General features: G+C 65.3%; 51 protein-coding genes and 1 pseudogene (2 of these 52 cut by a window edge). 27 read left to right on the top strand and 25 right to left on the bottom strand.

Going from position 1 to position 57,189, the window contains the following annotated elements:
* From IVB28_RS28895 to IVB28_RS28885, 3 genes are all read left to right on the top strand, one after another.
* Nucleotides 1–412 carry the 3' end of a URC4/urg3 family protein gene (locus IVB28_RS28895; protein WP_247530874.1) on the top strand. The gene continues 827 nt to the left of window position 1, outside the view, so only the last 412 of its 1,239 coding nucleotides appear in the window; the start codon falls outside the window, past its left edge; its stop codon occupies nt 410–412.
* Between the two features lie 99 nt (nt 413–511).
* Nucleotides 512–1,141, top strand: coding sequence for a uracil phosphoribosyltransferase (gene upp / locus IVB28_RS28890; protein WP_247530872.1), 630 nt, complete (start codon nt 512–514; stop codon nt 1,139–1,141).
* A 79-nt stretch (nt 1,142–1,220) separates the two neighbouring features.
* The gene (locus IVB28_RS28885; RefSeq protein WP_247530870.1) at nt 1,221–1,433 is read left to right on the top strand and encodes a hypothetical protein; all 213 of its coding nucleotides are present in this window, start codon (nt 1,221–1,223) and stop codon (nt 1,431–1,433) included.
* A gap of 3 nt (nt 1,434–1,436) precedes the next feature.
* Here IVB28_RS28885 and IVB28_RS28880 read toward each other — a convergent pair.
* From IVB28_RS28880 to IVB28_RS28870, 3 genes and pseudogenes are all read right to left on the bottom strand, one after another.
* Nucleotides 1,437–1,929, bottom strand: a pseudogene (locus IVB28_RS28880) (DUF305 domain-containing protein).
* 83 nt (nt 1,930–2,012) lie between these two features.
* Nucleotides 2,013–3,125, bottom strand: coding sequence for a M48 family metallopeptidase (locus IVB28_RS28875; protein ID WP_247530868.1), 1,113 nt, complete (start codon nt 3,123–3,125; stop codon nt 2,013–2,015).
* Between the two features lie 3 nt (nt 3,126–3,128).
* Complete coding sequence (locus IVB28_RS28870; RefSeq protein WP_247530928.1) at nt 3,129–4,274, bottom strand: YjgN family protein; 1,146 nt, start codon at nt 4,272–4,274, stop codon at nt 3,129–3,131.
* A gap of 301 nt (nt 4,275–4,575) precedes the next feature.
* Between IVB28_RS28870 and IVB28_RS28865 the strand changes: the two genes are divergently transcribed.
* On the top strand, nt 4,576–5,841 hold the full coding sequence (locus IVB28_RS28865; RefSeq protein ID WP_247530866.1) for a cytochrome P450: 1,266 nt from the start codon (nt 4,576–4,578) through the stop codon (nt 5,839–5,841).
* Between the two features lie 63 nt (nt 5,842–5,904).
* A complete protein-coding gene (locus IVB28_RS28860) occupies nt 5,905–7,179 on the top strand; it encodes a cytochrome P450 (protein ID WP_247530865.1) in 1,275 nt (424 codons plus the stop codon).
* A gap of 237 nt (nt 7,180–7,416) precedes the next feature.
* Here IVB28_RS28860 and IVB28_RS28855 read toward each other — a convergent pair whose 3' ends face one another.
* Entirely contained in the window at nt 7,417–8,337 is a 921-nt protein-coding gene (locus IVB28_RS28855; protein WP_247530863.1) for a LysR substrate-binding domain-containing protein, read from the bottom strand.
* Nucleotides 8,338–8,462: 125 nt separating this feature from the next.
* Between IVB28_RS28855 and IVB28_RS28850 the strand changes: the two genes are divergently transcribed.
* From IVB28_RS28850 to mdlC, 4 genes are all read left to right on the top strand, one after another.
* Nucleotides 8,463–9,632, top strand: coding sequence for an acyl-CoA dehydrogenase family protein (locus IVB28_RS28850; protein ID WP_247530861.1), 1,170 nt, complete (start codon nt 8,463–8,465; stop codon nt 9,630–9,632).
* 11 nt (nt 9,633–9,643) lie between these two features.
* Nucleotides 9,644–10,744, top strand: a complete 1,101-nt coding sequence (locus IVB28_RS28845; RefSeq protein ID WP_247530859.1) for a CaiB/BaiF CoA-transferase family protein — start codon at nt 9,644–9,646, stop codon at nt 10,742–10,744.
* A gap of 15 nt (nt 10,745–10,759) precedes the next feature.
* Nucleotides 10,760–11,611 (top strand): MaoC family dehydratase N-terminal domain-containing protein, encoded by an 852-nt coding sequence (locus tag IVB28_RS28840; protein ID WP_247530857.1) that lies wholly within the window; start codon nt 10,760–10,762, stop codon nt 11,609–11,611.
* 115 nt (nt 11,612–11,726) lie between these two features.
* Nucleotides 11,727–13,349, top strand: a complete 1,623-nt coding sequence (gene mdlC / locus IVB28_RS28835) for a benzoylformate decarboxylase (RefSeq protein ID WP_247530855.1) — start codon at nt 11,727–11,729, stop codon at nt 13,347–13,349.
* Between the two features lie 19 nt (nt 13,350–13,368).
* On the opposite strand, the gene IVB28_RS28830 is transcribed toward mdlC, so the two are convergent.
* Together IVB28_RS28830 and IVB28_RS28825 are read right to left on the bottom strand one after the other, a co-directional pair.
* On the bottom strand, nt 13,369–14,163 hold the full coding sequence (locus IVB28_RS28830) for an SDR family oxidoreductase (protein ID WP_247530853.1): 795 nt from the start codon (nt 14,161–14,163) through the stop codon (nt 13,369–13,371).
* A 41-nt stretch (nt 14,164–14,204) separates the two neighbouring features.
* Nucleotides 14,205–14,900: a hemolysin III family protein gene (locus IVB28_RS28825; protein ID WP_247530851.1), complete on the bottom strand. Its 696-nt coding sequence runs from the start codon at nt 14,898–14,900 to the stop codon at nt 14,205–14,207.
* 178 nt (nt 14,901–15,078) lie between these two features.
* Here IVB28_RS28825 and IVB28_RS28820 point away from each other — a divergent pair, with 178 nt between their 5' ends.
* Together IVB28_RS28820 and IVB28_RS28815 are read left to right on the top strand one after the other, a co-directional pair.
* A complete protein-coding gene (locus IVB28_RS28820) occupies nt 15,079–16,548 on the top strand; it encodes a YcjX family protein (RefSeq protein ID WP_247530850.1) in 1,470 nt (489 codons plus the stop codon).
* Nucleotides 16,545–17,573, top strand: a complete 1,029-nt coding sequence (locus tag IVB28_RS28815; RefSeq protein WP_247530848.1) for a TIGR01620 family protein — start codon at nt 16,545–16,547, stop codon at nt 17,571–17,573. The genes IVB28_RS28820 and IVB28_RS28815 overlap by 4 nt, the downstream gene beginning before the upstream one ends.
* A gap of 198 nt (nt 17,574–17,771) precedes the next feature.
* Here the strand turns inward: IVB28_RS28815 and IVB28_RS28810 are convergent, their stop codons facing one another.
* On the bottom strand, nt 17,772–19,337 hold the full coding sequence (locus IVB28_RS28810; RefSeq protein WP_247530926.1) for a glycosyltransferase family 39 protein: 1,566 nt from the start codon (nt 19,335–19,337) through the stop codon (nt 17,772–17,774).
* Nucleotides 19,338–19,561: 224 nt separating this feature from the next.
* Between IVB28_RS28810 and IVB28_RS28805 the strand changes: the two genes are divergently transcribed.
* The 4 genes from IVB28_RS28805 (at nt 19,562) to IVB28_RS28790 (ending at nt 23,574) form a co-directional block, all read left to right on the top strand.
* Complete coding sequence (locus IVB28_RS28805) at nt 19,562–21,292, top strand: adenylate/guanylate cyclase domain-containing protein (protein WP_247530846.1); 1,731 nt, start codon at nt 19,562–19,564, stop codon at nt 21,290–21,292.
* A gap of 351 nt (nt 21,293–21,643) precedes the next feature.
* Nucleotides 21,644–22,843, top strand: coding sequence for a molybdopterin-dependent oxidoreductase (locus IVB28_RS28800; protein WP_247530844.1), 1,200 nt, complete (start codon nt 21,644–21,646; stop codon nt 22,841–22,843).
* A gap of 12 nt (nt 22,844–22,855) precedes the next feature.
* Nucleotides 22,856–23,164, top strand: coding sequence for a cytochrome c (locus IVB28_RS28795; protein ID WP_247530842.1), 309 nt, complete (start codon nt 22,856–22,858; stop codon nt 23,162–23,164).
* A 209-nt stretch (nt 23,165–23,373) separates the two neighbouring features.
* Nucleotides 23,374–23,574, top strand: coding sequence for a cold shock domain-containing protein (locus IVB28_RS28790; protein WP_007596519.1), 201 nt, complete (start codon nt 23,374–23,376; stop codon nt 23,572–23,574).
* A 169-nt stretch (nt 23,575–23,743) separates the two neighbouring features.
* On the opposite strand, the gene IVB28_RS28785 is transcribed toward IVB28_RS28790, so the two are convergent.
* Entirely contained in the window at nt 23,744–24,205 is a 462-nt protein-coding gene (locus IVB28_RS28785; RefSeq protein ID WP_247530840.1) for an Lrp/AsnC ligand binding domain-containing protein, read from the bottom strand.
* Between the two features lie 113 nt (nt 24,206–24,318).
* On the opposite strand from IVB28_RS28785, the gene putA reads away from it, so the two are divergent.
* From putA to IVB28_RS28770, 3 genes are all read left to right on the top strand, one after another.
* Nucleotides 24,319–27,318: a bifunctional proline dehydrogenase/L-glutamate gamma-semialdehyde dehydrogenase PutA gene (gene putA / locus IVB28_RS28780; protein WP_247530838.1), complete on the top strand. Its 3,000-nt coding sequence runs from the start codon at nt 24,319–24,321 to the stop codon at nt 27,316–27,318.
* Nucleotides 27,319–27,433: 115 nt separating this feature from the next.
* Complete coding sequence (locus tag IVB28_RS28775; protein ID WP_247530836.1) at nt 27,434–28,639, top strand: CoA transferase; 1,206 nt, start codon at nt 27,434–27,436, stop codon at nt 28,637–28,639.
* A gap of 201 nt (nt 28,640–28,840) precedes the next feature.
* Entirely contained in the window at nt 28,841–29,488 is a 648-nt protein-coding gene (locus IVB28_RS28770; protein ID WP_247530834.1) for a glutathione S-transferase family protein, read from the top strand.
* A 125-nt stretch (nt 29,489–29,613) separates the two neighbouring features.
* Here IVB28_RS28770 and IVB28_RS28765 read toward each other — a convergent pair whose 3' ends face one another.
* The 6 genes from IVB28_RS28765 to IVB28_RS28740 all read right to left on the bottom strand — a co-directional run bounded on the left by IVB28_RS28765 (nt 29,614) and on the right by IVB28_RS28740 (nt 34,806).
* A complete protein-coding gene (locus tag IVB28_RS28765) occupies nt 29,614–29,778 on the bottom strand; it encodes a hypothetical protein (RefSeq protein WP_247530832.1) in 165 nt (54 codons plus the stop codon).
* 26 nt (nt 29,779–29,804) lie between these two features.
* Complete coding sequence (locus IVB28_RS28760) at nt 29,805–31,331, bottom strand: hypothetical protein (RefSeq protein WP_247530831.1); 1,527 nt, start codon at nt 31,329–31,331, stop codon at nt 29,805–29,807.
* 92 nt (nt 31,332–31,423) lie between these two features.
* Nucleotides 31,424–32,401: a hypothetical protein gene (locus IVB28_RS28755; protein ID WP_247530924.1), complete on the bottom strand. Its 978-nt coding sequence runs from the start codon at nt 32,399–32,401 to the stop codon at nt 31,424–31,426.
* Nucleotides 32,402–32,643: 242 nt separating this feature from the next.
* The gene (locus tag IVB28_RS28750; protein ID WP_247530829.1) at nt 32,644–33,141 is read right to left on the bottom strand and encodes a TPM domain-containing protein; all 498 of its coding nucleotides are present in this window, start codon (nt 33,139–33,141) and stop codon (nt 32,644–32,646) included.
* A gap of 5 nt (nt 33,142–33,146) precedes the next feature.
* Nucleotides 33,147–34,061 (bottom strand): YgcG family protein, encoded by a 915-nt coding sequence (locus tag IVB28_RS28745; RefSeq protein WP_247530827.1) that lies wholly within the window; start codon nt 34,059–34,061, stop codon nt 33,147–33,149.
* Between the two features lie 136 nt (nt 34,062–34,197).
* On the bottom strand, nt 34,198–34,806 hold the full coding sequence (locus tag IVB28_RS28740; RefSeq protein WP_246928152.1) for a LemA family protein: 609 nt from the start codon (nt 34,804–34,806) through the stop codon (nt 34,198–34,200).
* 289 nt (nt 34,807–35,095) lie between these two features.
* Between IVB28_RS28740 and IVB28_RS28735 the strand changes: the two genes are divergently transcribed.
* Genes IVB28_RS28735 through IVB28_RS28725 form a run of 3 tightly spaced genes read left to right on the top strand, consistent with a single transcriptional unit; the run spans nt 35,096 to nt 38,307 of the window.
* Complete coding sequence (locus IVB28_RS28735; RefSeq protein ID WP_247530825.1) at nt 35,096–35,950, top strand: enoyl-CoA hydratase; 855 nt, start codon at nt 35,096–35,098, stop codon at nt 35,948–35,950.
* Between the two features lie 5 nt (nt 35,951–35,955).
* Nucleotides 35,956–37,095, top strand: coding sequence for an acyl-CoA dehydrogenase (locus tag IVB28_RS28730; protein WP_247530823.1), 1,140 nt, complete (start codon nt 35,956–35,958; stop codon nt 37,093–37,095).
* A gap of 15 nt (nt 37,096–37,110) precedes the next feature.
* Entirely contained in the window at nt 37,111–38,307 is a 1,197-nt protein-coding gene (locus IVB28_RS28725) for an acyl-CoA dehydrogenase family protein (protein ID WP_247530820.1), read from the top strand.
* Between the two features lie 109 nt (nt 38,308–38,416).
* Here IVB28_RS28725 and IVB28_RS28720 read toward each other — a convergent pair whose 3' ends face one another.
* The 4 genes from IVB28_RS28720 to IVB28_RS28705 form a co-directional block, all read right to left on the bottom strand.
* The gene (locus tag IVB28_RS28720) at nt 38,417–40,741 is read right to left on the bottom strand and encodes a xanthine dehydrogenase family protein molybdopterin-binding subunit (RefSeq protein ID WP_247530819.1); all 2,325 of its coding nucleotides are present in this window, start codon (nt 40,739–40,741) and stop codon (nt 38,417–38,419) included.
* Between the two features lie 124 nt (nt 40,742–40,865).
* Entirely contained in the window at nt 40,866–41,969 is a 1,104-nt protein-coding gene (locus tag IVB28_RS28715; RefSeq protein ID WP_247530817.1) for a trypsin-like peptidase domain-containing protein, read from the bottom strand.
* A 145-nt stretch (nt 41,970–42,114) separates the two neighbouring features.
* On the bottom strand, nt 42,115–42,990 hold the full coding sequence (locus IVB28_RS28710; protein WP_247530815.1) for a dihydrodipicolinate synthase family protein: 876 nt from the start codon (nt 42,988–42,990) through the stop codon (nt 42,115–42,117).
* Nucleotides 42,991–43,054: 64 nt separating this feature from the next.
* Nucleotides 43,055–44,020, bottom strand: coding sequence for a VOC family protein (locus tag IVB28_RS28705; protein WP_247530813.1), 966 nt, complete (start codon nt 44,018–44,020; stop codon nt 43,055–43,057).
* A gap of 189 nt (nt 44,021–44,209) precedes the next feature.
* On the opposite strand from IVB28_RS28705, the gene IVB28_RS28700 reads away from it, so the two are divergent.
* Both IVB28_RS28700 and IVB28_RS28695 read left to right on the top strand, forming a co-directional pair.
* Nucleotides 44,210–45,076, top strand: a complete 867-nt coding sequence (locus IVB28_RS28700; protein WP_247530811.1) for a S1C family serine protease — start codon at nt 44,210–44,212, stop codon at nt 45,074–45,076.
* Complete coding sequence (locus IVB28_RS28695; protein ID WP_247530809.1) at nt 45,073–45,444, top strand: helix-turn-helix transcriptional regulator; 372 nt, start codon at nt 45,073–45,075, stop codon at nt 45,442–45,444. Before IVB28_RS28700 ends, IVB28_RS28695 begins: the two co-directional genes overlap by 4 nt.
* A 12-nt stretch (nt 45,445–45,456) precedes the next feature.
* On the opposite strand, the gene IVB28_RS28690 is transcribed toward IVB28_RS28695, so the two are convergent.
* The 4 genes from IVB28_RS28690 to IVB28_RS28675 all read right to left on the bottom strand — a co-directional run bounded on the left by IVB28_RS28690 (nt 45,457) and on the right by IVB28_RS28675 (nt 50,249).
* Nucleotides 45,457–46,533, bottom strand: coding sequence for an ATP-binding protein (locus tag IVB28_RS28690; RefSeq protein ID WP_247530807.1), 1,077 nt, complete (start codon nt 46,531–46,533; stop codon nt 45,457–45,459).
* Nucleotides 46,520–47,212, bottom strand: a complete 693-nt coding sequence (locus tag IVB28_RS28685; protein WP_247530806.1) for a response regulator transcription factor — start codon at nt 47,210–47,212, stop codon at nt 46,520–46,522. Before IVB28_RS28685 ends, IVB28_RS28690 begins: the two co-directional genes overlap by 14 nt.
* A gap of 99 nt (nt 47,213–47,311) precedes the next feature.
* Nucleotides 47,312–47,734, bottom strand: coding sequence for a hypothetical protein (locus IVB28_RS28680; RefSeq protein ID WP_247530804.1), 423 nt, complete (start codon nt 47,732–47,734; stop codon nt 47,312–47,314).
* A 178-nt stretch (nt 47,735–47,912) separates the two neighbouring features.
* Nucleotides 47,913–50,249 carry a Tex family protein gene (locus tag IVB28_RS28675; RefSeq protein ID WP_247530802.1) on the bottom strand — a complete coding sequence of 779 codons (2,337 nt, stop codon included), beginning with the start codon at nt 50,247–50,249 and terminating at the stop codon, nt 47,913–47,915.
* Nucleotides 50,250–50,487: 238 nt separating this feature from the next.
* Between IVB28_RS28675 and IVB28_RS28670 the strand changes: the two genes are divergently transcribed.
* Complete coding sequence (locus IVB28_RS28670) at nt 50,488–51,600, top strand: ring-opening amidohydrolase (RefSeq protein ID WP_247530800.1); 1,113 nt, start codon at nt 50,488–50,490, stop codon at nt 51,598–51,600.
* 125 nt (nt 51,601–51,725) lie between these two features.
* Nucleotides 51,726–53,195, top strand: a complete 1,470-nt coding sequence (locus tag IVB28_RS28665; RefSeq protein ID WP_247530799.1) for an amidase — start codon at nt 51,726–51,728, stop codon at nt 53,193–53,195.
* A 39-nt stretch (nt 53,196–53,234) separates the two neighbouring features.
* Here IVB28_RS28665 and IVB28_RS28660 read toward each other — a convergent pair whose 3' ends face one another.
* Entirely contained in the window at nt 53,235–53,555 is a 321-nt protein-coding gene (locus IVB28_RS28660; protein ID WP_247530797.1) for a hypothetical protein, read from the bottom strand.
* Between the two features lie 151 nt (nt 53,556–53,706).
* On the opposite strand from IVB28_RS28660, the gene IVB28_RS28655 reads away from it, so the two are divergent.
* Entirely contained in the window at nt 53,707–54,615 is a 909-nt protein-coding gene (locus tag IVB28_RS28655; protein WP_247530794.1) for a PaaI family thioesterase, read from the top strand.
* 67 nt (nt 54,616–54,682) lie between these two features.
* Complete coding sequence (locus IVB28_RS28650; protein ID WP_247530793.1) at nt 54,683–55,075, top strand: hypothetical protein; 393 nt, start codon at nt 54,683–54,685, stop codon at nt 55,073–55,075.
* A gap of 79 nt (nt 55,076–55,154) precedes the next feature.
* Here the strand turns inward: IVB28_RS28650 and poxB are convergent, their stop codons facing one another.
* Together poxB and IVB28_RS28640 are read right to left on the bottom strand one after the other, a co-directional pair.
* Entirely contained in the window at nt 55,155–56,891 is a 1,737-nt protein-coding gene (poxB, locus tag IVB28_RS28645; protein WP_247530792.1) for a ubiquinone-dependent pyruvate dehydrogenase, read from the bottom strand.
* A 79-nt stretch (nt 56,892–56,970) separates the two neighbouring features.
* A protein-coding gene (locus IVB28_RS28640) for a 2-dehydro-3-deoxy-6-phosphogalactonate aldolase (RefSeq protein WP_247530791.1) crosses the window boundary here: on the bottom strand, nt 56,971–57,189 show its 3' portion. Its footprint extends 414 nt past the window's final position; 219 of the gene's 633 nt are visible here — the last part of the coding sequence; its start codon lies off the right edge, out of view; its stop codon occupies nt 56,971–56,973.

Here is a 57,189-nt window from a genome sequence, read left to right as displayed (position 1 = left end):
CCTCGTGCCCCTACACAAGCTGTCGCAATGGCTGAGCTATTCGCTGATCGAGCCGCTGCAGCGCGCCGGCTTCGTCGTTACCGACATCGACGGGCTCACCGGGCTTGCCGAATACCGCAATGGCGGCCTGTTCGTCGATCACGAGGTGCTGCGCCTGCGCGACGCTGCGGACGCCGAGCGCGCGCATGCGGTGGATTCGCTGCTCGTCGTAGAATGGCGCGCGCTGACGGTTGCGCTGCTCGACCGGCTGGCTGAACTCGTTCGCGCCAAACTCGGCCGCACGCGCGAGACATTGCCGCTCGCCAGTATCCTCGAAGGTGGCACCTGGGCCGCCGGCCGCGCCATCGCCTTCGCGCGCCGTCCCGACGGTTCACCGCCGCTCAGGGTGATCAGCGACGGTACGGTGTTTTAATAGCCAAATCGTTTGAGTTCGCGGAAACAGACCCCTCATCCGGCGCTTCGCGCCACCTTCTCCCACAAGGGGAGAAGGGAAAAAGCGAGAGCATCCATCATGGAAGGCGTCACGATCGTCGATCATCCGCTGGTGCAGCACAAGCTGACGCTGGTTCGGGACAAGTCCATCTCGACCAAATCGTTCAGGGAGCTGATCAAGGAGATCGGCATGCTCTTGTGCTACGAGGTGACGCGCGACCTGCCGCTCGCGGACATCGTCATCGAGACGCCGCTGGCGACGATGCACTCGGCCAAGATCGCCGGCAAGAAGCTGGTGTTCGTGCCGATGCTGCGCGCCGGCACCACCTTCGTCGACGGCATGATGGATCTGGTGCCGACTGCGCGCGTTGCCCATATCGGGCTCTACCGCGAGCCGCACAGCTTTGCGGCGGTCGAATACTTCTTCAAATCGCCGTCCGATCTCAGCGAGCGCCTCGCGATCGTGGTGACCCCGGTGGTCGCAACCGCGAACACGACCGTCGCCGCAATCGACCGGCTGAAGGAACGCGGCGCCAGGGACATCCGCCTCGCCTGCCTGATCGCCGCTCCGGAAGGGCTGGAGCGGCTGCGCGGCTTGCATCCGGACGTGCCGATCTGGACCGCGGCGGTGGACGAGGGCCTCGATGAGAACGGTTTTATTCTCCCGGGCCTTGGCGACGCCGGCGACCGCGCCTACGGAACGCGGTAGGGACCGCGCGGTCGCTGCACCGCAAGTTAGGAACGGCTTCGATCGCGCGAGGTTCTCCTGCTTTACGATGGAGAACACGATGACCTATCAGAATGACGACCGCAGGGCCGACAGAGCACGCCGCAACAGCCCGGTCGGCTGGGCGATCGGCGCGATCTTCGTGATCGCAGTAGTCGCCGCCGTCTTCTTCTATAATGGGCGCGAGGTCGGGCCTCAGGCGACCTCGACCAGTCCGAACAACGCACCGAGCGTCACGACCGGGTCGAACCCGCCGGCTGCGCCGGCGAAGTAACCCTCAGGTTGGCGGTCTCGCCGGCAGGTCCTTTACATCGGCCGGCGGCGGATTGTGTTTCAGGTCGGCGATCAGACGTTCCATCTCGCCGATCTCCCGCAGCTGCGTCTCGATGATGCCGTCAGCGAGCTTGCGGACGCGGGCATCGCGGATGTGTGCGCGCTCGCTCGTCAGCACCGCGATCGAATGATGCGGGATCATCGCCTCCATATAAGCGACGTCGGACACGGTCTGCTGACTGTGAACGAGCCAGAGCGAAAACCGCAAACACCACGGCGCTGGCCGCCAGAATGGCAATATTCACTGTGCGGTTCCGGTACATGCCCCACATGAAGCTCAGCATCACGGCGGCCATGACCGCACCCATCAGTAGCGCCATCCAGGTTCGGGTCTGGCTGTACCAGACGTGGTCCAGGGCGAATGTGTTGAGGTACATCAGCCCGAACATGATTATCGTAGAAGCGGCGATCATCGCGGCAAAGCGGCCGTAGTTCATGCGGAACTTCCATATCTCTGCGTCGGAAGAATAACTTCGTCCGACCAGATCGTTCCTCCCGCGACAAGCTGCCTGCGGGCCGCTCAAACCTTCCCGCTGCCGCAGACCCCCTTCAGCGCCTGCCACTCGTTGTCGGTCAATAGCGGCGGGCCGCTGATGGGTCGATCTTCCCTGGTCATGCGGGCGAGACGGTCCTCGGTCAGGGGGTGGCTGGCGAGGATCGTCGTGAGCGTGTTGCCGCGTTCCTTGCCGGTGATGCGGAACATCAGCTCGGCCGCGGGCTTCGGCGAACGGCCGAGCTTGTGCATGATCTCGATCGCGAACGTATCGGCGGCGGTCTCGGCCTCGCGCGAATAGGAGGCCTCGACCAGGCTGCGCGAGGCGAAGATCACCGCGCTCGAGCCGGTGACGTCGCCGAACAACAGGCCGATCAGGAACGAGGTGCCGCCGTTGTAAATCAGCCCGCGCATATTGTCGTGATGTTTGAGATGGCCGAGTTCGTGCGCGAGGATGCCGGCGAGTTCGTCGGGGCTTTCGGCCTTGTCGAGCAGGCCCTTGAGCACGAACACCTTGCCGCCGGGCAATGCAAAGGCATTCGGCACCGCCGTCGGCAGCACGCCTGCCGTCATGGAATCATCGTCGAGACCTGCGGCATCGCGCAGGCGGTTGACGAGCTTTGTGAAGGCGGCCTTGCCCGCCGGGTCTTCGCAGACGTTGCGGCCGAAGATCGTCTTGATCTGGACTTCGGCCGCATCGCCGATGCGCCGTTCGACGGGCTTCGGCACCAGCGGCGCGAGACGGTCGGCGGCGAGCGGCACGCCGAACAGGACGACGCAGACGATGGAGACGGCGGCAGCCACCGACCAGCCGACAATTTTGGCAACACCGCGCCGCGAGGTCTGATGCTCGTCAAGACGCATGCAGCGGGCAATCACATCTGCCGCGAGCGCAGCGTCGCGAATTTCGAGCCGTGCGAGCGGCGGCGCGGAGGTGGAGGCCAGGCGCAAAATCCCGGCCGGGCTGTCGGCGCGGCGGATGTCGGCGTACGCCCAGCGCACGGGCGTTCCGCCCTCTTCGACGATCTCGAGCGCCTCACCGAGCGTCAGCATCACCTGACGCCTGCGGCTCGACACACCGTCGAAGAAGATGGTCGGCTTGACGGACTGCGCCGAGGCCCCGGTGGACAACTCACTCACAGCTCAGAACCCCGCGACATCGAGTCCGTCGGCAAAACCTTCGCCGAGCGCGCTGGCAAGCTGGCCGCTGCCCCGCACATCCGCGGCGGCCGCGATGTTGTGCACCTCGACGGTTTCCAGCACCTTGGCCCAGAGATCGCGCTGGAGATAGACCCGCATGACGATGTTGATCGCGAGCGCCAGGGCGAAATAGCCGATCACCATCATCACCACCATCGGGATGCTCTGGGCGGCATTGTCGGAGCCGAACACCTGATCGGCCGGAACGCCACTCAGCGCGACGACGAGCAAGGCGCCGCCGCCGAGATAGGCGGAGAAAGCCATGGACAGCAGCGTCCACCAGCCGATCACCTTCCAATACAGGCCATAGAACGCGTTATGCGGCAAATCCGAGGACAGGCTGACGCGGCCAATGCGGATGCCGTCGAGCCACCAGCGCCACTCGCGGGCTTTGAATTCGGCGTAGAAGAACGGCGCGAGCGGGAAGATCACCAGCGCGATCGGGCTGAGCAGCCAGAGCCACCAGGCGCGCTTGAAGAAGGTCCAGCCGTCGCCTTCGAAATCGCCGCGGAGATCGCCGTAATGGGTGTGCTGCATCTTGTAGCGTTCGAGCGCGGCCTCGCGCCACGGCAACGCCAGGCCGAGCGTCAGGAACACGAGCAGGCCCCACGCCATGGCGCGGAACGCATAGGCCCAGCCGGAGCCATCCATCCAGAACCGCACGCCGCGCCAGACCGTACGCGTCAGCCGATAGCGCCGCGCGCGAAAAATCGCGAACTGGCCGAAGGCGTAGAAGCCGATGAACAGCGGTACCGAGGCAAAGCCCTGCCAGCGCTCGAACTCGATGCCGATCAGGAAATAGCCGAGATAGATCGGCACCAGGATCGCGAGCGCGAACAGGAAGCCGACCAACAGCTCCTTGGCCCGGCCGGTATATTCGGCGGCATCGCCATCGACCGCGGTGTTCGCCCACAGATGACGGCGAATGTCGGTGACGAGCCAGAATCGGTAGAAGCCGAAGGTGACCAGCTCCAGCATGGCACCCTTCGTGACCAATTTGCGGAATTCGGAGCGGTTTCCGGTGAAGTCGACCCCGATGGGCGGCAGCGGCGGCGGTAGGGGTTCCGAGCCGATCGGGGTCCATTGCATGTCGTTCACGGCGGCAACCTCGGGATGCTGGTCTATTGCCATCAACTATAGGTCAAGGATTGGTCGGCCCCCAAGATGGCAGGGTTCGATTTACCTCGATTCCAGTCGGTTTCTGGCACGATTTCACGACAAACGGTGTGCGGGGGATCACGTCGGCCGATCCATAGCCCCACCCTCTCGCAAAGGTTGGACGTGACAAACTCTCCCTTGCTCCGGCGCAAACAACCGGCTGTAATTGCAAATCAAATACCGCAGCGCAGAATTCAACGAGAACGCGCGGTCATGCCAAGGGAGAACGGTCATGCATGGGACCATCGAAAGCGCGGCAAAGCTCGACGCACTTCGCGAGCGCGCCTCGTCATTGCCCCTGGAGCAATTCGATCCGGGCGATCCGGAATTGTTCAGAACCGATACGTTCTGGCCGTATTTCGATCGCTTGCGCCGGGAAGATCCCGTGCACTATTGCAAGGACTCGATGTTTGGGCCGTATTGGTCGGTGACGCGCTACAACGACATCATGGACATCGAGACCAACCATTCCGTGTTCTCCTCGGCCTCCTCGCTCGGCGGCATCACCATCCGCGACATCGACCCGGACCTGCGCCGCGAGAGTTTCATTTCGATGGATCCGCCGCGGCATGCGGCGCAGCGCAAGACCGTGGCGCCGATGTTCACGCCGACGCACCTGGACAATCTCGCGCTCAACATCCGCGAGCGCTCGGCCGAATGCCTGGACAACCTGCCGCGCGGCGAGGTGTTCGACTGGGTCGACCGCGTCTCGATCGAGCTGACCACGCAGATGCTGGCGGTGCTGTTCGACTTTCCCTGGGAGGACCGCCGCAAGCTGACGCGCTGGTCTGATGTCGCCACCACGATCCCCGGGCCCGACGGTCTCGTCGCCACCGAGGACGAGCGTCAGGCTGAGCTGACCGAATGCGCCGGCTATTTCGCCCGCCTCTGGAAGGAGCGGATCGAACAGCCGCCGAAGAGCGATCTGTTGTCGATGATGGCGCATGGCGCCGCGACGCGCGACATGGACGCAAAGAACTTCCTTGGCAATCTCGTCCTTTTGATCGTCGGCGGCAACGACACCACACGCAACACCATGTCGGGCTCGCTTCTCGCGCTGAGCCAGCATCCGGAGCAATATCGCAAGCTGCGCGAAAACCCTGCTCTGCTCGACAGCTTCGTGCCTGAGGTGATCCGCTGGCAGACGCCGCTGGCGCATATGCGCCGCACCGCGCTCACCGACATCGAATTCCGCGGCAAGCAGATCAGGAAAGGCGACAAGGTCGTGATGTGGTATGTCTCGGGCAACCGCGACGAGGAGGCGATCGAGAAGCCCTACGATTTCATCATCGACCGCGCCCGCCCGCGCACGCATCTGTCCTTCGGCTTCGGCATCCACCGCTGCGTGGGCCTGCGGCTTGCCGAACTCCAGCTCAAGATTATCTGGGAAGAGATCCTCAAACGGTTCGACCATATCGACGTGGTCGGCGAACCGAAGCGGGTCTATTCGAGTTTCGTGAAGGGCCTTGAAGAGCTGCCGGTGAAGATTGCGGCGTGAGTTAACTCACTCTCGCCCGTCGTTACGGGGAGAGGCGAAGAAAGACCAACTGGAGCCACCACGATGAACATCCAAGCGCCGGTTAAAGTGGACAAGGCCGAACGCATGCGCAGGGCCCGCGAGGAGGCCTATGCGACGCCGTTGTCGCAGTTCCACCCCGGCGCCCCCCGACTGTTCCAGGACGACACGCTGTGGCCGTGGTTCGAGCGGCTGCGCAAGGAAGAGCCGGTGCATTACTGCACCAATGCACCGATCGAGCCCTATTGGTCGGTGGTGAAATACAACGACATCATGCATGTCGACACCAATCACGGCATCTTTTCCTCGGACTCGACCCTCGGCGGCATCTCGATCCGAGACGTGCCGCAAGGCTACGACTATCCGAGCTTCATCGCGATGGACCAGCCCAAGCATTCGTCGCAGCGCAAGACGGTGTCGCCGATGTTCACGCCAACACATCTCGACGAGCTGGCAAAGCTGATCCGGCAGCGTGCGCAGACCGTGCTGGACAATCTGCCGCGGAACGAGACCTTCAATTTCGTCGAGCGCGTTTCGATCGAGCTGACGACGCAGATGCTGGCGACCCTGTTCGACTTCCCCTGGGAGGAGCGGCGCAAGCTGACGCGCTGGTCCGACGTCTCGACCGCGCTGCCCAAGAGCGGCATCGTTGCCTCCGCCGAAGAGCGCCGCCGCGAGATGGACGAGTGCTACGCCTACATGTCCAAGCTGTGGAACGAGCGCGTCAACTCCGCGCCGCGCAACGATCTGCTGTCGCTGATGGCCCATAACGACGCCACCCGCCACATGGACCCCGACAATCTCATGGGCAACATCATCCTGCTCATCGTCGGCGGCAACGACACCACGCGCAACACCATGACGGGCTCGGTGCTGGCGCTGAACGAGAACCCGGAGCAGTATGAGATGCTGCGGAAGAATCCGGCGCTGATCGATTCCATGGTGCCCGAGGTGATCCGCTGGCAGACGCCGCTGGCGCATATGCGGCGCACGGCGCTCCAGGACACCGAGATCGGCGGCAAGCGGATCAAGAAGGGCGACCGCGTGGTAATGTGGTACGTCTCCGGCAACCGCGACGAGGAGATGTTCGAGAAGCCGAACGAGTTCGTCATCGATCGCCCACGGCCGCGCACGCATCTTTCGTTCGGCTTCGGCATCCACCGCTGCGTCGGCATGCGCCTCGCCGAGCTGCAGCTCAAGATCGTCTGGGAGGAGATGCTGAAGCGCTTCGACCGTATCGAGGTGGTCGGCGAGCCCAAGCGGATCTATTCCAGCTTCATCAAGGGGTACGAGACGCTGCCGGTGCGAATTCCGGGGTAGACTCCATCCTCCGTCTTGCGAGGAGCCCTTGCGACGAAGCAATCCAGAATCTCTCCGCGTGGACATTGTGGATTGCTTCGCTTCGCTCGCAATGACGAGGTTGTGTATGCACGTGCGGGTCACGCTCGCAGCGGCCGTAGCCCAGCTATAAAATTCCGGCATGACAGCTCGCGCCATATGCGAAGGGCCGGCCGGGCGCTTGTGTCCTAAATCCTCCTGAGATTCTGGCGCTGACGTTCAAGCCAACCTGATGTCCCACACGCCTTCCTTGCGGCAGGCGGCGACCTCCTCGCGCAGGAGCGCGGTGACGGCGAGCGAGGCCGTCGAGACCGGCCGATCGATCGGAGAAGCGAAAATGAGCTCGCGCGTCATCGGCTTCGATACGGGCGCGGTTTCGAGCCGTCCCTCGGCGACCTCGCCGTGGACCGATGAGGGCGGCAGCAGCGCGAAGCCGAGACCCTCCTCGACGAGGCTCGTCAGCACGCGAAACGAATCCGCCTCCAGCTGGACGTTGAGCTTGATCTTGCGCTGGGCGGCCGCGTGCTCGATCAGCGCCCGGAGGCCGTGGGAATGAGAGGGCAACACCAGCCGTTGCCGCAACAGCCAGCCGATGTCGACGTTCTTCTTGCGTGCGAGACCGCAGCCGGGTGGGCCTACCGCGACGATGTTGTCGCGGCCGAGGCTCGCCACGTTGAGATGCAAATCGGCCGAGCGGCCGTAGAGGATGGCGAGGTCCATCTCGCCGCGATGCAGCCATTCGACGAGATGGCCGCTGTAGCTCTCGACGATGCGCAGCGAGATGCCGGGAAACTTTTCGACGCAGCGCCGCGCAAAGCGCGCCGACAGCACGCAGCTCACGGTCGGAACCAGGCCGAGCACGACTTGCCCGGACGGCGGGCCCTTGGCCGACTGAATGTCGTCGCGGATCTGGTCGATCTGCCGAACGATGCCGGAGGTGCGCGCCAGCAGCAGTTGGCCGGCTTCGGTCAGCACCATGCCGCGGCCGTTGCGGGTGAAGAGTTCAGTGCGCAGCTCGTGTTCCAGGAGCTTGATCTGCCGGCTCAACGCCGGCTGTGCCACGCGCAACGTGTCGGACGCCTTGGAGAGACTGCCGAGCTCCGCCACGCAACTGAAGGTCCTGAGCTGCCGGAAGTCCATGCTTGCCAATCCTGGAAGGCTACTTCATACGCTATAACAAATGAGCATAGGGGGCTGGCGATGTTTTCACAACGCCAGAGGGTTGGCCGGCGTTATCTTAACTGCCGCTATTGACTGGAAACGCCATGAGCGAAGAACACCACACCGAAGATTACGCCGACATCCGCGAAGCCGTCGCCAAGCTGTGCGCGCAGTTTCCCGGCGATTATTGGCGCAAGCTCGATCGCGAGATGGCCTACCCCAAGGCCTTCGTCGATGCGCTGACCGAGGCCGGCTACCTCTCGGTGCTGATCCCCGAGGAATATGGCGGCGCGGGGCTGAAACTGTCGGCGGCCGCGGCGATCCTGGAAGAGATCCAGCGTGCGGGCTGCAACGGCGGCGGCTGCCACGCCCAGATGTACACGATGGGCACCGTGCTGCGGCACGGCAATGACGAGCAGAAGGCAAAGTACCTGCCGAAGATCGCCAGCGGCGAATTGCGGCTGCAGGCTTTCGGGGTCACCGAGCCGACCAGCGGCACCGACACGTCCTCGTTGAAGACCTTCGCGCGCAAGGACGGCAACGAGAGCTACATCGTCAATGGCCAGAAGATCTGGACCAGCCGCGCCGAACATTCCGACCTGATGGTGTTGCTGGCCCGCACCACGCCGAAGGAGCAGGCCAAGAAGCGCACCGATGGCCTCTCCGTGTTCATCGTCGACATGCGCGAGGCCAAGAACAACGGCCTCGAGATCCGCCCGATCCGCACCATGATGAACCACGCCACCACCGAAGTGTTCTTCACCGACATGAAGGTGCCGGCGGAGAATCTGATCGGCGAGGAAGGCAAGGGCTTTCGCTACATCCTCTCCGGCATGAATGCCGAGCGCATATTGATCGCCGCCGAATGCGTCGGAGACGCAAAATGGTTCATCGCCAAGGCGACCAACTACGCCAAGGAGCGCAGCGTTTTCGGCCGGCCGATCGGCCAGAATCAAGGCATCCAGTTCCCGATCGCCAAGGCCTACGCCTCGATGCGCGCGGCCGAACTGATGGTGAAGGAAGCCACGCGCAAGTACGAAGCCGGGCTCGACTGCGGCGCGGAGGCCAACATGGCCAAGATGCTGGCGGCCGATGCGTCCTGGGAGGCAGCGAACGCCTGCATCCAGACCCATGGCGGCTTTGGCTTTGCCGAGGAATACGACGTCGAGCGCAAATTCCGCGAGACGCGGCTCTACCAGGTTGCGCCGATCTCGACCAACCTCGTGCTCTCGTTTGTCGCCGAGCACGTGCTCGGCATGCCGCGCTCGTACTGAGGGCAGCGATCATGGGAGCATTGGACGGGATCAGGGTGATTGCGGTCGAGCAGGCGGTGGCGGCGCCGTTCTGCTCCTCGCGGCTGGCGGATGCCGGCGCGGAGGTGATCAAGATCGAACGGCCCGAGGGAGATTTCGCCCGCGGCTATGACGCGGCGGCCAAGGGCCAGAGCAGCTACTTCGTCTGGCTCAACCGCGGCAAGCAATCGGCGGTGGTCGATCTCGCAACGAAAGAAGGCTGCGCCGAGCTGGAGAAGCTGATCGCAAGCGCCGACGTGCTGATCCAGAACCTCAAGCCGGGCTCGATGGACAAGCTCGGCTTTTCGCGCGAGCGGCTGCTGAAGGACTATCCGAAGCTGATTTCCTGCACCATCACCGGCTATGGCGACGAGGGCCCCTACGCGCACCGCAAGGCCTATGATTTGCTGATCCAGGCCGAGAGCGGGCTTGCGTCCATCACCGGAAACCCTGACGGCGCCTCGCGCGTCGGCATGTCGATCGTCGACGTCGCGACCGGCGCGACCGCGCATGCGGCGATCCTGGAAGCGCTGATCGCGCGCGGGCGCACCGGCAAGGGCGCCGACATCCGCATCTCCATGTTCGACGTGATGGCCGACTGGTGCACCGTGCCGCTGCTCAATTCGGAGGCCGGCAATCCGCCCAAGCGTATGGGTCTGCGCCATCCCTCGATCGCGCCCTATGGCGTGTTCACCTCGAAGGACGGCAAGGACATTTTGATCTCGATCCAGAGCGAGCGCGAGTGGAAGACGCTGTGCGCCAAGGTGCTGGACCGGCCCGACCTGCCCGCTGATCCCCGCGTCGCCAACATGGTCGAGCGCGTGCGCAACCGCGATTTCACCGACAAGATCGTTGCGGACATCTTCGGCAAGATGACGCGCGACGAGCTCTTGAAGCGGCTGTCGGACGCCGACATCGCGTTTGCCGAGGTCAACACCATGGCAGATCTCACCAATCATCCGCATCTGCGTCGTATCGAGGTCGACACGCCGAACGGGCGCGTCAGCTACCCCGCGCCGGCGCCGATCATCGTCGGCGAGACCCGCAGCTATGGTGCCGTGCCCGCCATCGGCGAACGTCCATCGAGGACTTAACAAGAGCGAGGCGTCATGACCGAAAAGCTCGACATCGATCATTTGCGGCAATGGATCGGCCGCAGCACTGAGGCGACCGACATCGTCACAGCGCAGCTCGTGATGGGCCTACGCGCGACGCTGTTCCAGGAGATCGGCGAACCCAAAAGGGGCGACGCCGCGCCGTTCACGGTGCATTGGTGCCTGGCGCAGCCGGTGTTTCCGATGTCGATGCTAGGCCCCGACGGTCACCCCACCCGCGGCGGCTTCCTGCCGCCGGTGCCGCTGCCGCGCCGGATGTGGGCGGGCGGCGAGATCGAGTTCCTGCAACCGCTGCAGGTTGGCGATGAATCCACGCGGACCTCGCGCATCGCGGACGTGCAGGTGAAATCAGGATCGACCGGCACGCTGTGCTTCGTCTCGGTCGAGCACAGCATCTCCTCGCCGCGGGGCGTCGCCATCCGCGAGCGGCAGGATATCGTCTATCGCGAGATGACGAGCAGCGCGCCAGCTGGCGGCAAGACCCCGCCTCCACCACCGACCGCGCAGCACCGCGAGACCCATGTCTCCGATCCCGTGCTGCTGTTTCGTTATTCCGCGCTGACCTTCAACGGCCACCGCATCCATTACGACCGCGACTACGTCACCAAGGTTGAGGGCTATCCGGGGCTGATCTTCCACGGGCCGCTGCAGGCGGCGCTGATCGTCGAAATGGCGGCGAAGCTGCATGGCGGCAAGGCGCCGAAGAAGTTCACCTATCGCGGGCTGCAGCCGCTGTTCGAGGGTACGGAGTTCTCCATCAACGCCAACGAGACCGAGACGGGCATGGAGCTGTGGACCGCGAACGCGGAGGGCCAGCCGACGATGAAGGGCACGGCGGTGTGGTGAGAGATACAGCGTCATTCCGGGACGGTCCGCAGGACCGGACCCGAAATCTCGAGATTCCGGGTTCGCTTCGCGCCCCGGAATGACGGCCAAATAAAACTATGCGGGGACGGAAACCATGTCCAAGAACGGCAAGACCGGCAGCAAATCCGTCACCGTCAAGCAGGCGACGCTCGACCTGCTGCGCGCCTTCGGCATCAACAGGGTGTTCGGCAATCCCGGCTCGACCGAGCTGCCGTTCCTGAGCGACTGGCCCGACGACATCGATTACGTGCTGGCGCTGCAGGAGGCCAGCGCGGTCGGCATGGCCGACGGTTACGCGCAGGCAACGCGCAACGCCGGCTTCGTCAATTTGCATTCGGCCGCCGGCGTCGGCAACGCGCTCGGCAACATCTACACCGCGCATCGCAACCAGACCCCGCTGGTGATCACCGCGGGCCAGCAGGCGCGCTCGATCCTTCCCTTGCAGGCATTCCTCTATGCCGAGCGCGCGTCCGAATTTCCGCGGCCCTATGTCAAATACAGTGTCGAGCCGGCGCGGCCCGAGGACGTGCCGGCCGCAATCGCGCGCGCCTATTACACTGCGATGCAGCCGCCCTGCGGGCCGACCTTCGTGTCGATCCCGGTCGACGACTGGGCCCATGCGACGGCGCCGGTGGAAGCGCGCAAGGTCAGCCTTGAGACCGGCCCCGAGCTTGACGCGATGAAGGCACTGGTCGCGGCGCTCGCCTCGAGCAAACACCCTGCCCTCGTCGTCGGCCCCGGCATTGATCGCGCCGGCGCGGTGGACCTGATGGTGCGCGTTGCCGAGAAGGCCAAGGCCAGCGTTTGGGTCAGCCCGTTCTCGGCGCGCTGCTCATTCCCGGAGCGGCATCCGCAATTCGCCGGCTTCCTGCACGCCTCGCCTGCGCAGCTCTCCGACGCGCTGCGGGAGCACGACCTCGTCGTCGTCATCGGTGCGCCAGTGTTCACCTTCCATGTCGAGGGCCACGCCGCGATCTTCGATGGCGGCGCGACGATCTTTCAGATCACGGACGATCCGGATGCGGCGGCTGTCACGCCCGTCGGCACCAGCATCATCGCCACCATGAAGCCGGCGCTCACCCTGCTGCTCGACCTCTTGCCGGAGAGCAAACGCGCGGCGCCAAAAGGCCGGACCCTGCCGCCGGCCCCGGAAGCCGCCGATCCGCTGCCGGTCGAGTTCCTGCTGCATTCGCTGTCGCAGGCGATGCCGGAGGGTACGTCGGTTGTCGAGGAGGTTCCCTCGCACCGGCCGGCGATGCAGAAGTTCATGCCGATGCCCGGCCAGGACAGTTTTTACACCATGGCAAGCGGCGGCCTCGGCTACTCACTGCCCGCCGCCGTCGGCATGGCGCTCGGCAAGCCGAACAGCCGCACGGTCTGCCTGATCGGCGACGGCTCGGCGATGTATTCGATCCAGGCGCTATGGACCGCGGCGCAACGCAAGCTGCCGCTCACCGTCGTGGTCCTCAACAATTCCGGCTACGGCGCGATGCGCTCCTTCAGCCAGGTGATGCAGGTGAGGAACGTGCCGGGACTGGAGCTGCCGGGAATCGATTTCGTCCGGCTCGCCGAAGGCATTGGCTGCCATGCGGCGCGGGTGACGAAGGCGGCGGAGCTCGGCGAGGCGCTGAAGCGCGGGATGGCGTTTGAAGGGACGAGCCTGGTCGAAGTCGTCGTGGATTCAGCGGTGCCGGTGCTGTACGGGCAGAAGCATTGACGATGTCGTAGCCCGGAATCTAAGTCCCGAACTCCTCCCGCATCCTGGCCTGGATCTTGGCCATGCCGCCGAGCCAGCGGTCGTAATTCTCGGTCTTCTTGCGCATGTAGCCGAGCACCTGCGGATGCGGCAGGATCAGGAATGTCTCCTGCTCGAGGCCGGCGAGCACATCCCTTGCAACCTGCTCCGGCGTGAGATCACCGTCGCCGGATTGCGGGCCCTTCGGAATCGAGCGCAACATGTTGGTGTCGACGCCCTGCGGACAGAGGATCGAGACCTTGATGTTGTCGGCCTTGTGCGAAATCGCGAGATTCTCGGCAAAGCCTACTGCGGCGTGCTTGGTCGTCGAATAAGCCGGGCTGCCGACCTGCGACAGCAGGCCCGCGGCCGAGATGGTGTTGAGGAAATAGCCGCCGCCGCGCGCCTTCATGCGGGGGATAAGATGCCGCGCCGCATAGACATGGGCCATGACGTGGATCGCCCAGCTGCGCTGCCACGGCTCGTCGGAGGCGCCGCCGGCATTGACGGAGATCGGATCGAAGCCGCCGCCGATTCCGGCATTGGAGCAGAACAGTGCGATGGGGCCGAACTGCCGCTCGGTCTCCTCAATGACATGCGAGATGTCTTGCTCCTGGGCGACGTCGCATTTGAAGGCGGCGCCGTCCACCGCGGCCGCGACCGCCCTTGCATTGGCGGCATCCAGGTCGGCGAGCACAACCTTGGCTGCGCCCGCGTTGTGAAAGGCCTCGCACAGCGCCTTGCCGATGCCGTTTGCGCCGCCCGTGACGACCACGACCTTGCCGGTCACCTGCATGCGACGTCTCCTCTAATCTTATACCGCTTCTTGAAGCTTGCTCAGCTCAACACCAGGTCGAGCACCGCGGTATAATGGCACGCCGCTCCGGCCAAGACAAAGCCGTGCCAGATCGCATTCTGGAAGCGCAGCCGTCGCCAGGCGTGAAAGATCACGCCGAAGCTGTAGAGCAGGCCGCCGGCAAGGATGAGGCCCAGCACCAGCGCGGGCAACGCCTGAACCACGGAATCGTAGAGCATCACGCCGCTCCAGCCCATGGCGAGATAGATGCCGACCGCGACGCGGTCGAACCGGCCGGGATAGAGAAGTTTCAGCACGATGCCGAGGATCGCCACGCACCAGACGCCGGCGAGCAGCGCCATTGCGAACCCGCTGTCCTTCACCTCCAGGATGAACGGCGTGTAGGTCGCCGCGATCAGCAGATAGATCGCGGAGTGGTCGAAGCGCCGCAGCAGCCATTTGGCCGGCGAGACCGGCCAGAGATTGTAGGTCGCCGACAACACCAGCATCGAAAGCAGGCCCGCGACATAGATCGAGACGCCGACGACGTCGGTCGCGTCGGCATAGAGCACCGTCAGCACCACCAGCACGGTCGCGGCAACGATGCCGCAAAGCACGCCGATCGCGTGGATGAGGCCATCGGCGATCAGCTCGGCGCGATCGTAGTTCCAGCCCATCACGTCGGCCGCGGCGTGGACAGAATTGGATGCAAGCTGTTTCAGTTGGAAGACGGTCATGGCAATCCGCAAGGTGAAGCAATACGCTCTAGTATGGGTGTTTCGGAACCGGCGCGTCGTTCAAACGGCTGATCTGGCGGCAAAGGCGGTGGAAGTATGAAGCTTGATTTTCTTCACGCAATTGCCATTTCTGTGAACGCTTTCACATTTCCGGCCGCCTGGGATTCCCAACGTTCATATGGCATTTAGTTTCCAGGATATGGTCGAAGAAGCGCGCTTGTCGGCCCAGGCGCTGATCGACTACGGGGAGCATTTCTTCAATCCGACGGTGCGGCTCGGGGTCACGGGCCTGTCGCGGGCGGGCAAGACCGTGTTCATCACCGCGCTGATCCACGGCCTCACCCGCGGTGGCCGGTTTCCGGTGTTCGAGGCCTATGCCTCGGGCCGGATCGCGCGAGGGCATCTGGCGCCGCAGCCGGACGATGCCGTGCCGCGCTTTGCCTATGAGAGCCATCTGCGCGCGCTGGTCGAGGAGCGACGCTGGCCGAAGTCGACCGTCGACATCAGCGAGCTCAGGCTCGTCATCGACTATCAGCGCCCAAACGGCGCCGACCGCACGCTGACACTCGACATCGTCGACTATCCGGGCGAATGGCTGCTCGACCTGCCGCTGCTGCAGAAGAGCTTCGAGCAGTGGTCGGCGGAGAGCCTTGCGCTGTCGCGCGAGGCGCCACGTGCGCATCTTGCGAGCGCATGGCACGCGCATCTGGCAACGCTCAAGCCCGGGGCCCGCGAGGACGAGCAGGCGACGCTCACCGCGGCAAAACTCTTCACCGATTATTTGCGCGCCTGTCGCGACGAGCGCTTTGCGATGAGCCTGCTGCCGCCCGGTCGCTTCCTGATGCCCGGAAATCTCGCAGGCTCCCCGGCGCTGACCTTCGCGCCGCTCGAGGTACCCGCCGGCGGGCAGGCGCCGGACGGATCGCTGTGGGCGATGATGGTGCGCCGCTTCGAAGCCTACAAGGACGTGGTGGTGCGCCCGTTCTTTCGCGATCATTTTGCCCGGCTCGATCGCCAGATCGTGCTGGCCGATGCGCTTGCCGCGTTCAACTCCGGTCCCGAGGCGCTGCACGATCTCGAAGCCGCGCTTGCCGGCATTCTCGGTTGCTTCAACATCGGCCGCAGCACGATCCTCTCCAGCCTGTTCCGGCCGCGCATCGACCGCATCCTGTTCGCGGCGACCAAGGCGGACCATCTGCATCATTCCAGCCACGACCGGCTCGAGGCCGTGCTGCGCCGCGCCGTCGCCGGCGCCGTCGCCCGCGCGGAAAATACCGGCGCGGCGATCGACGTTGTGGCGCTTGCCGCGGTGCGCGCCACAACGGAAGCGCAAGTCGCGCGGGGCCGCGACAGATTGCCGTCAATCCTCGGAACGCCAGCCGCGGGCGAAAGCGCCGGCGGCGAGTTCTTCGACGGCAACACCGAGGTCGCGACTTTTCCGGGCGACCTGCCCTTGGATCCCGAGCCGCTGTTCAACGGCATCGATGCTTTCCGCGGCCTCGCGACCGAGGCTGCCGAGACGAGCGACTTCCGCTTCCTGCGCTTTCGGCCGCCCCCACTCGAGTGCGGAGGCAGCGAGCCGCCGACGCTGCCTCACATCCGCCTCGACCGTGCCTTGCAGTTCCTGATCGGAGACAAGCTGTCATGAACGACCGATCGAAGCCACGGCGACCGGCGACGTTCCGGCTCGACGATCCCGGCGTCGTCGTCACCGAAGCCGACGAGACCAGCCGACTCAGCCGCGCCACCATCCAGATCACGCCGGAGCCTGATCCGTCCATGCTGCCGGTGCCGGTTCAAACCGTGCCGCCCGCCCGCCGCGGTTTTCCCTGGGGCGCGCTGTTCTGGTCGGGCGTTGCCGGGCTGACGCTGCTCGGCACCGGCCTCGGCGTGGTCCATCTGATCGAGGATTTGTTCGCACGCAGCGAGAGCCTCGGCTACGTCGGGTTGGCGTTTGCGCTCGTGACCGCGCTTGCGCTCGCCGTGGTGATCGGCCGCGAGGGGTTCGGTCTCGCGCGCCTCGCCGCGATCGAGCAACTGCACCAGCGCGCTGCCGCTGTGCTTGCCAGCGACGACCGCAAGGAGAGCCGCGTCATCGTGCAGGATCTGCTCAAGATCGCGCACCAGAACCCGCAGCTCGCGCGCGCCCGGGCCACCCTGGAGAGCCACGCCGGCGAGATCATCGACGGCGCCGACATGATCCGGCTCGCCGAGCGCGAGCTGATGTCGCCGCTGGATGCCGAGGCGCGGCGGCTGGTGTCATCAGCCGCGCAAAAGGTCTCGATCGTGACCGCGGTGAGTCCACGCGCCGCGATCGACGTGCTGTTCGTGTTCGTCGCCGCATTGCGCCTGATCCGTCAGCTGGCGCGGCTCTATGGCGGGCGCCCCGGCGCGCTCGGCATGATCCGCCTGCTCCGTCACGTCATCGCCCATCTCGCCATCACCGGTGGCATGGCTGCGAGCGACAGCCTGGTGCAGCAGATGCTCGGTCACGGCATCGCGGCGAAACTGTCTCAGCGCCTCGGCGAAGGCGTGCTCAATGGGTTGTTGACGGCACGGCTGGGGCTAGCCGCCATCGACGTCACACGCCCGCTGCCATTCGCAGCGTTGCCGCCGCCGAAGCTGTCAGATTTGGCGACGGATCTGCTGCGGAAGAAGGACGGAGAGGAGTAGCGCTTTGCTGGCGCGGCGCTCGCTATTCCCTCTCCCCTTGTGGGAGAGGGTGGCTCGCCGCGAAGCGGCAAGACGGGTGAGGGGTCTGCCTCCTCGAACTCAACGCTAGAGATGCGCTCGCGGAGACAGACCCCTCATCCGGCGTTTCGCGCCACCTTCTCCCACAAGGGGAGAAGGAAAGGGCCAGCGTTCGCCTTGTCAGGCTAGCACAGGCTTCTCGAATTCCCCCGCCAGCACGCGCCACTGGAACAGCGGTGAATCCTTCGGCGGCGACAGCTGCGGGGTCCAGCCGGTGAGCTTCTCCAGCACATAGGTGTCGGACAGAACGCCGCGCCAGCGGCGTTCGACGCGGCCGAGCGGCTCGCGCTTGGCGGGGATGCTCTCCCAGAGCGACGAACGATCGTCCGGCTCGCGGCCGACATAGATGCCGGCCTGGCCCTTGATCCGGTCCATGCCGGGGTCGCTGAAATCCTGGAAGCGGCCGCGTTCGTTGATCTCGATGACAGGCACGCGCCCCCTGAACAGCCAGCGCATCATGGCATAGGTGCGGTAGTCCGTGGTGGCAATCCAGGTCGCGCCGGTTTCATCCAGCGCTGCCTGCGTGCGCGCGGCGACCTGCTCGTAACCGGCCTCGGCACCGATCGGATCGATCTTGCCCAGGAGATTCCAGGGCGCGGCGACATAATAGAGGAACACGATCACGACGAAGGCGATGCCCGAGACGATCGCCGTTCGCGCCCAGAACACCGACGAATTCAGCATCCGGGCCGACCAGCCCTCCCTTGCCATCGTCGCAAGGTTCACGGCCGCCGCAGCGAAGCCGACCGGCCACATGAACATCGGCCAGGTGTCGCCGACCCGGAGCGTCGTCGACTTCGCCAGGAAGTAGAGAAACGGCACCAGTACGGCGGTCGACAACAGCATCGCGACCGGCTCGCGCGTGCGGTAGCCGCGCCATGCCGTCAGCACCAGGCCTGTCAGCACCACCGGCAGCATGACAAAGCCGACCAGACCGAACTGCAAGCCAATGAAGTCGCCGATCGTCCGCAGCGAGATGCCGTAATTGGCGGTGGCGCGCACGCCCTGGAAACGAAACGAGGCCCAATCGTGCTGCACGTTCCAGATCAGCACCGGCGAGAACACGGTCATCGCAACCAGCACGGCAAGATAGGGATAGGGGCTGCGCGACCAGCGCCAACGCCAATCCGGCACCAGCAGAAAGACCGCCACCGCGGGCGCGAACATGATCGCGGTGAATTTCGACAGCATCGAGAGGCCGGCGAACAGCCCGGCCACGAGCCACCAGCGTCCGTCGCCGCTCTGCGCCAGCCGTACCAAGGACCACACCATCGCTACCGCGAACGGGATCATGGCGACATCGGGCGCGACCTTGGCCATCAGCAGGCCGTAATAAAGCGCAGCTTCCGGCATCAGCACCGCGAACATGACAGCGCGCGCATCGTGGGTGAGGCGGCGGACGATGTCGGCGAGCAGGAGCTGCGTCACCAGCATCGCGACGATGCCGCCGAAGCGGACACCGAGCGGAGTGTCGCCGAAGATCGCGGTGCCGAAACGGATCAGCCATGCAATGCCCGGAGGATGATCGAGGAAGTTGAGCGCGCCCTCCTTCGACCAGGTCCAGTAATAGGCCTCGTCGGTGCGCAGCTCGATCGCGGAGGCGTAGAGGATGCGGAGTACGGTCATCACCGCGATGACCGCGACGGCCATGACGAGGGGCCGGCGCGCCGCGCTGTCGGGGGGCATCGTGATGTCGGGGGCTGTCGTCACGGCGGCGCTTTTCCCCAACTTGGGAGGGGGAGTCAATGCGGGGGCTCCCGACCCGATCGTCGTCCCGGATCGGTCTGAGCTTGTACGGGACGACACCGAGATTGTGGCGGCTTCCCGCGTATCTGACCCCGCAAGCTGTCCAGCCCCGGAATTAAACGCTACGCTGGCTGTTCTCCTTCGTGAGCTGATACAACCGAATCATGGCCATGGCTCCTGCACATCTGTCCGAACTCGTCCGCGCCACCAGCGTGCGGCAGGTGCGGCTCATCTGCGGCGTGATCCTGTTCTGTTATGTGATCAGCCATTTCCTCAACCATGCGCTCGGCAACGTCTCGGTCGATGCCATGGAGGCCGGGGTCTACTATCACACCGTCTTCTGGCAGTTCCTCCCCGTCGCGATCCTGTTCTACACGGCGGCGCTCACGCATATGGGGCTCGGCATCTACGCGCTGTATCAACGCCGGCAGTTCCGCTGGCGGACGATCGAGCCGCTTCAGCTCGTGCTGGGCTTGAGCATCCCCGCGCTGATCATGGGACATGTGATCGGGGTGCGGCTCGGCCAGACGCTGTACGGACATGAGAAGCTCTATCCGCAGGAATTGTATCTGTTCTTCGTCGCATCGCCGGGTCGGCTCTGGCAAATGACGATCCTTCTGCTGATCGCCTGGGTGCACGGCTGTATCGGCATCTATTTTTGGCTTCGGCTCAAACCATTCTTCACGCGCGCGGCGCCCTACCTGCTCGCGGCCGCCGTGCTGATTCCGACATTGTCGCTACTCGGCATCTATCAGGGCGGCCGCAGCGTCGAGATCGAGAGCGACGATCGAGACTGGCGTGCGCAAAATCTCTCCCGCCGTCAAGTCGGCACGGTCGCGGAAGGCAACACGCTCGACCGCATCACCGGCGGCCTCACCGTCGGCTATTTCGGTCTGCTGGCGCTGGCGCTGGCGGCTCGCGGCGTGCGAGCCTGGCGCGAGCGGCGCGGCGGCATGATCGCGCTGTCCTACGGCAACGGCAAGACGGTACGGGTCCCCAAGGGCCTCTCCGTGCTGGAAGCGAGCCTGCGCCACAATGTGCCGCATGCCAGCGTCTGCGGTGGCCGCGCCCGCTGCTCGACTTGCCGCATCCGTATCATCGGCGATCATGACGCGCTGCCTACACCGTCGCAGCGCGAGGCCTTCGTGCTCACCCGTGTCGGCACCGCCGATCCCTCGATCCGGCTGGCCTGCCAGCTGCGGCCTTCGTCCGATCTCTCCTTCTTCCAGCTCTTCACGCCGCACACGCATGCGGACGGGCAGGCCTCGACACCAGCCCGAATCGGCCAGGAGCGCTATCTCGTCAGTCTGTTCGTGGACATGCGCGGCTCGACCCAGCTCGCGGAAAAGCGGCTGCCGTTCGACACCGTCTTCATCGTCAACCGCTTCCTCGGCGCGGTGTCGCAGGCGGTGATCGAGAACGGCGGCCAGCCGAACCAGTTCGTCGGCGACGGCATGCTGGCGCTGTTCGGATTGACTGCCGATCCGCAACAGGCCTGCCGGCAGGCGCTGAAGGCTGCCGCCGGCATCGCCACGCATATCGACGAACTCAACGAGCTCCTGAGCCACGATCTGCGCCAGCCGATCCGCTTCGGCGTCGGTATTCATGGCGGCGAGGTCATCATCGGCGACATCGGTTATCGCGATCACATCGTCTTCACCGCGCTCGGCGATGCCGTCAATGTCGCGGCCCGGCTCCAGGACATGACCAAGACGCTTGCCTGTGAAGCGATCGTCTCGGAAGAAGTCCGCCGCACCGCCGGACTTGTCGACGACGCCCTGCCTCTGCAGGAGGTCGCGATCCGCGGCCGCGACGAGCCGCTTGCCGTGCGCCTTGTGGCGGATGCGCGGCAGCTGACGGCGCTGGTTGATCGAAGCGAGCGCGTCGCGGCTTGACTCTTCACCTCTCCCCCCTTGCGGAGACAGGTCGGAATGCGCGCGTACCGCAGTTTCCCGGTAGGGTACAGGTTTCGCGGCAGTCGCACGCGTGGAGAGAGGCCCCTCACCCAACCCTCTTAGCGCGAGCGAAGCTCGTCGTCGCCCGCAAGAACGGGGCCAGGGACCACACCTTCGCTGCGGCGACGGCTCAGTCATTCTCGTGACGAGCGCAACACCGGCCTGCTGCAACGCAGCGGCATGGGCCTGCTGCGAAAGCACGAATTGACTTCAACCAAATGGTCGAGACAGATGGACGCAGGATCGCGGTGATGACCGCCGGCCCGACGAAAAGCTCCGGGAGGGGACCAGATGTTCGACCGACGCGACCTGCTCAAAGGAGCGGGCTTGACCGCACTTGCGGCCACACTGAATTCCACCAAGGCACTGGCACTCGACACCGTCACGCTCCCATTCGCCAACGGCGAACGGCCGCTGGTGAAATATCCGCAGAAGCGGCCGATGATCGGCCTGACCAGCCGGCCGCCGCAGCTTGAGACGCCGTTTGCGATCTTCAACGACGGCCCGATCACGCCTAACAACGCGTTCTTCGTGCGCTATCATCTCTCCGACCTGCCCTACGATCTCGACCCCGACAAGTTCACGCTGGAGGTCAAGGGCAAGGTCGACAAGCCGCTGAAACTTTCGCTGAAAGACATCAGGAAGATGAAGGCGACGGAGATCGTCGCCGTCAATCAGTGCTCCGGCAACAGCCGCGGCTTCGTCGAGCCGCGCGTCGCCGGCGGCCAGCTCGCCAACGGCGCCATGGGCAATGCGCGCTGGCGCGGCGTGCCGCTGAAGGCGGTGCTCGAGATGGCGGGCGTCCAGAGCGGCGCCAGGCAGGTCACGTTCAACGGCATGGACGGGCCGGTCAGCGACAAGACGCCTGATTTCATCAAGGCGCTCGATATCGATCACGCCAGGGATGGCGAGGTGATGCTGGCCTACGGCATGAACGGCGAGGACCTGCCGTTCCTCAACGGCTTTCCGCTGCGCCTGATCGTGCCCGGCTATTACGGGACCTACTGGGTCAAGCACCTCAACGAGATCACCGTGATCGACAATGTCTATGACGGCTTCTGGATGAAGTCGGCCTATCGCATTCCCGACACGCCTGATAACGCGATCGAGCCCGGCACGGCGCCGAAGGCGACGATCCCGATCAACCGCTTCACCATCCGCTCCTTCATCACCAGCGTGCCTGATGGCGCCAAGCTGAAGGCGGGAGCTGTGACCCTGCGCGGCATCGCCTTCGACGGCGGCAAGGGCATCAGGGAGGTCCAGGTCTCGACCGACGGTGGCAAGACCTGGGTGAGCGCAAAGCTCGGCAAGGATCTCGGCAAATACTCGTTCCGCGAATGGAATCTGCCGGTGAAGCTTCCGGCAGGCAGCCATGAGCTCAAGGTGCGTGCCACCGGCAATGGCGGCGAGACGCAGCCGGAAACGCCGCGCTGGAATCCGGCGGGCTATTTGCGCAACGTCGTCGAAGCCGTCCGCGTGACCGTGGCCTGAAGGAGAATGATCATGCAGCGCACCGTTCTCCTCGCCGTCTCACTCGCCATCGCCGCCGCGGTGGGTTCGGCGCTTGCCGCGCCGGTCAATTACAAGACGCCCGACGAGGTCGCCGCCCTCAAGCCCGGGCCCAACCTTGAGGTCGTGCAGGGCAATTGCAGCGCCTGCCACTCCGCCGACTACATCAAGACGCAGCCGCCGATGAAGGACAAAAAAGGCTTCTGGCAGGCCGAAGTAACCAAGATGATCAAGGTCTATGGCGCACCGATCGACGATGCCGATGTCGGCAAGATCGTCGATTATCTGGCGGCGACGTATTGACGGATGGCGCGGGGACGAGCGGACCCTTGACCGCGAAACGGGCAAAACCGGCAAAAAGCGCTGCGAAGTTGAGCGGAATTCGGCGAAATGCTGATGTGGTTTGAGCTACCAAGCCGGCCACATTCCGCGTATTCTGTTAGGACCGAACCGGCCGGTTGGCGGGGACTGGCGGTTCGAGATCTCGGAGGAAGACCCGCGGAGAAGACGTGATGGCTAAAGGTACGGTCAAGTGGTTCAACCCGACGAAGGGTTATGGATTCATCCAGCCTGCGTCGGGCGGCAAGGATGTGTTCGTGCATATCTCGGCAGTGCAGAAGGCCGGTCTGTCGTCCCTGAACGAAGGGCAGACGGTTGAATACGAAGAGATCGCAAACCGAGGCAAAAGCTCCGCAGAGAACCTCAAAGTCTAAGCCCGCCAGCTTTTGCTGCCCTCCCGGATCAATCCGGGAGCGGGCCAAGAAATTTTTAGAAGACGGTGAGTGCATTCGACGACAGGCGTTGCGATTGCATACGAGAGCTATTTTTCGCGCGAGACCGCTCGTTCAACGCCACAGCAATGACGATCGCGACAGCACTTCCTCAGTCCACCGGCAACGGTGCGTCGCGCTTGATCTCTTCCATCACCGCATAGGTCCGCGTCTCGCGCACACCCGGCATCGACAGCAGGGTCTCCCCGAGGAAGCGTCGATAGGCGGTCATGTCCGCCAGCCGCGCCTTCACAAGATAGTCGAAGCCGCCGGCAACCATGTGACACTCCAGCACTTCGGGCGCGAGTTTTACCGCGCGCGCAAACCGTTCGAAATTATCGGGCGTGGTCTTGTCGAGCAGCACCTCGACGAACACCAGGAGCCCGAGGCCGAGCCGGTGCGGATTGAGCCGCGCGCCATAGCCCTCGACAAAGCCCTCCCGCTGCAACCGCTTCAGCCGCTCGCCGATCGAGGTCGGCGACAGCCCGATGCGCTCGGCGAGGTCGACATTGGCGATGCGTCCATCCTCCTGCAGGATGGAGAGAATTTTCCGGTCGATTCGATCAAGTTCCATGATTTGTGAGGCCGAACCGCTTCTAATCCTCATTTCCTAAGGTAAACCACCAAGATTGTCTATCGAACTACGGTAGCTCCGGCATTATCCTGGATTCAGCCACAGGACCCGCCATGCCGAACATTCCGCCTCCCTTCACCGCCCCCTATGCACCTGATGACGCCGAGATCGCCGCGCGCCTGTTGCCGACATCGCATCTGGCCCCGCCGCAGGAGGCGCGGATCGACCGCACCGCGACGCGGCTGATCGAGGCGATCCGCAAGCGCGACGACCGGCTTGGTGGGGTCGAGGACATGCTGCGGGAGTTTGCACTATCGACCAAGGAGGGGCTCGCGCTGATGGTGCTGGCGGAGGCGCTGCTGCGCGTACCCGATGCGCGCACTGCCGACCAGTTCATCGAAGACAAGCTCGGCGAGGGCGATTTCATCCACCACGAGACCAAGTCCACGGCGTTCCTGGTCAACGCCTCGGCCTGGGCGCTCGGCCTGTCGGCGCGGGTGATCCAGCCCGGCGAGACGCCCGACGGCACCATCGGCCGGCTCGTGAAGCGGCTCGGCGCGCCGGCGGTGCGCACGGCGACGCGCCAGGCCATGCGGCTGATGGGCAATCATTTCGTGTTGGGCGAGACCATCGAGCAGGCGCTGGAACGGGGCCGCCCGCGCTCCGGCCAGAAGCAGCGCTACTCCTTCGACATGCTCGGCGAAGGCGCGCGCACGGCCGCCGACGCCAGGCGCTATTTCGACGCCTACGCCAGCGCGATCGAAACCATCGGCAAGGCGGCAGGCAAGCATCCCCTGCCCGACCGGCCCGGCATCTCGGTCAAGCTCTCGGCACTACATCCGCGCTTCGAGGCGATCAGCCGCGACCGCGTGATGGCCGAGCTGGTGCCGCAGCTGATGGATCTGGCGCAGCGCGCCAAGGCCCATGACCTCAACTTCACCGTCGATGCGGAGGAAGCCGATCGGCTGGAGCTGTCGCTCGACGTGATTGCGGCAACGCTCGCCGATACCTCACTTGCCGGCTGGGACGGATTTGGTCTCGCGGTCCAGGCCTATCAGAAACGCGCCGCCGCGGTGATCGACTATGTCGACGCCCTCGCCCGCGCACATGACCGCAAGCTGATGGTACGGCTGGTCAAGGGCGCTTATTGGGACACCGAGATCAAGCGCGCGCAGGAGCGCGGGCTCGACGGCTATCCCGTGTTCACGCGCAAGGCGATGACGGATCTCAACTTCGTCGCCTGCGCCTCGAAGCTGCTCGGCCTGCGGCCGCGCATCTTCCCGCAATTCGCCACCCACAATGCGCTGACGGTCGCGACCGTGCTGGAGCTTGCCGGCAATAGCGGCGGCTTCGAATTCCAGCGCCTGCATGGCATGGGCGAAGCGCTCTACGAGCAGCTCGCCAAGGACCATCCTGAGATCGCCTACCGCACCTATGCGCCGGTCGGCAGCCATCGCGACCTGCTCGCCTATTTGGTGCGGCGCCTGCTGGAGAACGGCGCCAATTCCTCCTTCGTGGCGAAGGCCGCCGATTATCGCGTGCCCGTTACGGCGCTGTTGCAGCGTCCGGCGGATGCCATCCTCCGGCCGCAAGCAGCGGCGCATCCCAAGATTCCGCTGCCCGGCGATCTCTTCGCGCCGGAGCGGCGCAATTCGCGCGGCGTCGAATTCGGCGCGCGCGCTGCGCTCGACCAATTGCTGGCTGACGTGAAAGCCGAAGCCGCGGACCTCAAGCCCGTCGCCGGCGCAACGCCGGATCAGGCCAACGCGGCAGTGGCAGCTGCGCGTGCGGGCTTTGCCGCCTGGAGCCGGACGCCGGCATCCATGCGCGCGGCGGCGCTGGATCAGGCCGCGCATCTGCTGGAGAGCCGCGGCGCCCATTTCATCGCGCTGCTGCAGGCCGAGGGCGGCAAGACCCTGGACGATGCGCTCTCTGAGCTGCGCGAGGCCGCCGACTTCTGCCGCTATTATGCCGCGCAGGGCCGCAAGCTGTTCGGAAGCGATGCCGCCTTGCCGGGTCCGACCGGTGAGAGCAATGCGCTCGCAATGCGCGGCCGCGGCGTCTTCGTTGCGATCTCGCCGTGGAATTTTCCGCTGGCGATCTTCCTGGGCCAGGTCACGGCGGCGTTGATGGCCGGCAACAGCGTGGTGGCAAAACCCGCCGAGCAGACGCCGCGCATCGCGCGCGACGCCGTGGCCCTGCTGCACGAGGCCGGCATCCCCAAGAGCGCGCTGCATCTGGTCACCGGCGAGGGTCGCATTGGCGCTGCCCTGACGGCACATCCCGATATTGCCGGTGTCGTCTTCACCGGCTCGACCGAGGTGGCGCGCTTGATCAACCGGACGCTGGCTGCCAAGGATGGGCCGATCGTGCCGCTGATCGCCGAGACCGGCGGCATCAACGCCATGATCGCGGATGCCACCGCGCTGCCCGAGCAGGTTGCCGATGACGTCGTCACATCGGCATTTCGCTCCGCCGGCCAGCGCTGCTCGGCTTTGCGGCTCTTGTTCGTGCAGGAGGACGTCGCCGACCGCATGATCGAGATGATCGCGGGCGCGGCACGCGAGTTGAAGATCGGCGATCCCCGTGACGTCGCAACTCATGTTGGTCCGGTGATCGACGATGAGGCCAAGCAGCGCCTCGACGCGCATATCGCACGAATGAAGACCGAGGCGCGGCTGCACTTTGCAGGCCACGCGCCGGACGGCTGCTTCGTCGCGCCGCACATCTTCGAACTCAGGGAGGCTGGCCAGCTTAAGGAGGAGGTGTTCGGTCCGATCCTCCACGTCGTACGCTACCCTGCCGAAAATCTCGGACGCGTCCTGCAAGCCATCGAGCGCAGCGGCTACGGGCTGACGCTCGGCGTCCATTCCCGCATCGACGATACGATCGAGGCCATCATCGACCGCGTGCAGGTCGGCAACATCTACGTCAACCGAAACATGATCGGCGCGGTGGTCGGCGTGCAGCCGTTCGGCGGCAACGGCCTGTCGGGAACCGGCCCCAAGGCCGGCGGCCCGCACTACCTCGCGCGCTTTGCGACCGAGCAGACGGTGACCATCAACACCGCCGCCGCTGGCGGCAACGCTGCGCTGCTTGCGGGAGAGGAGTGAGGCCCTGCGCCGTGCGCCGTTGCATCCCGCGGAAACATCGGTCTAATGCTCCCATGACCTGCCCGCGCCAATTCCAGCGCGCGGGAAACGACAAGAGCGAGGGAGCGACGCCGCGATGGAAAAAGGCATCTTTTCAGGCCTGAAAGTTCTGGACTGCGCGAGCTTCATTGCAGCGCCCGCGGCCGCGACAGTGCTGTCGGATTTCGGCGCCGATGTCATCAAGATCGAGCCGCCCGGTGCCGGAGATCCCTATCGCAATCTGCCGAACCTGCCCGGCTATCCCTCCGGCGAGCACAATTTCGCGTGGCTGCTGGAAGCCCGCAACAAGAAGAGCATTGCGCTCGATCTGTCGAAGCCGGAAGCGCAGGCCGTGCTCTACAAGCTGGTCGCAGAGGCCGACGTTTTCATCACCAACATGCCGCCGCCGGTACGCGCCAAGCTTGGCATCACCTATGACCACCTCGCCCATCTCAACGACCGGCTGATCTACGCCTCCTTCACCGGCTATGGCGAGAAGGGCGAAGAGGCAAACAAGCCCGGCTTCGACAGCAACGCCTATTGGGCGCGCTCCGGCCTGATGGACCTGGTCCGCGCCGACACCGACACCACGCCGGCCCGCTCCGTCGCCGGCATGGGCGACCATCCCTGCGCCATGGCGTTCTACGGCGCCATCGTCACAGCGCTCTACCAGCGCGAGAAGACCGGCAAGGGCTCGCATGTCGCCTCCAATCTGATGGCCAACGGCGTGTGGGCGGCGAGCGTGCTGGCGCAGGCAAAACTCTGCGGCGCCAAGTTCGGCGAGCGGCGTCCGCGCGAGCGCGCGCTCAATGCGGTCGCCAACCACTATCAGTGCAAGGACGGCCGCTGGCTGATCCTGTCGCTGCTGAGCGAAGAGAAGCAGTTTCCGACGCTGGCCAAGTGCCTCGGGCGCGAGGACCTGATCAATGATCCCCGCTTCGTCACCAAGGCGGACCGCCACGCCCGCTCGGTGGAACTGATCAAGATCCTGGACGACACCTTTGCAACCAAAGATCTGGCCGAATGGCGCAAGATCCTTGACGGCAGCGGCCTCGTGTTCGGCGTCGTCGCCATTCTCGACGACATCCCGAACGACAAGCAGATGCTCGACAACGAAGTGCTGGTGCCGTTCGAGAACGACACCATGCTTACCATCAACAGCCCGATCTGGATCGACGGCGCCAAGAAGGTTCAGCCGCGCAAGCCGCCCGCCGTCGGCGAGCACAGTGACGAGATTTTGCGCGGCGCGGGATACGACGAGGCGGCGATCAAGCAGCTGCGGGGTTCGGGGGCGGTGGGGTAACGCTGCCGCCTCAAACTCCGCCATCGTCCCGGGCGCAAAGCGCGAACCCGGGACCCTTAGCCACAGCGAGCGGTGAGACGACAGTGCGGGGGAGAGCGGTTCACAAGACGCATTGCTGGATTGCTGCGCTACGCTCGCAATGACGATGCCGAACGATCTCGCTATAACCTCACGGTCTGCATTCCGCCTCGCGAGGTTTCCATGCCCAGCTACCGCCTGCACTACTTCCCCGAATCCGGCAACAGCTACAAGCTGGCGCTGATGCTGACGCTTTGCGGCGAGAGGTTCGAGCCGGTCTGGACCGATTTCGGCGGCGGCGTCACGCGCACGGCAGAGTGGCGCAAGGCCGTGAATCCAATGGGCGAGATTCCCGTGCTCGAAATCGACGGCGTGAAAATGACGCAGACTGCGCCCCTTCTGCTCAAGCTAGCCCAGCAATACGGCCGCTTCGGCGGCGATACGGAGGACGAAAACTTCGAGCTGCTGCGCTGGCTGTTCTGGGACAACCACAAGCTCACCGGCTACATGGCGACCTATCGCTTCATGCGCGCCTTCACCGAGAAAAACGACCCGCAGGTGCTGAAGCATTTTCGTCGCCGGCTCGAGGATTTCCTCGGCATTCTCGACAGCCATCTCCAGCACAATGCATTCGCGATCGGCACGAGGCCAACGGTCGCCGATATCTCGATGATGGCCTATCTGCACTATCCGAGCGACGAGCACGGTTTTGACTTCGCGGAAACCCATCCTGCCATCCAAGCCTGGCTTGAGCGCATGGCCGCACTGCCCGGCTGGAAGCCGGCCTATGAGCTGCTGCCGGGGAAGCGGATGACGAATTACGCGAAGTGAGGGCTACGCACCGGACCCTCAGCGCCGTCATGGCCGGGCTTGTCGCGGCCATCCACGGTCTTTGAGCCCGGAGAGGAGAACGTGGACGCCCGGGACAAGCCCGGGCCTGACGAAGAAGGACGCGGCTACCTCCACGACATCCAGCCGAGCGTGAACAGGATACCGCCGACGATGACGGCCGTCGCGATCGCCCAGATGCTCACGCGGGCGCTGCCGGTGACCTGCTTGGCTTCCTCATTGCGCGCAATATCGCGATTGCGCTCCTTGTTGGCTTCGCCGGGATTCGTCATGAATGATCCAAATCGCTTGTTCTGGTCTAGCGCGTCTTGATGAAGCACATGCCGATGCGGCGTGAGGCCGCGGCAGCCTGACAGGCGAGACCGTTAGCACAGCTCCATGGCGTAAAACTCTTGTCTGGCGTTCCCGATCCCGCATCTTGGAGAGAACAATGCGCGCCCCAGCCGTCCTGATATTCGCTCCCGGCGAGCTCCCGGCTGCCGCGGGTCTGCGGCCGGCTGGCAAATCCGCGTGAGAAATCAGGGCGTTTGCCCGCGGCAAACGCCGTCAGGATGTCGCGGCGGCGCACCTGGTCGCCGACAAAATGCGGCGAGGCCGGCACGATAGAAGCGTTGGCCGGCCTGTCCGCGAGCCAGTCGACCCCGGGAAAATGGAAGCCGCCGATGCCGCGGGTCTGGTGGCAGCCTGAGCAGGTGACGTCGTTGAGACGGCGCTGGAACCCCGCGACCGAGCGGATGTTCTGCATGTCCCCGCGCGCGGCTGCCTGCTTCAACGCGCCGACCACCTCGTTGTCGGTGAAGACCGGGTCGTCGCGGCCCTCGCCTTTTCCTTCTCCTTGCACCATGCCGAACTCCGGCTGCAGCGCCGAGGCATCAAGGCCTGCGGGTGTGGGCACTACCGCGGCCCTGGCCAGAAATTTCTCGGGGATCAGCACCGTGCCGCGATCGAACTCGCGCAAATTCTCGGGTGCGAGCAGCCAGGCCTTGAAGTCGCGCCGAAGCGCTTCGTCGGAGAGGATGCGGTCGCGGTCGATCTGGTTCTCCAGCACCGCCTCCCCGAACTGTTTCGTCGCCGCGTCGTACTTGAACACCTTGAGCAGATAGTCGGAGCGGAAGTCGTGCAGCGCCGATTTCGGCGCGATGGAGATTTGAATGTTGGTCTCGATCCGATCGAGCAAGGCGTCGTCTCGACCGCGGATCAGCTCTTGCCAATTGCCATTGTCAAGCCAGCGCCGCGCGACCTCGGCGCAAGCGATCGGCTTGCCGTTGCCGTTCGTTTGGCGCGCATCCCTCGCCTTCATCACCAGATTGAACGTCATCGGCAGGCGCGTGGCGGTCTTGCCGCCCTCGAAACGCGCGAGCCGGTAGATCAGCCGGATCTCGCCGCAGGACTCTTCGGCGACATAGGCGCGGTCCATGCGGTTGACGATGCCGGCGAGCACGAAGCGCGTGTTCGGAGATGTCAGCACAGTCCGGTCGAACAGCTGCACATCAAAACCTTCGCCGACGCCCACGGTCTCGCTTGGATATTCCGCCTTCCGCTGAGCGATGTAGCGATCGAACTCCGCGTCGATCACCAGCGGAATTTGCTTGAGCTGCGACAGCTCCGAAAACAGCAGGTCGGTCGTCAGCGGACGGCCCGCCTCCCGTTCCGGCGACAACAGGCGCGAGATCGTGAGCACGTCGTTCTCATCGAGCCTGCGCAGGAGATCGGGATCGGTGATCGCCGTGCCGCGCATCAGCTGCGCCGTCTCCCCCGCCGATAGCGAGGCGGCGCCGCCAAACAACACGGCGGCAGCAACGAGAATTCGCAACGCGCGGCTCATGTCCCAGGTAACACCGCGCTGGGATGCCTATTCAAGCAAAAAGGCGCCTCACACAGTGGTGAAGCGCCTCCTTGGGAACGGAAATCGACCGCTCAGCGCGCGACGATCAGGCCCTTGCTGGTGATGACCACCCAGCGGCCGTCCTGGCGGCGGATCGCGTCGACGCGGCCAAGGCCTGGGATGGGATCGCCGGGATAGACCTCGTAGAGGCCGTCGCGGCCCTCGATCAGCGCACCGCCATTGGCGGCGTTGCGCAGTCTCCAGCCCTCGACCGTCGGGAGACGGCCGACTTCGGTCTTGGGCGCGACCGGCAGTGGGGCCGTTGCGGCGGCGGCGGCTGCAACCTCGGTCGGCGCGATCGAGCCGGTGGTCTCCTTGGCGGGCGTTGCGGCTGCAGCCTGCGCCGGGGCGGCGGGCGGCGTGGCGCGGAGCCTGTCGACGGTCTCCGACAGTTTTGCGATCTTGGCCATCGGCTCGGCCTGCGCCTTCTCGAGCTTGTCGAGGCGGTCATTGGCGCGATTGGACTGGCTTACCGCGATTTTCGAGCTGTGCTCGACATTGGCCTTCAGCGCGACAAGGTCGGCATCGATCCGCGCGACCGAAGCATCCAGCGCGCTGGTGTCGGCGACCTGCACCGGCGCAGGGGCTGCGAAGTGCATCATGCCGGCGGTCGCGAGCGCGCCGCTGATCGCGCCGACGCTGGCGGCAATCGCCACCACCGCGGCCATCGCCGACAAGCGGCGCTTGCCGCCGGTCTCGCGCGGCTCGTCCACCTTCACATGCGAGGCATCCTCGCGGTCCCAGGACCGCTCCGAGGGCGCCATGACGATGAGCTTTCCGGGCTTTGGCTCGGAGCTGGTCTCGGCTTTGGCTTCGAACTTCGGCACTTCGATCTTCGACGCCTCGATTTTAGGCGGCTCGACCCTGACCGGATCGGGCTCGACCGGATCAGCTTTGGGCGGCGTCTCGTGGTCGGGGGCAATCGAGGGGGCCTCGATGCCGGCAGCCTCGACGGCCTGCGGCGCAGTCGCTTGAACGGCGGCAGTATCCTGGACGGCCTGCTCGGGCATTGGTTCGCTCACGGCTCAAATACTCCAGTCTCGGTTGACCATTTGGTAACTTTCATTGCTTGCGAATTCCTTACCTGTGGACCCGCTTACCCAAATTTTAGGAAGTCATCCGGGGCCGAATTAGGCCGGGAAGATGGAACCGGTGTGGCGTACGTGAAACAAATTGTAATCGGGGAAGATGAACGGCCATGGAATGGGCGGACCACTGGGCTCTTACAACCTCGCCCCCACATCACAGTCCGTCACATCACGACGGGCGCGTCCGGCAGCTCGTTCGCATGCGGACCCTGCGGCGGGAAATGCCGCGCCAGCTCGCGCGAGACCGCCTCGATGCCGGTGATCACGCCGCGCTCGAACTGGCTAGACGCGAACTCGGCCTCCATCGCGCGACAGATGTTTTCCCAGCCCTCGGCGCCGACCTTCGCGTGGATACCGCGGTCGGCAACGATTTCGACGTCACGGTCGGCAAGCAGGAGATAGATCAGGACGCCGTTGTTGTGCGCGGTGTCCCAGATGCGCAGGTGCGAGAACACGTCGAGCGCGCGCGCTCGGGCCGGCTGGTTGCGGAATAGCGGGCCGCCGTCGAGTGCGCCTTCGACCACGAAGCGGACCTGGCCGGAATGGGTGGTCTCACCCCGCTTGATCGCCTGCTCGATGCGGTCGAGCACGGCTTGCGGAAATATCTGCTTTGCCCGCCAATGATGCTGCACAAGATGTCTGGCAATGCGCTTGATGCTCATGACCGCTACCAGCTCCCCGAGGCGCCGCCGCCGCCGAAACTGCCGCCACCGCCGCCGAAGCTGCCGCTACTGCTCGACGATCCGCTGCTCCAACCGCCTCCCGATGAGCCGCTCGACCAGAAGCCGCCGCGCGAGCGGCCCGTGCCTGGCGTGATCGCCGAAAACAGATCAGCGACAAATCCGATGATGAAGCCGAGCACTCCGACCGCCGCGGCGAGCGCGGCGGAGCCGAGAATGAACCAGCTCAAGCCTGCGATGATGCCGCCGGTCACCAAGGATCCGAGCAGCCGCCCCAGCATGGCCCGGAAGAACCCGCCCACCCCGATCGAGGCGAACAGCGTCACGATGAAGACCGGCGCGAGATCGTCCAGATTGCCAAAGTTCACGGTGGGAGAAGGAACCGGCAGCGGCTCGCCGTCGATGACGCGGATCATACGATCGACGCCATCCGAGATGCCGCCGCCGAAATCGCCCGTCCGGAATTTCGGCGTGATGATCTCGTCGATGATCCGCCGCGAGGTGACGTCGGTGAGGGCGCCCTCGAGCCCGTAGCCGACCTCGATGCGCAAATGCCGGTCGTTCTTGGCGACGACCAGGATCGCGCCATCGTCGACCTTCTTGCGTCCGATCTTCCAGGCCTCCGCAACGCGGAGCGAGAACTGCTCGATCGTCTCGGGCTGCGTGGTCGGCACGATCACAACAGCGATCTGGCTGCCCTTGCGCGTTTCGAAGTCGCGCAGCTTCTGCGACAGCGACGCAATGTCGCTGCTGGAGAGCGTGCCGGTCTGATCGACCACGCGGCCGGTGAGCTGGGGGATGGCGACGTCGGCTGAGGCGGGGATGACGAAGGCGAGGAGAAGTGCGAGGGCGAGGACACATGAGGCGACCACGGAATACGCTCGCCACACCCTCGCTGTCATCGCCCGCGAAGGCGGGCGATCCAGTATTCCAGAGGCCGCAGTGCTTGAACCGTGAAGCCGCAGCGTACTGGATTCGCCGCTTACGCGGGGAATGACGGCGCTGGATGGGGCGAAACACATTCGCAAAACGCCGCGCTTACTTCGACGGCGCTGGCGCCGGATTGAAGTCCACCTTCGGCGCGGTCGAGATTTCCTTTTCGTTTGCCACAGAGAAGTTCGGCTTCTCCTTGTAGCCGAACATCATCGCGGTGAGGTTGCTCGGGAACGAGCGGATGGTGACGTTATAATCCTGCACGGCCTTGATGTAGCGGTTGCGCGCCACCGTGATGCGGTTCTCGGTGCCCTCGAGCTGCGACATCAGGTCCTTGAACAGCGCGTCCGACTTGAGCTGCGGGTAGTTTTCGGTGACAACCAGCAGCCGAGACAGCGCGCTGGAGAGCTCGCCTTGCGCGGCCTGGAACTTCTGGAAGGCTGCCGGGTCGTTCAGCACCTCAGGCGTTGCCTGGATGCTGCCGACCTTGGCGCGCGCATTGGTGACGCCGAGCAGGACATCCTTCTCCTGCTGCGCAAAGCCCTTCACCGAGTTGACGAGATTGGGCACGAGATCGGCGCGGCGCTGATACTGGTTCACGACCTCGGACCAGTTGCCCTTGATCTGCTCGTCCTCGCTCTGGATCGCGTTGTAGCCGCAATTGGTGAGGCTCAGCGAGGCCAGCGCCGCCAGCACGGTCAGGATCTTGCGCATTAAATTTCTCCCGGTGGAATCTGGGTGCAAAACTACCAGATCGGACACGCGGAGTGTCGAGATTTGTTCCGTCATTCCGGGGCGATGCGAAGCATCGAGCTACGGTGCGCGGTTGCGCACCTGAGAATCTCGAGATTCCGGGTTCGCTTCGCGCCCCGGAATGACGACGACAAGCATGTGCGTGTCCAAAGGCCAGCCGGCTGACGCAAGCCTCTTGCCTCGCACGGGCCGACATAGTCAACTCAGGCAAAACAACGATGGAAACGCTGGAGACGGCAGGGGGAACGCGATGACCTCGTTCGAGACCATCCTCGTGGAGAGGCCTGAGCCGGCGATCACCCGGGTCGTGATGAACCGGCCGGAGGCGCGCAACGCGCAAAACCTGCAAATGACCTACGACCTCAACGCCGCCTTCGATGCGGCGGTGCAGGACGATTCGGTCAAGGTGATCATCCTCGCGGGTAACGGGCCGCACTTCTCCTCCGGCCACGATCTGCGCCCCGGCGGCAAGAACACCGCCGGCGTCGATTTTCCGCCGATCGGAAATTGGGGCGGTTTTGCTGAACCAAATGCCCATGGCCGCTTCGCACGCGAGCAGGAAATTTATCTCCAGATCACCCGGCGCTGGCGCAACCTCGCCAAGCCGACCATTGCGGAGGTGCACGGCAAGTGCATCGCCGGCGGCCTGATGCTGGCCTGGGCCTGCGATCTCATCATCGCCACTGACGATGCGCAGTTCTGCGATCCCGTCGTCACCATGGGCGTCTGCGGGGTCGAATGGTTCGTGCACCCCTGGGAGCTTGGCCCGCGCAAGGCCAAGGAGTTCCTGTTCACCGCCGACAACTGGAGCGCGCAGGAGGCGCACCAGCTCGGCATGGTCAATCAGGTCGTGCCGCGCGCTGAGCTCTCCTCCCGTGTGCTCGAGCTGGCGCGCAGGATCGCGGCAAAGCCCTCCTTCGCGCTGAAGATGACCAAGGAAGCCGTGAACCGCTCGGTCGACGTGATGGGGCAGCCCGCCGCGATCGACCAGGCCTTTGCGCTGCATCAGCTCTGCCACGCGCATAATCTTCAGGAGTTCGGCATGATCGTCGATCCCTCCGGCCTGCATCCCTCCGTACGCAAGCCGCCGGCGGCGGCGGAGTAGACACCATGGATCTCAATCTCAGTGACGAGCAAAGGCTGCTGCGCGAGAGCGCCGAGCGCTTCGTGGCCGGAAGCTACAACGCCGATCACCGCCGCAAGATGGCGAACGATCCGCTCGGCTTCAGCCCTTCGGTGTGGAAACAATTCGCCGAGCTCGGCTGGCTGGCGCTGCCGCTGCCTGACGAGTTCGGCGGGCTCGGCGGCGGCGCGGTCGAGATCGGCATCCTGATGGAAGCCTTTGGCCGCGGGCTTGTGTCGGAGCCCTATGTCGCGACCGTGGTGCTGGGAGCGGCATTGATCGCGAGATGCGGCACCATCGAGCAGAAACAGGCGAGCTTGCCCAAAGTGGCCGACGGGTCACTGAAGCTTGCGTTTGCACATTCCGAGCGCGCGGCACGGTTCGACCTCGCCAAGGTCGCCACCAGCGCCAACAAGACGGCGCAGGGCTGGCGCCTCGCCGGCAGCAAGATCGTCGTGCTCGACGGGCATGCCGCCGATGAGATCATCGTCTCCGCGCTGATCCACGACCATCACGGCCCTTCGGGGCGGATCGGCCTGTTCATGGTACCGGCGACGGCGGAGGGCCTCGCGATCTCCGACTACGCGCGCCTCGGCGGCGGGCGTGCCTGCAACATCGAGCTCTCCGACGTGCATCTGCCCGAGGACGCCCTGCTCGGCGACGGCAGCGATGCCCTACCCGCGACCGAATGGGCCGTCGACCTCGCCATGGCCGCGCTCGGTGCGGAAGCAGTCGGCATCATGCAGACGCTGCTCGACACCACGCTCGAATACACCAAGATCAGAAAGCAGTTCGGCCGGCCGCTCTCGGCCAACCAGGTGATCCGGCACCGCCTCGCCGACATGGCGATGCAGGTCGACGAGTCCCGTTCATTGGCGCTAAGGGCCGCGCTCAAGGCGGACAGCCCGCCGGTCGAGCGGGCACGGGCAGCTTCGGGCGCGAAGGCCAAGATCGGCAAATGCGCCCGCTTCGTCGGCGAGCAATCGATCCAGCTCCATGGCGGCATGGGCGTCACCGAGGAGCTCGAGGTCGGCGCCTATTTCAAGCGCCTCGTCGCCTTCGACACATTGTTTGGCGGCACCGCGCACCATTACGCCCGACACGCCGAGCTTGGCCGCAGGGCCTGACACTGGGAGAGCTTCATGGACCTCACGTTCAATGCCGAGGAGCGCGCCTTCCAGAGCGAGGTGCGAGCCTTCATCGCGAAGACTCTCACCGAGGAGATGAAGCGCGCGACCGCGCTGACGCCGTCAGTTTTCTCCGACCCTGACGTCGGGAGGGCCTGGCAGCGCGCGCTGCACCGGCAGGGCTGGGGTGCGCCGGGCTGGCCGGTCGAACACGGCGGACCGGACTGGACCCCGGCGCAGCGTTGGATCTTCGAGACAGAGTCCGCACGCGCCGGCGTGCCCAATGTCAACGTGATGGGCGTGAAGATGGTCGGTCCGGTCATCATCGGATTCGGTTCGCCTGAGCAGAAGAATTTCTATTTGCCGCGGATTCTCTCCGGCGAGGATTATTGGTGCCAGGGCTATTCCGAACCGGGCTCCGGCTCCGATCTCTCCTCGCTGAAGACGCGCGCGGTACGTGACGGCGACGATTACATCATCAACGGCACCAAGATCTGGACCACGCATGCCCACCACGCCAACCGCATGTTCGCGCTGGTGCGCACCAGCGACGGGCCACGGCAGCAGGACGGCATCAGCTTCATCCTGATCGACATGAAGACACCTGGCATCACGACGCGGCCCATTCTCACCATCGGCGGCGACCACGAGGTCAACCAGGTGTTCTTCGACGACGTCCGCGTGCCGGTGGCCAACCGCGTCGGCGAGGAAGGCAAGGGCTGGACCTACGGCAAATATCTGCTCGAATTCGAGCGCGGTTCGGGCATTGCGTCGGCCAAGCTTCGCGAGGGGCTGAAGGCGATCGCGGACCTCGCCGAGTCAGACCTCACCGGGCGTGCCATCGACAGCCCCGATATCGCAACGCGCATCTCCGAGGTCGAAATCGACATCGACGCACTGGAGATGACCGAGCTGCGCGTGCTCTCGGCGCTGCAGACCGGGCAAAATCCCGGCGCGGTGTCGTCGATCCTGAAGCTGCGCAACAGCGAGATCCGCCAGGCGGTGACGCGGCTCGGCGCCGACGTGATCGGCCACGACGCCCTCGCCGTCGAACCGATGCGCCCGCTCTACAAGCTCAACCACGAGCCGCCGACGCCGGAGGAGATGCTCACGGTGATGCCGGAATATCTCAATGGCCGCGCCTACACGATCTTCGGCGGCACGTCAGAGATCCAGCGCGACATTATCGCGAAGATGATGCTGGGGATCTGAGCCGCGCGATCCTCTCACCCGTCATTGCGAGGAGCCCTTGCGACGAAGCAATCCAGGCTCCCTCCGCGAAGAGATTCTGGATTGCTTCGCTGCGCTCGCAATGACGGTATTATCCCGCCACCTTCGCATCCCTGATCGCCTGCCACACCTTCTGCGGCGTCAGCGGCGTGTTCAGCTGGGTGATGCCGAGCTCGGCGAGCGCGTCCATCACGCCGTTGGTGACGCAAGGCGGGCCGCCGATGGCGCCGGATTCGCCGCAGCCCTTGGCACCGAGCGGATTGGTGCGGCATGGCGCGGAATCATCCAGCGTCACCGCGATCGGCGGCACGTCGTCGGCGCGCGGGATGCAGTAATCCTGGTAGCTCGCGGTGAGCAGCTGGCCGTCGGCGTCGTAGGAGACGCCTTCATACAGCGCCTGACCGATGCCCTGCGCGACGCCGCCATGGATCTGGCCGGTGACCAGCATCGGGTTCACGGCGACACCGACGTCGTCGACGGTGGTATAGCGCACGACCTTGGAGACGCCCGTCTCCGGATCAATCTCGACCTCGCAGATATGCGTGCCGTTGGGCCAGCTGGGACCATCGACCTCACCTTCGGAATCGACGCTGAGCTTGGCGCCGCTCTCCTTCTCGGCGATGTCGAACAGGCTGATGCGCCGGTCAGTGCCGACCACTGTGAGCATGCCGCCCTGATACTCGATGTCCTCGACCGAGGTCTCCAGCACGTTCGCAGCCTTCTCGCGCGCCTTCTGGATCAGATCGTTGGAGGAGACCGCGACCGCGGTGCCGCCGACGAACAGCGAGCGCGAGCCGACACTGCCGAAGCCCATCGCCAGATCAGTGTCGCCCTGGACCACGTCGATCTTGTCCATGGCAATGCCGAGCGTGTCGGCGATCATCTGGGTGTAGGTCGTCTGCAAGCCTTGCCCCATCGCCATGGTGCCGGAATGCAGCACGACGCGCCCTTGAGAGGTCGCGTGCAGGCTGACCTTCTCGGTGTGGGCGCGGCCGCCGGTCCATTCGATGTAGGAGGTGAGGCCGCGGCCGTAGAGCAGGCCTTTCTTTTTCGCCGCCTTCTTGCGCGCGGCAAAGCCGTCCCAGTCGGCGAGCTTCACGGCGCGGTCGAGCATGTGGGCGAAGGCGCCGGAATCGTAGACCTGCCCAGCTGCGTTGGTGTAGGGCAGCTGCGCCGGCTTGATGTAGTTCGCTTTGCGGATCGCGCGCGGATCCATGCCGATCTTTCGCGCGGCGGCGTCGAACAGGCGCTCGACAATGAAGACCGCTTCGGGCCGGCCCGCGCCGCGATAGGCGCCGACCGGCGCGGTGTGGGTCATCACCGACTTCACTTCGAAATGCACCAGCGGCAGATCGTAGACGCCGGTCTGCACGAACGGCCCGAGCACCAGCGGGATGATATTCGCTGCGCCCGATGAATAGGCGCCGGTGCAGCCGATCGATTTGACGCGATAGGCCAGCACCTTGCCCTTTTCGTCCAGCGCGAAGGATGCGGTCGAGGTGAGATCACGGCCGTGGGTGCCGCCGACGAACTCGTCGGTGCGGTCGCCGCGCCAGCGGATTTTTTTGTTCAGCTTGGTTGCGGCATAGGCGACAATGCCGTCCTCGGGATAGAGGTTGGTCTTCTGGCCAAAGCCGCCGCCGGTGTCGCCGACCAGCACGCGGACGCTGTCCTTGGGACGCTTCAACACGGCTTCCGCCAGCACGTCGCGGGTCGAAGCCGGGGTCTGCGACTGCACATGCAGCAGGAGACGCCCGGTCTTCTTGTCGATCTCGGCAATGGTCGAGCGCGGCTCCATCGCGGACGGCACCAGGCGCTGGCTGATGAGATCGAGCTCGACGGTGTGTGCCGCCCCGGCAAAAGCCTCGTCGACCTTGGCGGCATCGCCGTAAGCCATGGCGCCGACGATGTTGTCGGGCGCTTCGGGCCATACCACGGGCGCACCGGGCTTGACGGCTTCGAGCGGGTCGACCACCGCGGGTTGCACGTCGTATTCGATCACGATCGCCTCGGCGGCGGTCTGCGCCTCCACGCGCGACGACGCCACCACCGCAGCCACGGCTTCACCGGCATAGCGCACGATTTCATGGGCGAGCAGCCGGCGCGGCGGCACTGTCATTGGCTTGCCGTCGGGGCGCTTGAAGATGCTGAGCGTGGGGATGCTGCCGATGTCGTCCTTGACGAGATCGGCACCCGTGTAGATCGCGGCAACGCCGGGCATCGCGGCCGCGGCGCTGGTATCGATCGAGGCGATCTTGGCGTGGGCATGCGGCGAGCGCAGCACGTGCAACCACAGCGCGCCGTCCTGCGGCTTGTCGTCGATGAACTGTCCCTTCCCGGTGAGCAGCCGCTGGTCTTCCAAACGCTTGACGGGCTGCCCCGCTCCGAAACGCAAATTGCCGGGAAGAATGTTCATTCCGCTATGTCCTCGAAATCCGGAAAACGACGGCGGCGGTTTTAGCCGATTTTACAGGCCAGACAACCGACCCCGGGCACATCTGCAATGCGCATCAAGGCCCTTGCTGGCGCAGATTGACGGGCTAAGACCGCTCGATATCGATGATGCCTACATTCACATCGCGACTGTCCGAGCCCCGCTTGACCGTGAGGCGGACGGTCTTTCCCGCCCCGGCCTGCTCCAGCGCATCCGTCAGGTCGGAAAGGCGCCGCACCGGCTTGCCTTCGACCGCGGTGATGATGTCTCCGACGGCGCCGGTGGACATGTTGACACCGCGAATCCCCGCCCCCTCGGCAGGGCTGCCGGGGGCGGTCCGCACCACGATCACCCCTTCGAGGCCAAGCCGCGTCGACACATCCTCGCCGGCCGCGACGATTCCGATGCCGGGCGTCGGGACGCGGCCGTTGCGGATCAGCTCGGGGACGATCCGGTTCACGACATCGACCGGCACCGCGAACCCGATGCCGGCGTTCGAGCCGGACGGCGATATGATTGCCGTCGTGACGCCGATCAGCCGGCCTGCAGAGTCCAACAGCGGCCCGCCCGAATTGCCGGGATTGATTGCAGCATCGGTCTGGATGAGGTTGGCAATCTCGCGGCCGCCATGGGTCGGAAGCCTGCGCTTGAGCGCGCTGATGATGCCGCTGGTCATCGATTGATCCAGTCCGAACGGATTGCCGATCGCGAATGCGGACTGCCCGACTTTCAGGTCGCCCGAACTGCCGAGCGCCACCGGCGGCGGAAGCTCGCGCACGCTGCGGATCCGCAGCACTGCGAGATCGTAATTGGGAGCTCGGCCGACGAGATCGACCTCAGCCACCTCTCCCGACGCAAAGCGCACGGCGATCTCGCCGCCATTGGCCACGACGTGATTGTTCGTCACGAGGTGCCCCCCGCGATCCCAGACGAATCCTGTGCCCGAAGCACCGCCGCCCTGCCCTTCCTCGCCCATGAGAGGATTGGCCGCCGACCTGACAGCAACTTGGACGACTGAGGGCGATACGCTCTCGAAGACGCCGATCGTCGCCTTTTCGCCATCGGACAGCGGGCCGCGCTGCTCGACGGCACGTGCGGAGGGCGCCGCCCATGGCACATAGGAGATTGGGACATGCAGAACCTTCGCGGCCGTGACGGCGAGCAGCAGGGCGGCGAAGGCTGCGGCGGCAATCGCGTAGCGACGATTCATCGTGATCAACGTCTCCTCTGGGATACGCGTACAGGGCGATAGATCTCGCTCACGCAGCAACGTCGCAAACCAGCGGAAGTTTCTCGGTTGGCAGGTGGGGATTTTCCCGGCACGGGACCGGGGCATATTGCCGCGTGACCAGCAGCTACGACACCTGTCCCAGGGCCGCTTCCACCACCTTGCGCGCCTCGACCGTCAGCGGGGCCTGGGGCGGGACGGGATCACCGACGTCGTAGCCTTGGATCGCAAGCCCTGCCTTGATGCAGGCGGCGAGATTGAAGCGGGCGAAGGCCTCGTTGATGCGCCACAGCCGGCGCTGGAGCGCCATGGCGTCCTCCCAGCGGCCCGCCTTGCAGAGATCGTAGAGCGCCACGCTCTGGCGCGGGATAATGCACGCCGGGCCCGCCATCCAGCCGAGGCCGCCGATCAGCATCACCGCAGCCGGGATATGGGCGGAGGCCGAGAACACGCGCAGAGCGTCGCCGCAGCGGTTCATGATCGAGAGCAGCCGGCCCGTATTGGTCGAGGCGTCCTTGATGTAGCCGATGCGCGGATGCTCGGCGAGGCGTGCGATGATGTCGAGGGTGAGATCGGAGCGCTGGAATTGCGGATTGGTGTAGATGACGACGGGGATGTCCACGGCGTTCGCGATGGCACGGAAGTAGGACTCGACCTGGGCGTCAGTGAGCGGGAAATAAGCCTCCAGAATCGCCAGGATGCCGTCGGCGCCGAGCTTCTGGTACGCTTTCGCCTGCGCCACGGCATCCGCCGTCGAGGTCGAGGCGACACCCGCGACAACAGGCACGCGGCCCTTCGCGGCCTCGACGGTGGTCTGCACGACTGCCGTCCGTTGCGCGGCATCGAGATAGGCGAATTCGCCGGTCGAGCCCAGCGGCGTCAGCCCATGCACGCCGGCGCCGATCAGATCCTCGCAGAGCTTGCCGAGGACTTCGGTGCGTACCGCGCCGTCGGCACCGACGGGCGAGACGAGATAAGGAAAGACGCCGTGGAATTCTGACATGTCGGTGAGGACCCCGGAGCGCCGGCTTGCGCTTGACTGGTCTTACCAACGCTCGCGCCGGCGATCAAACCCTGAGAAGCCGCACGCGCGTGCCCCAGGGATCGGCGGCCTCCACGCCGCCTGCGAGCATTGTGATCTGCACGCCGCCCTTGCGCAGGCGCTCCTCCTGCGCGGCGAGAATGTCAGGCTTTTCTGTCACCAGCGAGAACCAGGCAAGGCCGGTCGTCTGATCGTCGCGCGGGCCCGCGCCCTGGCTCTGCCACACGTTCATGCCGAGATGATGATGATAGCGGCCCGACGACAGGAACGCGGCGCCGCTGCGGCTGCGGGTCGGATCGAGACCAATGGTGCCATGATAGAAGTTTCCGGCCTGCGCGAGATCGCCGACACGCAGGTGCATGTGGCCGATGCGCAAGCCCTCGGGCGCCCCGGCATAATCAGGCACGCGCGTATTGGTCAGCGACAGCAAATCGGGAACGTCGAGCTCGTTGGACGCCATCTTGACGCTGCCCTGGCTCCACTGCCAATGCGAGGGATCGCGGTCGGCATAGACCTCGATCCCGTTGCCCTCGGGATCGTCGAGATAAACGGACTCGCTGACGAGATGATCGGCAAAGCCCGACAGCGTCACGCGGTGCGAGGCGGCCTGAACCAGCCACCGCGCCAGGTCCTTGCGGGTCGGCATCAGGAAGGCGGTGTGGTAGAGGCCAGCGGCGTTGCGCGGCTCAATTGCCGCCTCGGGGCGGGCTTCCAGCACCAGCAGCGTGACGCCTGATGTGCCGAGCTTCGCGACGCTGGCGGATCGCTCCATCACGGTGAGCCCGATCACGTCACGGTAGTAATCCGCAACCTTGTCGAGATTCTTCACCCGCAGCGTCACCATGCCGACCCGCATCGGCGTGCGGCCGGCATAGGTCGGTCCGCTGCCCTGCGGAGCGCCCTCGGCACGCGCCGCAGCCGCGGCCGCTATGGCGAGCGAGGTCGCGCCGGCGAGTTGGAGCAGGGTGCGGCGGGTAAGATCGATGGTCATCAGTCAACTCGCTCAAAGGCTGAGGGCCGTGCGGCGCAATGTTCGGCCGATTGCTACACGTTCCCGTGAGGCGCTCCCAATCACTTGTTCGTCGGCCGCGGTCCTACGACCGGTCCCTGTCCTGACCACCCGGCCAGTTTCACAATTGCCCGCGACATCCCAGATTGAGGCCAGCCACAGGAGCCTGCCATGACCGACCTTACCGCCCTGTCTTCCCTATCATCCGCGCTCGCTGAAATCGTGGCGCGCACCGCGCCCTCAATCGTCTCCGTGCACTCGCATCGCTTCCGTGCGACCGGCTTTGTCTGGAAAGCAGGCCTGATCGTCACCGCCGACGAGGCGCTGGCCGATGAGGGCGAGGTCGAGATCGGCGTGCCCGACGGCAGCCGCGTGACCGCCACGATCGCCGGCCGCGACCATACGACCGATATCGCGCTGCTCCGCGCCGACATCGCGGCGGCCCCGGTCAAGCTCGCCGCAACCGTCCCGCCGCTGGGCGCTTTGTCGGTCGTGGTCGCGACCAACCGCGAGACGGCGAGCGCGGCGCTCGGGATGGTGTCGGCGTCCGGCAAGAACTGGCGCTCCTTGCGCGGCGGCGAGATCGACGCGCGGATCGAGCTTGACGTCCGCCTCCGTCCCGCCCAGCAGGGCGGTCTTGCGCTCGACGCATCAGGCGACGCCTTCGGCATGACCGTGCTCGGTCCGCGGCGCGTGCTGGTGATCCCGACGGCCACGATCGAGCGCGTCGCCGCGCAGCTCGAGACGCGCGGCCGCATCGCGCGCGGATATCTCGGCCTCGGGCTGCAGCCGGTCCGGCTCGACGACGGCGTCGGCGCGATGGTGATGAATGTCGACAAGGCCGGACCTTCGGCCGCTGCCGGCATTCGCCAGGGCGACGTGATCGTCGCGGTCAACGACCAGAAGCTATCAGGCGTGCGCGCGCTGTCGCGGACGCTCGGACCTGCAAGCGTCGGCGGGGTGATCGATGTCGCGGTGCGCCGCGGCGGCGAGCCGGTCAGCTTCAAGATCACGGTCGGCGAGAGGCCGGAGGCGTGAGCGAGAACAAGACGCCGGAGATCGTGCTCGCTCTGGAGATCGACGATCCCGCCCTCGCCGATTGCCTGGCGGCCTTGCTCGGCAATATCGCCGGGCTTCGTCTCGCCGGGCCCGGCGAGCAGGCGGCGGCGACGATCGTCGCCCGCGAGCCCCGCAGCATGCCCGAGGACATCGCGCTGACGCAGCGCGAGCTCGACGTGCTGGCGCTGATGGCCGAGGGCGCCTCCAACAAGATGATCGCGCGCCGGCTCGGCATCTCCGTGCACACCGTGAAATTCCATGTCGGCTCGCTGCTCGACAAGCTGGATGCCACCGGCCGCACCGATGCGGTGGCACACGCGGCGCGCCGCGGCGTGATCGAGCTGTGAGGCCGCCGGGTCTCACTTCGCAGATGTCGCCGGGAAGCTGAGCTGCACCATCAGTCCCGGCGCATTGTCATGCAGCGCGACCTCGGCGCAATGAAGGCGCGCGACTGCGGCCACCAGACTGAGGCCAAGCCCGTTGCCCGGCGTGTAGCGGCTCTGTTCGAGCCGATAGAATCGCTTGAAGACGTGATCGCGCTCCTCAGTGGGAATGCCCGGACCATCGTCGGCGATGGCGATCACAGCGCCACCGCCCGCGCTGCGGCAGGTTACCGCCACCTGCCCGCCCGGGCGGCCGTGCTTGATGGCGTTGTCGACGAGATTGGCGATGGCATCGAACAGCAGGTCGCGATCGCCCGTGATCGGCACCTCGCCGTCTCCGGCAAGACTGAGGCGCGTAGCAACCTGCTCCGCGGCGGCATCGTAGAGCTCGACGACCTCGCCGGCGATCTCGGCAAGATCAAGCGTGCGGAAGGCGCCGGTGCGGGCGCGGGTCTCTATTTCCGAGATCCGGGTGATGGAGGCGAACATGTGAAGCACGGCGTCGAGATCGGTGATGGTGTCGCCGATCAGTGCCGCATCCGCCTCGCCGTTGCGCGTGGCGTGATAGGCCTTTTCCAGCCGGCCGCGCATACGCGTCAGCGGCGTGCGCAGATCATGGGCGACGTTGTCGCTGACCTGCTTGACCTCGCCCATCAGCGTCTCGATGCGGTCGAGCATCTGGTTGAGGCTTTCGGCGACGCGGTCCCACTCGTCGTTGCTGCCGCGCAAGGGGATGCGCTGATCGAGGCCGGACTGCATGATGGCGCGGCTGGTGGCATTGATCTGTTCGATCCGCCCCACCGTGCGCCGCGTCACCAGCACGGCTGCGAGGCCCGCGAGCACCAGCAGCAGCACGGCGACCGCGGCCATCGCGAGCTCGATCATCCCGGTGAAGCTATCATGGTCGACCGCGTGGCCGAGCCGGCCCTCCACATAGGCCAGCGTGCCGAAATAGACATAGGCCATGATCGCAGCGACGATCAGTCCGAATGCTGCGATCGCGATCAGCGCCAAACGGAAGGTCGAGGAGCGGAGCGTCTTAGCCAGGAGCACGGAGGCAATACCCAATGCCGCGGATGGTGTGGATAAGCGGATAGGCCTGGGCATCGTCGACCTTGCGGCGGACGCGCCCCACATAGACGTCAATGATGTTGGTGGAGGGATCGAAATGCAGGTCCCAGACGTGCTGGAGCAGCATCGCGCGGGAGACGACGCGGGCCTCGTTGCGGACGAGATATTCGAGCAGTTGAAACTCGCGCGGCAGCAGCGGAATCTTGCGGCCCCGGCGGCTGGCGTTGCGCGCGATCAGGTCGATGGCGAGATCGCCGACCCGCAGCAGCGTTTCCTTGGCGATGGTCTCGCTGCGGCGGCCGAGCGCCTCGAGCCGCGCCAGCAATTCGGTGAACGAGAACGGCTTGACGAGATAGTCGTCGCCGCCGGCGCGCAGGCCGCGCACGCGGTCATCGACCTCGCCGAGCGCGGAGATGATCAGGAACGGCGCGGCGACGCCGTCATCGCGCAATTGCCGCATCACGCTGATGCCGTCGACATCGGGCAGCATCCGGTCGATCGTGATCACGGCATAGTCGCGCGCGGCGCCGTGGCTCAGGGCTTCGCGGCCGTTGGCAGCGAGATCGACCTCGTATCCCGAGATCGTCAATTCCTCGACGAGTTGGCCTGCGGTTTCCGGATCGTCCTCGACGACCAGGATGCGGCGGTGACCTCCGGTCATGACGAACTCCGCGCGACGATCGCCACCAGACTATCCCGTTCCGGGGCTGGACGGAACCGCCCGGTGGCGACCGCGACAACGGTGCGGTACGCTAGACGACTACCAATAGTCTCCGCACACGTTGACCCATTGCCATCCATAGGGCGTCCAGCTCCTGCGCCAGCAACCATCGCCGGCATAGAAAAAGGGCGCGCCGAAGACGGCGAAACGGCGGAAGTGATGATGACGGAAGAAGGCGTGGCGGCCGTGCCAGCTGGCGCCGGCGAAGCGCGGCCCGACCGCCGCGTGCGCGAAGCGTGCCCCGCCGAACGCCGGACCGCCGACATGGGCAAAGCGCGCGCCGCCCATCGCGCCGGCACGCATGCCGCCAAAGCCGCCTGCGTGCATGCCACCTCCGAAATGCCCGCCGCCGCCGAAGCCGCCATGTCCACCGCCGCCGCCTCTGGCGAGCACCGGTGAAGCACCCGCCATCGCGGCGGCGACCGTCGCTACGATGAGGCCTTTGAGAAGCCTGTTGTTCATCGAAACATCCTCCTTGCTGTGCGGCGCTCTCCACGCCGCACGAGGATGATCAGATGAAAGGAAGGAACAGGCAGCTTCAACTTACAAACACGCCAGATTCTGACGCGAGAGTTAGGGAGGCACTGGCCTCTCACTCCCTCGCCCCGTTCTTACGGGGGAGAGGTTAAGACAGCGCGCGCTACACCCGCTTGCCGCCGTTCTTTTCGGCTGCGCGGCGCAGCGCTTCGGCAAGGGCGCCGCCGCCGGAGGATTCCTGCTTTCGCGGCGCCGAGGAGGTCATGCGTGAGGGGTTGCGCGAGCTGTTGTCGCGCTGCATGCCGGGGGCGTCCTTCTTGGCGCCGATCTCGTCGTCGAGGCGCAATGTCAGTGAGATGCGCTTGCGCGCGACCTCGAAGTCCAGCACCTTCACCTTGACGATGTCGCCGGGCTTCACCACCTCGCGCGGATCCTTGATGTAGGTCTTGGACATCGCCGAGATGTGCACGAGCCCGTCCTGGTGCACGCCGATGTCGACGAAGGCGCCGAACGCGGCGACGTTGGTCACGGTGCCTTCGAGGATCATGCCCTTCTTGAGATGCTTGATCTCCTCGACGCCCTCCATGAACACCGCGGCCTTGAACGCCGGACGCGGGTCGCGGCCAGGCTTTTCCAATTCACGCAAAATGTCGGTGACGGTCGGCAGACCGAAGGTCTCGTCGACGAAATCCTTCGGCTTCAGCGCGCGCACGATGTCGCTGCTGCCGATCAACGCCTTGATGTCGCTCTTGGTGGCGCTGAGGATCCGCCGCACCACCGGATAGGCTTCCGGATGCACGCCGGAGGCATCGAGCGGGTCCTCGCCGCCGAGAATGCGGAGGAAGCCGGCGCACTGCTCGAACGCCTTCGGGCCGAGCCGCGGCACCTCCTTGAGCGCCTTGCGCGATTTGAACGGGCCGTTGGCGTCGCGATGTGCCACGATGCTCTGCGCCAGACCTGAGCCGACGCCCGACACGCGCGCGAGCAGCGGCGCCGAGGCGGTGTTGACATCGACGCCGACCGCGTTGACGCAATCTTCAACCACGGCATCGAGCGATTTTGCCAGCTTGGCCTGGCCGAGGTCGTGCTGGTACTGGCCGACGCCGATCGCCTTGGGCTCGATCTTGACGAGCTCGGCGAGCGGATCCTGCAGACGCCGGGCGATCGAGACCGCGCCGCGCAGGGTGACGTCGAGATCAGGCAGTTCCTCCGAGGCGAAAGCGGAGGCCGAATAGACCGACGCACCGGCCTCTGACACCACGATCTTGGTCATCTTGAGCTCGGCCAGACCCTTGACGAGATCGCCTGCGAGCTTGTCGGTCTCGCGCGAGGCGGTGCCGTTGCCGATCGCGATCAGCTCGACGCGATGCTTCAATGCGAGCCTGCCAAGAATCGCGAGCGACTCGTTCCATTGCCGCTGCGGCTCGTGCGGATAGATCACGGCGGTATCGACGACCTTGCCGGTCGCATCGGTGACGGCGACCTTGACGCCAGTGCGGTAGCCGGGATCCAGCCCCATGGTGACGCGGGTGCCGGCCGGCGCGGCCAACAGGAGATCGCGCAAATTGGAGGCGAACACGCGCACGGCCTCGGTCTCAGCGGCGTTCCACAGCCGCATGCGCAGGTCGATGTTGAGATGCACCTGGATCTTGGTGCGCCAGGCCCAACGCACGGTGTCGAGCAGCCAGCGATCGCCCGCGCGCTTGAGGTCGGCGATGCCGAACCGCTTCATGATCTTGAGCTCGTAAGCGCTCGGCACGCCCGGCGGCTGCGCTTCGGCCTCGGCCTGGATCTGCAGATCGAGGATCTCTTCCTTCTCGCCGCGGAACATCGCGAGGATGCGGTGCGACGGCAATTTGGTCAGCGGCTCGGAGAACTCGAAATAGTCGGCGAACTTTTCGCCCTCGGTCTTCTTGCCGTCGCGCACCTTGGAGGCCATGCGCGCATTGGTCCACACCTCCTCGCGCAGGCTCCCGATCAGATCGGCGTCTTCGTCGAACCGCTCGACCAGGATGGCGCGGGCGCCGTCTAACGCGGCGGCGACGTCCGCAACGCCCTTCTCGGCGTTGACGAAGCTTTCCGCTACGACCTTCGGATCGTTGGCAGGCTCCGCCAACAGCTGATTGGCGAGCGGCTCGAGGCCGGCTTCCTTGGCGATTTCGGCTTTGGTGCGGCGCTTCGGCTTGAACGGGAGATAGATGTCTTCGAGGCGGGCCTTGCTGTCGGCAGCGAGAATGGAGGCCTCGAGCGCGGCATCGAGCTTGCCTTGCTCCCGGACTGATTCGAGGATGGCCTTGCGGCGGTCTTCGAGCTCGCGCAGGTAACCCAGGCGCTCCTCCAGGGTGCGCAATTGCGCGTCGTCGAGCGCACCGGTCGCTTCCTTGCGGTAGCGGGCGATGAAGGGAACCGTGGCGCCGCCGTCGAGCAGCGTCACCGCCGCCTCGACCTGCTCCGCCCGAACCCCAAGCTCCTGCGCAATCTTCTGGTTGATATTTGCCACGCGAGAACCCCTCTATCCAACCACGCATCGCGGAGGCGAACCACCGGCTGCGGGACGCCGCTTATGGACCAATCGGGGTTGATTCATCAAGGTGCGGCGGACGGCCGTCGACAAGGGATTTTTTATTGACGCAATGCGATCTCGCCACAATCGTCGGGGCGCCGCAGCCACTTGACATGCGCCTCGGTTCGACGGCTGTTTCACGGGCCGGACCATCGAACTCCACACGAGGACTATCATGCGGACGACATCGGTCGGCGTCATCAGGATCGCTACCAAGGGGCCCGGCGACGTCTCTGGCCTTCTGAGCATGATCGCATCCGGCGCGATCGATCCGGCATCCATCCTGGCCATCCTAGGCAAGACCGAAGGCAATGGCGGCGTCAACGATTTTACCCGGGAATATGCCGTGGCCGCGCTGTGCACGGCGCTGGCGCCGCAGCTCGGCGTGTCGCCGCAGGCGGTCGAGCAACGCATCGCTTTCGTGATGTCCGGCGGCACCGAGGGCGTGCTCAGCCCACACATCACCGTGTTCACGCGCCGGGACGTTCTGCAGCGCCCGGCAGGCATCTCCGGCAAGCGCCTGAGCATCGGCATGGCGCACACCCGCGATTTCCTCCCTGAAGAGCTCGGTCGCTCCACCCAGATCACGGAGACGGCCAACGCCGTGAAGGCCGCAATGCAGGATGCCGGTATCGCCGATCCGGCCGACGTCCATTTCGTGCAGATCAAGTGCCCGCTGCTCACCAGTGATCGCGTCGAGTCGGCGAACGCGCGCGGCAACACGACGGTAACGACGAGCGCTTACAGCTCGATGGCTTATTCGCGCGGCGCCTCCGCGCTCGGGGTTGCGGTCGCGCTCGGCGAGATCGCACCTGGCATACGCGACGAGGACGTGCTGCGACGCTACGATCTGTTCTCGAAAATTGCATCGACCTCGTCCGGGATCGAACTGATGCACAACGTCGTCATCGTGCTCGGCAATTCGATGTCATCGACGAGCGAATTCGAGATCGGGCATGCGGTGATGAGCGATGCCATCGACGCCGGCGCGGTGCTTGCGGCGCTGGAGAGCGTTGGGCTCGGCGCCCCGCCGCAGGCGACGACCGGCCGCGAGCTCGTCAACATCTTCGCCAAGGCCGAGGCCTCGCCTGATGGCAGCGTGCGCGGCTTTCGCCACACCATGCTGGAAGACACCGATATCAGCTCGACGCGCCACGCCCGCGCTGCCGTTGGCGGGTTGATTGCCGGCCTCGCCGGCACCGGAGCGGTCTATGTCTCCGGCGGCGCCGAGCATCAGGGTCCGGCGGGCGGCGGGCCGGTTGCGGTGATCGCGAAGCTCTCGAATTGATGCGTGCGCATGCAATGCGGGATTACCTCTCCATCCGGCGCAACCCTGCCCTTCGCGCCGCCTCGGTTGATTAAACTGTTCCTGTGCGAAACTAAGGTGGCGCCGCACGAAGAGGTTTGGATCGCATGACTTTGCCGATGAGCTGGAATGAATGGGCGCAGCACGACGGTGTCGGACTGGCGGCGCGTGTCCGTAAGGGCGAGCTGACGGCGAAGGAGTTGGCGCGCCAGGCTGCCGCGGGTGTCGCCAAGGTCAATCCGGCGCTGTCGGGCGTGGTCGAGCTGTTCGAGGACGCCATCGCCGATCCAGCCAAGGACGGCGCCAATCTCGCGGGCCCCTTCGCCGGCCTCCCCTTCCTGATGAAGGACCTCGGGCCGACGATGAAGGGCCGGCTGCAGGAAATGGGCTCGCTGTTGATGCGCGGCAATCGCGCCAGCGCCGACACGTTCCTGACCGGCAAACTCCGCCAGGCCGGCCTCAACCTGATCGGGCGCACCACGACGCCGGAATTCGGCGTGTGCAGTTCCGCCGACAATCCCGCCGTCTACGTCACCCGCAATCCCTGGAATACCGACTACACCACCTGTGGCTCGTCCGCGGGCAGCGCTGCGATGGTGGCCGCGGGCGTGGTGCCGATCGCGCATGCGACCGACGGCGGCGGCTCGATCCGCATTCCCGCCGGCGTGAACGGTAATATCGGACTGAAGGTTTCGCGGGGCGTTTTCTCGCTCGCGCCGCACATGTCCGATCTCACCGGCCTCGTCTCGATCCAGGGCTGCCAGTCGCGCTCGGTGCGCGACACCGCCGCCTTCGTCGATCATGCGAGGGGACCTGCGCCCGGCGAGTTCATGCCGTTCTGGACGACGGCGCAGCCCTATTCCGAGATGATCAAACGCGATCCCTCAAAGCTGCGCATCGCGCTATCGCACACCTGGGGCGACTACACCGCGACGCCTGAGATCGCAGCCGAGCTGGAGAAGACCGGCCGTTTCCTCGAAGGCCTCGGCCATCACGTCGACTACGCCCTGCCCGATCTCGATTTTCGCGCCGCCTTCGCCGCGCAGACCACCTGCTACATCTCAAACTTCGCGGTGGTGATCTCCAATATGCTCGCCGCGCGCGGGCTGGAGAAGCCGCCGGAAGACCTGATCGAGCCCATGAACATCCGGGTCTGGGAAGCCGGCCGGCACACCAGTTTCGCCGAGCGGGCGAAGATGCAGGGTGTGTTCAACACCACCTCGCGCGGCTTCGGCGCCTTCTTCGAGCAATGGGACGTGATCCTGACGCCGATCACGGCGCTGCCGACGCCGAAGGTCGGCACGAAGGAGTATCTCACCATCTCCGACAATCCCGATGTGCTCGACTGGTTTGGCAATCTCTGGCGCTTCTTTGCCTTCACGCCGCTCGCCAATCTCTGCGGCATGCCCGCGGTCTCGATGCCGATGGCCAGCCAGAACCACGGCCTGCCGCTCGGCATCCAGGCCATCGCCAAACAGGCCAATGACGGCCTGCTGCTGCAACTCGCCGCCCAGATCGAGCGCGCGCTCGACGGCAAGTGGAACGGGGGCCGGAAGCCGCAGGTGCATGTGGGCTGAAAGCTGCGATTGCGCTGACGGGCGATCGCGCTTCTGGCCTCAATTCTTCACCGCCGGAATCTCCTCCGCCGCGGGCTGCTGCTGCCCCTGCTTGAACATCGCCAGCGCCTTTTCAAGCGCTTCGCGCAGCGCCAGTGCCGCGGCCACGCTGCAGCGCAGATGCGCGGTCTGGACCACGTCGACCCTGACGGCGGCGCCCACCGGCATCAGCAAGTTCGCGGCGAGTTCGATCTGGATCGCGCCATTGTGGTGGCCGAAGCAGGATGCGCCGTCGAAATAGATGATCGGCGCCCGCTCCGAGCTTGAGCTCGAAATGATCACGGGTCCCTGGCTGTTGGCGGGCGTTTCGGGGTCGGCCATGGGCACTCCTTGCAGCTCATCGAACGAACGAGGCGCCCACCATCGTTGCTTCGGCCCGCTCTGTCGAGGCCAAACCGTCCCCGGGCATACCCGCCCTGGGACGCATTTTCGGGATTTTGCGCCGCGCCCGACACTGGTCTAGAACCTCGTTATGTCCAGCTCACCGACCACACTTCCGTTCGAGGAACTCGCCGACGCGATCAAGGGCCGCCGCTCCGACTACGGCCATATCAGCGGGCTCCAGCTCGACCGTTTTGCTCCGGCTGAGGCCTGGTCGAGCCTGCCCTACCGGCCCGTCTTCGTCGGCGACACCGAGACCGGCGTGCTGCATGGCGGCGTCGTCACCGCGATGCTGGACGAGAGCTGCGGCATGGCGGTGCAGCTTGCGCTCGACGGCACAAGCGCGATCGCAACCCTGGACCTGCGCATCGACTACCAGAAGCCGGCGACGCCAGGCCTCGACATCAAGGCGCATTCGGTCTGCTACCGCACCACACGCTCGATCGCTTTCGTGCGCTCCACCGCCTATCAGGAATCCGAGGACGATCCGGTGGCGACCGCGACCGCCTGCTTCATGATCGGCGCCAACCGCACCAACATGCTCGCCGAGCGCAGGATGGATGCGCTGAGCGTCCCGACGCTGGAGGCGCCGGAGGATCCGGACGGCCCGTTCGCGCGCAGCCCCTTTGCGCGCTGCCTCGGCATCCGCGCCAACGAGGACGGCACGCTGACGATGCCGTTTTCGCCTGTGATCATCGGCAACCCGATCCTGCCTGCGATCCATGGCGGCATGACAGGGGCCTTGCTCGAGACCACCGCGATCGTCGGCGTGGCGCGCGAGCTCGGCACCGCCGCGCCGCCGAAGCCGATCGGCCTCACCGTCAATTATTTGCGTTCCGGCCGCGCCCTCGACAGCTTTGCCGACGTCTCGATCGTGAAGCAGGGACGGCGCATCGTCGCCTTCGAGGCGCGCGCCTGGCAGGATGATGCGAACAAGCCGATCGCCACTGCCTTCGGCCATTTCATGCTGCGCCCGACGCCGGGAAGTGACGAGGAATAAGCGCCTTTTGGCTTGACGGCCGCAGTTCCGGCCACAACGATAGCGCGTCCCTGCGAGAGGTATTGGATTGCGGCATCCACTCGACATCGTCGCCATGTTCGCCGCGCTCTGGCTGCTGGCCTCGATGATGCTCGACGCGTTGACGCCGAAGGAGCTGACGGCGATCATGATCGGCGTTGCGATCGGCCCCGCGATCGTCATCACCGCCGTGTTCTACTATTTGCGCTGCCCGCGAACTGACTTTGCGGTGATGTTCGCAGCACTGTGGCTGATCTCGGACATCGCCATCGCCTTCGTCTCACCGGCGCAGCTGCCGCATTTCCTGATCGTCCTCGGCTTCCTGCCGGCCCTGCTCGTTGGGATCGTGCTGCACTGGCGGACCTTCACCTCTCCCCAGCGGGGAGATGTCAGACTGCGCAGCAATCCGGGTGAGGGGCCGCAGCACTCAGCAACACCGTGACCCCTCACCCGGATCGCATCTTTCGATGCGATCCGGCCTCTCCCTTCGGGAGAGGTGAACCGAGCCGTCACAGCCGAAATCAACGCGGCAGCAGGTTGGTCTTCGCGAGGTCAAGCACCTCGTCGCCGCGGCCGTTCATCACTGCGCGCAGTACCCAGAGGCTGAAGCCCTTGATCTGCTCGGTGGTGATGGTCGGCGGCATCGACAGTTCCTGCTTGGCCGTGACGACGTCGAGCAGCGCCGGCCCGTTATGGGCCAGCATCTCCTTCACCGCACCGGGAAGCTCGCCGGGGTCCTCGACGCGTTTGGCAAAGATGCCCATCGCGCGTGCCATTGCAGCGAAATCAGGATTGTCCAGGTCGACATTGGTGTCGACGAAGCCGGCGGCCTTCATCTCCAGCGCGACGAAGCCGAGCACGCCGTTGTTGAAGACGACCACCTTCACCGGCAGCTTCATCTGCGTCAGCGTGATCAGATCGCCCATCAGCATGGTGAAGCCGCCGTCGCCGGAGAGCGAAATCACTTGTCGACCGGGCTGGGCGGCCCGAGCGCCGATCGCTTGCGGCATCGCGTTGGCCATCGAGCCGTGGATGAAAGAGCCGATCAGCCGCCGGCGGCCATTCATGTCCAGATACCGCGCGGCCCACACCGTCGGCGTGCCGACATCGGCGGTGAACACGGCATCGGCGGCCGCGTGATCGCTGATGACTTTTGCCAGATATTGCGGATGGATCGGCTTGCTTCCCGGCGTGCCTTTGGCGAGCGAATCGAGCCCTTCGCGCGCCTTCTTGTAATGGGCGACCGCATCGTCGAGATGCTTGCGCTGCGTCTTTGCTTTGAGCAACGGCAGCAGCGCCTCGATGGTGAGCTTGACGTCGCCGACGAGGCCGAGATCGATCTTGCACCGTCGCCCGAGATTTTCCGGGCGGATGTCGATCTGCGCGATCTGGCAATCGGCCGGGAAAAACTGTTTGTAGGGAAAGTCGGTGCCGAGCATCACCAGCGCGTCGCACGCGTGCATGGCCGCGTAGCCCGAGGAAAAACCGATAAAGCCGGTCATGCCGACGTCGTAAGGGTTGTCGTATTCGACATGCTCCTTGCCGCCGAGCGCATGCACGATCGGGCTCTTTAGCGCCTCCGCAAGCTGCATCAACGGCGCGTGCGCACCGGCGCAGCCGCGGCCGCAGAACAGCGTGATGCGCTCGGCGCCGTTGAGGAGATCGGCGAGCGCCTTTAGCTCATCCGCCTGCGGCACCACCTCCGGCGCCGGCACGCTGAGGCCGCGCGCCGTCGACAGCGCGCGCTTCGGCGGGCTGCGGAACGCGACGTCGCCGGGCATGGCGACGACGGCGACGCCGCGCAGGCCCACGGCTGCGCGGATGGCGTTCTCCAGCACGAAGGGAAGCTGGCTCGGGTCGGAGACCAGCTCGCAATAATGGCTGCATTCGCGGAACAGGTTTTGCGGATGGGTTTCCTGGAAGTAGCCGCCGCCGATCTCGGCTGTCGGGATCTGCGCGGCGATCGCCAGCACGGGAACGCGGCTGCGATGCGCGTCGAACAGGCCGTTGATCAGATGCAGATTGCCGGGGCCGCAGGACCCCGCACACACCGCAAGGCTGCCGGTCATCTCCGCTTCGCCGGCGGCGGCGAACGCGGCGACCTCCTCGTGGCGGACATGGATCCATTCGATCGTGCCGCGGCGGCGCAGCGCCTCGTTCAGGGCGTTCAGGCTGTCGCCGACAATGCCGTAGATGCGCTTGACGCCGGCCTGTTCGAGCGTTGCCACGAACAGATCGGCCACGTTGTTGATCGCCATGTCGTCTCCTGATCTCGCTGGTCACGCAGGATAGGATAACGCGCGACCGTGACGGCATCACGGCTTGTTTATTGCCGGCTCAGGCTTTCGCAATCGCCCGATCGTAAGCATCGATCGTCAACTTTGCGCGAGCGGCCACCTCCGTTGCCGTCATGCCAGGCTTGTAGAGGCTGGAGCCGAGCCCGAAGGCGGTCACGCCGCCCTTGATGTATTCCGCGAAATTCTGGTCGGAGACCCCGCCGACGGCAGCGATCATCACGCCCGATGGCAGCACCGCCTTGATCGCGGCAATGCCGGA

Origin of the sequence: Bradyrhizobium sp. 199, assembly GCF_023073355.1 — a bacterium.
Classification (GTDB): domain Bacteria; phylum Pseudomonadota; class Alphaproteobacteria; order Rhizobiales; family Xanthobacteraceae; genus Bradyrhizobium.
Note: the sequence above shows the minus strand (reverse complement) of the source record. Positions and strands in the feature narration are given on the sequence as shown.

Bases quoted from the DNA above. Each gene is read 5' to 3' on its own strand.
- IVB28_RS28685 (WP_247530806.1), bottom strand. From the start codon at position 47,212: ATGACCGGAGGTCACCGCCGCATCCTGGTCGTCGAGGACGATCCGGAA.
- IVB28_RS28655 (WP_247530794.1), top strand. From the start codon at position 53,707: ATGTCCAGCTCACCGACCACACTTCCGTTCGAGGAACTCGCCGACGCG.
- mdlC (WP_247530855.1), top strand. From the start codon at position 11,727: ATGTCCAAGAACGGCAAGACCGGCAGCAAATCCGTCACCGTCAAGCAG.
- putA (WP_247530838.1), top strand. From the start codon at position 24,319: ATGCCGAACATTCCGCCTCCCTTCACCGCCCCCTATGCACCTGATGAC.
- IVB28_RS28680 (WP_247530804.1), bottom strand. From the start codon at position 47,734: ATGAACAACAGGCTTCTCAAAGGCCTCATCGTAGCGACGGTCGCCGCC.
- IVB28_RS28760 (WP_247530831.1), bottom strand. From the start codon at position 31,331: ATGAGCCGCGCGTTGCGAATTCTCGTTGCTGCCGCCGTGTTGTTTGGC.
- IVB28_RS28865 (WP_247530866.1), top strand. From the start codon at position 4,576: ATGCATGGGACCATCGAAAGCGCGGCAAAGCTCGACGCACTTCGCGAG.
- IVB28_RS28725 (WP_247530820.1), top strand. From the start codon at position 37,111: ATGGACCTCACGTTCAATGCCGAGGAGCGCGCCTTCCAGAGCGAGGTG.
- IVB28_RS28730 (WP_247530823.1), top strand. From the start codon at position 35,956: ATGGATCTCAATCTCAGTGACGAGCAAAGGCTGCTGCGCGAGAGCGCC.
- IVB28_RS28840 (WP_247530857.1), top strand. From the start codon at position 10,760: ATGACCGAAAAGCTCGACATCGATCATTTGCGGCAATGGATCGGCCGC.
- IVB28_RS28805 (WP_247530846.1), top strand. From the start codon at position 19,562: ATGGCCATGGCTCCTGCACATCTGTCCGAACTCGTCCGCGCCACCAGC.
- IVB28_RS28815 (WP_247530848.1), top strand. From the start codon at position 16,545: ATGAACGACCGATCGAAGCCACGGCGACCGGCGACGTTCCGGCTCGAC.
- IVB28_RS28755 (WP_247530924.1), bottom strand. From the start codon at position 32,401: ATGCCCGAGCAGGCCGTCCAGGATACTGCCGCCGTTCAAGCGACTGCG.
- IVB28_RS28775 (WP_247530836.1), top strand. From the start codon at position 27,434: ATGGAAAAAGGCATCTTTTCAGGCCTGAAAGTTCTGGACTGCGCGAGC.
- IVB28_RS28720 (WP_247530819.1), bottom strand. From the start codon at position 40,741: ATGAACATTCTTCCCGGCAATTTGCGTTTCGGAGCGGGGCAGCCCGTC.
- IVB28_RS28795 (WP_247530842.1), top strand. From the start codon at position 22,856: ATGCAGCGCACCGTTCTCCTCGCCGTCTCACTCGCCATCGCCGCCGCG.
- IVB28_RS28785 (WP_247530840.1), bottom strand. From the start codon at position 24,205: ATGGAACTTGATCGAATCGACCGGAAAATTCTCTCCATCCTGCAGGAG.
- IVB28_RS28870 (WP_247530928.1), bottom strand. From the start codon at position 4,274: ATGCAATGGACCCCGATCGGCTCGGAACCCCTACCGCCGCCGCTGCCG.
- IVB28_RS28885 (WP_247530870.1), top strand. From the start codon at position 1,221: ATGACCTATCAGAATGACGACCGCAGGGCCGACAGAGCACGCCGCAAC.
- IVB28_RS28715 (WP_247530817.1), bottom strand. From the start codon at position 41,969: ATGAATCGTCGCTACGCGATTGCCGCCGCAGCCTTCGCCGCCCTGCTG.
- IVB28_RS28820 (WP_247530850.1), top strand. From the start codon at position 15,079: ATGGCATTTAGTTTCCAGGATATGGTCGAAGAAGCGCGCTTGTCGGCC.
- IVB28_RS28825 (WP_247530851.1), bottom strand. From the start codon at position 14,900: ATGACCGTCTTCCAACTGAAACAGCTTGCATCCAATTCTGTCCACGCC.
- IVB28_RS28705 (WP_247530813.1), bottom strand. From the start codon at position 44,020: ATGACCATCGATCTTACCCGCCGCACCCTGCTCCAACTCGCCGGCGCG.
- IVB28_RS28845 (WP_247530859.1), top strand. From the start codon at position 9,644: ATGGGAGCATTGGACGGGATCAGGGTGATTGCGGTCGAGCAGGCGGTG.
- IVB28_RS28770 (WP_247530834.1), top strand. From the start codon at position 28,841: ATGCCCAGCTACCGCCTGCACTACTTCCCCGAATCCGGCAACAGCTAC.
- IVB28_RS28745 (WP_247530827.1), bottom strand. From the start codon at position 34,061: ATGACAGCGAGGGTGTGGCGAGCGTATTCCGTGGTCGCCTCATGTGTC.
- IVB28_RS28765 (WP_247530832.1), bottom strand. From the start codon at position 29,778: ATGACGAATCCCGGCGAAGCCAACAAGGAGCGCAATCGCGATATTGCG.
- IVB28_RS28860 (WP_247530865.1), top strand. From the start codon at position 5,905: ATGAACATCCAAGCGCCGGTTAAAGTGGACAAGGCCGAACGCATGCGC.
- IVB28_RS28665 (WP_247530799.1), top strand. From the start codon at position 51,726: ATGACTTTGCCGATGAGCTGGAATGAATGGGCGCAGCACGACGGTGTC.
- IVB28_RS28660 (WP_247530797.1), bottom strand. From the start codon at position 53,555: ATGGCCGACCCCGAAACGCCCGCCAACAGCCAGGGACCCGTGATCATT.
- IVB28_RS28830 (WP_247530853.1), bottom strand. From the start codon at position 14,163: ATGCAGGTGACCGGCAAGGTCGTGGTCGTCACGGGCGGCGCAAACGGC.
- IVB28_RS28800 (WP_247530844.1), top strand. From the start codon at position 21,644: ATGTTCGACCGACGCGACCTGCTCAAAGGAGCGGGCTTGACCGCACTT.
- IVB28_RS28810 (WP_247530926.1), bottom strand. From the start codon at position 19,337: ATGCCCCCCGACAGCGCGGCGCGCCGGCCCCTCGTCATGGCCGTCGCG.
- IVB28_RS28750 (WP_247530829.1), bottom strand. From the start codon at position 33,141: ATGAGCATCAAGCGCATTGCCAGACATCTTGTGCAGCATCATTGGCGG.
- IVB28_RS28670 (WP_247530800.1), top strand. From the start codon at position 50,488: ATGCGGACGACATCGGTCGGCGTCATCAGGATCGCTACCAAGGGGCCC.
- IVB28_RS28855 (WP_247530863.1), bottom strand. From the start codon at position 8,337: ATGGACTTCCGGCAGCTCAGGACCTTCAGTTGCGTGGCGGAGCTCGGC.
- IVB28_RS28700 (WP_247530811.1), top strand. From the start codon at position 44,210: ATGACCGACCTTACCGCCCTGTCTTCCCTATCATCCGCGCTCGCTGAA.
- IVB28_RS28790 (WP_007596519.1), top strand. From the start codon at position 23,374: ATGGCTAAAGGTACGGTCAAGTGGTTCAACCCGACGAAGGGTTATGGA.
- IVB28_RS28710 (WP_247530815.1), bottom strand. From the start codon at position 42,990: ATGTCAGAATTCCACGGCGTCTTTCCTTATCTCGTCTCGCCCGTCGGT.
- IVB28_RS28735 (WP_247530825.1), top strand. From the start codon at position 35,096: ATGACCTCGTTCGAGACCATCCTCGTGGAGAGGCCTGAGCCGGCGATC.
- IVB28_RS28740 (WP_246928152.1), bottom strand. From the start codon at position 34,806: ATGCGCAAGATCCTGACCGTGCTGGCGGCGCTGGCCTCGCTGAGCCTC.
- IVB28_RS28850 (WP_247530861.1), top strand. From the start codon at position 8,463: ATGAGCGAAGAACACCACACCGAAGATTACGCCGACATCCGCGAAGCC.
- poxB (WP_247530792.1), bottom strand. From the start codon at position 56,891: ATGGCGATCAACAACGTGGCCGATCTGTTCGTGGCAACGCTCGAACAG.
- upp (WP_247530872.1), top strand. From the start codon at position 512: ATGGAAGGCGTCACGATCGTCGATCATCCGCTGGTGCAGCACAAGCTG.